The following is a 57671-nucleotide window of genomic DNA, read 5'->3' as shown; positions in this document are numbered from 1 at the left end:
CCTGCGCGTTCCGTCCGGCGGCTATGCGAATGTCGTCCTCGGCCGCGGCACCAGGGTTCGCTTGTCCGACCCCGCCGGGACCACGTGTGCGCACCTGTTCCTGCTGCGCGCCGAATCTCCCTGGGAGCGACTCAATGTCGCCGACACCGTCAAGGTGCCGTGGCAGGCGTATCTGAGTGCCGGTCACCCCCTGTTGTCGGATCAGGGGCGGGTGCTTGCCACCGTCCTCGTCGACACCTCGGGTCAGCACGACACCCTGTGCGGTCCGACCGGCGAAGCCCGCCACCAACTGCACCTGGCGGCGGCCAAACAGGGGCTGGAGCCGCGTGATGTGGGGCCGTCGATCGCCCTGTTCCGCGGGGTGCGGGTGGCCGCCGACGGCGCCCTCACCGCCACCGGCAACGGTCCGGCGGGCGGCGCGATCGACCTGTTCGTGCATCTTCCGGTGACCCTGCTCGTCGCCAACGCGCCCCACCCACTCGACGATCGCCCCACCGGCGACCTCGACCTGATCGCTTGGCCCGCAGCCACTCTCGACGCCCCCAACGACGACCCCGAGTACCGACGGGCCGTGGAGAACACCGAGGCCGCGTGGGCGGCCGCACAGCACACGGAGGTTCCGGCATGACAACGACCACCCGCACCGTCGTCCTCGACGAGACCGTTCCGGCGCAGGCGCCGTGGTCGGCGATCGTCCGCGCCGGTGAGCACCTCGAGATCATCGACCTGCACGGCAACCAGGCCGTCGACTGCCTGCTGTACTCCGCCGCCGACCACACCGACCGCTACAGCGCCCAGGCCACCGTCGCCGCCCAGCGCAACATCTTCCTCACCACCGGCAGCGCGCTGCGCACCGAACGCGGCACCGCGCTGATGACCGTGGTCGCCGACGAGGTCGGTAACCACGACACCATCGCAGGCGCCTGCTCCCAGGAATCCAACACCCTCCGCTACGGCCACCACACCCGCCACCAGCACGCCTGTGTGGAGAACTTCCTGACCGCCGCTCTCGAATGGGGCCTCGGCAAGCGGGATCTGGTGTCCAACATCAACTGGTTCATGAATGTGCCGGTGGAGGCGGACGGCACGCTCGGCATCGTCGACGGTTTGTCCGCACCGGGCAAGAAGGTGACCTTACGCGCGGAGATCGACACCCTCGTCCTGGTCTCCAACTGCCCCCAGATCAACAACCCGTGCAACGGCTTCGACCCCACTCCCGTCCGCATGGTGGTGACCCGATGAGCCGCACCCACACAGATCCCGGCGTCACGCGGGCAGGTAGGTGCGTAGAGGGCACCCGCGATCACGTGCGCGCGGCCCCGGCCGAAGCTGCCCCCGCCACCGGTGCCGGTGCTGCCCAGGCATCGAAATCGGCACCCGCGTCAGCCGCGCCGGACGCCGCAGACCAGGGGCCGACGTTCGCGACTGCGCTGTTGGAGGGCGCCCGCGATCGCGTGCCTACGACCCCGGCCGAAGCTGTCTCTCCGGCCACGGGTGCCAACACCGTCCAGGCCTCGAAATCGGCACCCGTCTCGGACACCGACGCCGCAGGCCAGGAGCCCACCGCCGCAGCGGCGGCGACCTCGCACGCCGGTCCACCTGGGACTGCCGGCACCATCATGGCGAGCGGCACCGACAGCGCGGCCCTTTCTATTCCTGACCAGCTGACCTCGTCCGAGCGACGGATCGAGGTCGTCCGGGCCGGAATGCAGACCACCGTCCAGGACTGGCCGGGACGAATCGGCTACTGGCACATCGGCGTTCCACCGTCCGGGCCCATGGACGACCTCTCGTTCCGGCTAGGCAACCGGGTACTGGGTAACGACGAGGGCGCGGCCGGGCTGGAATGCACCCTTGGTGGGCCCGCGCTGCGGTTCACCGAGGCGACGTGGGTGTGTGTCACCGGCGCGGTTGCCGAGGTGCGGGTCGACGGTCGACCGGTCGAGCAGTGGCGCACCATCGAGGTGCGCGCCGGTGGTGTGCTCGACATCGGCGCGATCCGTGGGCCCGGCATGCGCACCTACGTGCTGGTTTCCGGCGGAATCCAGGTCGAGCAGTTCCTCGGCAGCGCGGCGACGTTCACCCTCGGCAAGTTCGGCGGCGGCACCGGGGCCGCCCTGCGCACCGACGACGCCCTCGTACTGGGCGAGCCGACGACCCGCCTCGCCTCCGCCGTGCCCATGACCGACATCCCCGCCTTCGGCAAACGCTGGGAACTCGCCGTCACCGAAGGACCGCATGGCGCACCGGAGTTCTTCACCCGCAAGGATTTCGACACCATCCTCGGCACCGACTACGAAGTGCACTTCAACTCCGACCGCACCGGTGTGCGCCTGATCGGCCCGAAACCCGAGTGGGCCCGCACCGACGGTGGCGAAGCGGGCCTGCACCCCTCGAACATCCACGACAACGCGTACTCGATCGGCGCGCTCGACTTCACCGGCGACACTCCCATCCTCCTCGGCCCCGACGGCCCGAGTCTCGGCGGTTTCGTCTGCCCGGTGACGGTGGTGGCCGCCGACCGGTGGAAACTCGGTCAGCTCACACCGGGCGACACCGTGCGATTCGTCGCGATTCGCGCCGAAAATGCCGCTCCCGCAGCGAAATTGGGCCCAGAGCGGCGCGCCGCCATGAGCACGGTCCTCTCGGCGGGCCGCGACGGCGACGACGGTGTCCTACGCCGCACCGAAGCCGACGACGAGACCAGCGTGACCTACCGCCGCCAAGGTGACGACGGTGTCCTCGTCGAATACGGCACCCTCACCCTCGATCTCGGCCTGCGGGCTCGCGTCCACGCCCTGCACCAGCATCTCGTCGCCCTCGGCGCGCGCGGTGTCCTCGAGCTCACCCCCGGCATCCGCTCCCTACAGATCCGGGTCGATCCGGCCCTGCTGCCCGTCCCGAAGCTGCTCGACCTGCTCACCGAAGCCGAAGCGCAGCTGCCGAATTCGGATCAGCTGGTCGTCCCCAGCCGCACCGTTCACCTGCCCCTGTCCTGGGACGATCCGTCCACCCGTGAAGCGATCACCCGCTACATGCACGGCGTCCGCGCCGACGCCCCGTGGTGCCCGTGGAACATCGAATTCATCCGCCGCATGAACGGCCTGGCCTCCGTAGACGACGTGTACCGCACGGTTTTCGACGCCGAATACCTGGTGCTGGGCTTGGGCGACGTCTACCTCGGCGCCCCCGTCGCCACCCCCACCGACCCCCGCCACCGCCTTGTCACCACCAAGTACAACCCCGCACGCACCTGGACGCCCGAAAACGCCGTCGGCATCGGCGGTGCCTACCTGTGCATCTACGGCATGGAGGGTCCCGGCGGCTACCAGTTCGTCGGCCGAACCACTCAGGTCTGGAACCATCGGGCCCGGCCTTCCGGCACTGCGGGCCCCGGTGTCGACCGCTTCGTCGAGGAAGCCGAAACACCCTGGCTGCTCCGCTATTTCGACCGTATTCGCTGGCATCCCGTGGAAGCCGACGAATTGCTCGACCTCCGCGCCGACTTCGCGGCGGGAAAGGTGGATATCACCGCACAGGACGGCGAATTCCGCCTCGCCGACTACCGGCGCTTCCTCACCGACAACGCCGACTCGATCGCGACCTTCCGGTCCACCCAGGCCGAAGCGTTCGATGCGGAGCGCCAATCCTGGCGCAGCGCAGGCGAACTCGACTGAGCTCAGTTGGCAACAACGGCGGCCACCGCTTCGATCTCGACGAGCGCGCCCTCGACGGCCAGGTTCGAGACGAAAGCGGCGGTGATCGCGGGCGGGTTCGGCAGGTACCCCCACTCGGCACCGAAGGCGGCGAAACCCTCCTGCAGGCTGACCCCCTCTTTGATGAGCAGCGTCCACTTGACCACGTCGGACGGCTCCGCACCCGCGGCGGCCAGGCACGCCCGCAGGTTCACCAGCGACTGACGCACCTGCGCGGCCAGGTCGGGTCCGACCACGCGACCGCTGGCGTCGACGCCGTTCTGACCACCCACATAGACCAGGTCGGCGCCAGCCGGGACGCGCACCACCTGCGAGAACGCCGGGTTGGAGTGCAGGGATTCGGGATTGATGTAAGTCGCGATTGCCATGCCGCCACCGTAACTGGTTAAACTGGTGTCATGCAAGACCGAAAATCACTCCCACCCGCCGTGCGTCGCCGCTTCCAGACCGGGCGCCCGTGCCTCGACTTGGCGCACACCGGCGGCGAAGACGAGTTCGCGGTCTGGGAGATCGTCCACACCCCCGCTGATCTGGGGCACTGGCTCGGCGTGATCCTCGACATCCCCGAGATCGCCACCGACCCCGCCGACCTGCCCACCTTCCGAACCCTGCGCGCCGCACTCGACCGCACCGCCCGAGGCGCCGCCGAATCGAACCCACCACACCCCACCGACATCGACACCATCAACACCATCGCCCGCACCCCACCCCTGATCCCCCACCTGACACCCGACGCCTCGCTCACCTACCCCGCCCCCACCGCCCAGGCCGCCCTGTCCACCCTCGCCCGCGACGCGATCGACCTCTTCGCCAGCCCCCTGGCCACCCGAATCCGAGTCTGCGCCTCCGACAACTGTGCCCTACTGTTCGTCGACGCCTCCCGCCCAGGCCGCCGCCGCTGGTGCTCCATGGACCGCTGCGGCAACCTCACCAAGGTCCGCAAATACCGCACCACCGACTGACCCGCCCGAGTCGGCCCGCCGAGTCCGTACGCGCGGGCCGGATTGTCACCACCCGGACAGCGCCCGAACGGAGCCCCAGCCCTCGGAGCGGTGGGATTCGCCCAACAACGTCAGTGACCTCACACACGGTGGAGGTGCCGCCATTCGTTCGCTACCGTAGGTGCCTGATTTGTCCGAGGGGAGATCGGGAGCGGACATGACGATGATCGAGGTCGATTCAGCGCGCCTGCGTTCTGAAATCGCCGCCTTCTACGCCGGTTTCGGTGTGCAGAACGAATTGACGGCAGCGTTCGACGAGTCGACGCTTTTGGTGCCACTATCGGGTCCCGAAGACCGGGTGTACACGCTGGAGTCCGGTGGGGTTGCCTGGTTGTGCGCCTTCACCGGTGTGCGGGAGTACGCGCAGTTCATGCATGCCCGCAGGGTGGTCGCGGATCAGGAGTACCGGTTCCACACCTTCCTCGGCCGCCGCTTGCGTGAATTCGCCGAGAGGCAGCAGCAGCCGGTCGGAGTGGCAGTAGACATGTCGGGCACGGCGCCGATGGTGTTCCCGCCAGCCGTGTCGGAGGAACCATCTGCCGATACCGGGCGTCTCTGATGACAGAGTTGAAGGTCGACCCGGCGCTGCTGACCCAAGCCGCGAACGGGATCAATACCATCATCAGCGAACTCAAAGAATTCGGCATCGAGGAGACCGCTGCGACTGGTCGGGGGTTCGCAGAGCTGACGATGTCGGCAATGGAGGCAGGTAGAGCGAATGTGCAGACCTCCTTCGAAAAGTTCGCCGAGCGCTGGTCATGGGGGGTGCGGGCGTTGGTTCAGTCAGGGAACGCGATCGCCGAAATTCTCGACTTGTCCGCAGGCCGCTATCACCTGATCGATGACCAGATCTCCACCTCCTTCAAGCAAATGTTCACCCACCTCGCGGGTAATCCGCATCTGACCAAAGCGGATATCGAAGCGATGGACTGGGGCGAGGTCTTGTCGAACAACACCTGGAATCTCGCGACCCAAGCCGACTACAGCGCGGATTCTTTCGGCAAGGCGTTCTCACACATGGGTGACAACCTGTCGACGTTGGGGCAGGTCGGCGAGTATGTGGTGTCCGGCGACACACCTGATCAGAGCGGTTTGGGCAGCATGTTCCTGCCGGACACCGGGGTCGCGGCCAAGGTCGCGGAAATTCAGCAAGCCAAGCAAGCCGCCGGGGGGCAGTGACAATGGGTATCGGCGATTTCATCAATGATCTCGGTGACTCGATCGAAGAGGGTCTCGAGTCCGCGACCGAAAAGGTCGGTCAGGCCTACAACTCTGCCTTGGACACCTGGTCTGGCGCCGCGAAAGCTGTTGGTGCCGACGGGTTGTCGGAATGGCTCGACGACGCGGGCGACAAGATCGTCGACGCGACCGGCGGTGCGGTACCAGAGAAGGAACTCGGAGACACCACCGATCCGAAAGAGCTGATCCGCGGCGAGCCGACGAAGATCAGAGAGGTCGCCGAACAACTCGGTCAGATCGGAACGGCGATCGATCAGACCGGTGATGCCCTCCGCAAGATCGATGTGTCCGACTGGTCGGGTGAAGCATCCACAGCGTTCCACGAAGAGTTCGACAAGCAGCCGAAATTGTGGTGGGACGGCGCCGACGCCATGGCCAAAGCGAAGGGAGCGCTGGATGCCTGGGTGCACGAAGTCGAAGCCGCGCAAACCAAAGCAGCAGAGGCGATAGCGAAATGGCAGGCTGCCGACACCGAGGAACGTGATCGAAAGAACGAGTGGAACGCCAAGTCCGACCAAGAACGCGACGGCAAGAGCCTGCCCGACACGTGGACCGCGATGCGCGACGAGGCGCGGTCCATCCTCAACGGCGCGCGCACCCAGCGGGACAATGCGGCGAACACCGCTGTGACAGCCATCGACGCTGCCACGGAGACCGCGCCGGAGGAACCACCGTTCCTGTCGCGATGGGGAAGCAACTTCGAAGATCTCGGCGCGGCACTCGAACACGGTCAGGCGAACATCACGACCGGTCTGCTGACCTCGCTGACCGGCCTGGTGCAATTCGTGCGGTCGATTACGCCGTTCGACCTGTACAACGCGACCCACCCCGCCGAATACATGTCGAAGATGTCGGACATGAGCACGGGGATGATCCTCGCGACCGCAGACCCGAAAGCGACTGCCTCCGCGATGCTCGCCGGGTTCAAGGCGAACCCGACCGAGGCGTTGGGCGCTCTCACCGGCGACGCCCTGACAACCCTCGCGACGGGTGGCGCTGGTGGCGCCGCGAAGCTGACCACCAGCGCCGTGAACCGGGTGACCGATGTGGCCGACGCGGGCAACACCGCCCGCAACGTCCTCGAGAACGCGGCCGGGGCAGGCGGGCGCAACGCACCCGAAGCGCCATCCGCACCCGCACAGTCGGTCGCCAATCCGGCCGACAATCCGTCCGCACCGGCAACGAATCCCGCGGGCACGTCTCCCGACGCGCCGCCGACCAACCCGGCCGCGCAAGCGGGCGATCCGGCTCCCACCAACCCCGACGGACAATCGGGCGCGCCCGCCGAGACGAATCCCGCTGGACAAACAGGCGACGCCGCGAACCCCGCCGACAACGATGCGCCCAACGAACAACCTGCCGCGAACCCGAACAACGCCGACGAGCCGCCCGCCAGCCAATCGAAGCCGGATACGGACGAATCGTCACCGAACGACACCACGCCGGACGGACATGACGACACCCCGCCCAAGCAGGAGGGCGCACCGTCCCCCGACGCCGACGATCCCGCTTCGGTCAATAACGGTGGCCACGACGGTGACTCGTCCCACCCGACCGAACCGGGTGGTCAAGACAACTCGAACAACAACGCCGATCCTCACGTTCGTTCCGAGGTAGACACCGGCGGGGATGGCAAACCCAGTGTCGGTGAAGAGGCCGACAACGGTGGTCCCGCCAGTAACAGCACCGACGAACAAACACCAAAGGTCGGTGACCCGGTCAACCCCGCGACCGGCGAGTTTCTACTTCCGCTCACCGATCTCGACCTTCCCGGCGTCCTTCGGTTGGTCCTGAAGCGCGCCCACCATTCCAACTATCGTTTCGGGCGCTGGTTCGGCCCTTCTTGGTCGGCCACCTTGGATATGCGAGTAGTTGTCGAAGAGCACTGCGTCACGGTAGTTTTCGAAGACGGCATGATGCTGCCCTACCCGCATGCCGAGATCGGCGTCGGTGTCGAGCCGATTACGGGTGGTCAGCGCTGGAAGCTCACCCGCACCGAAACCGGTGGCTACCGGTTGTGGGACCCGGATCGGGAACTGGTGTGGCACTTCGCCCCCGAACCCGCGCTCAACGGAATCGACACGCTTCTCGGCAATTTCGCCATCTCAGCGATCACCGACCGCCATTACAACCGCATCAGATTCCACTACAACAGCAATGGCGACCCGACTGAGGTCACCCATTCCGGTGGCTACCGAGTCCTCCTGAGCACCGGCAACGGTCGAGTCACAACCATCTCCGTGGCGGGCCACACACACGGGACCGAAACTGTTACTGCTGTCCGAGAATTCGGCTACGACAGTGGCGAATTGACGACGGAGATCAACGGCATAGGCGGCACGACCCGTTTCGCCTACGACGAACACCACCGCATGCTGTCCTGGACGGATTCCAACGGCAGCTGGGTGGTCAACACCTACGACGAAGCAGGCCGCGTCATCACCCAGCGCGGCGCCGACGGTGTGTTCAACGCGGATTACGAATACCTCGAACTCGGCGACGGCACGGGTCGTCTCACCCGGCTCACCGACTCCCGTGGCGCTGTCACCGGCTACGGATTCGACAACGACCTACGCCTGCGTGACTTCCACGCCGCCGACGGCGGCCGCCGCCACATCGACTACAACATCGCCCGAAAACCACTGAAGGTCACCGAACCCGACGGCGCGATCACCCGCTACGAATACACCTCTGACGGCGACGTAGCCAAGATCATCCGCCCGGACGGCACCGACATCACCGTCGAGTACGCGTATGCCAACCGTCCCACCGCGATCACCCAGCCGGACAGCACAACCGTGCACCGCGAGTGGGACAAAGCCGGAAACCTCGTCGCCATCACCGATGCCGCAGGCGCTCGCACCGAATACACCCACCATCCCTGCGGTGCGGTCAGCGAAGTCCGCGACCCCGACGGTGCTGTCACCAGGATCGACGTCGACGCGGCAGGCTTGCCTGTCACCATTACCGATCCCTACGGCGCGACTACCGAAATCCGCCGCGACACCTTCGGCCGTCCCGTCGAGGTCACCGACCCGCTGGGCCAGAAGACCCACTACGAATGGACGCCCTCGGGTCGCCCCGCCCGCCGGACCGACCCCGACGGCTTCGCCGAAACCTGGACCTACGACGGCGAGAACAACCTCCTCACCCACACCGACCGCAACGGCGGCGTCACCCGCTACACCTACGGCGGCTTCGACAAGGTCTCCACCCGCACCGACCCCGACGGCTCGACCACCCGCTACCTCTATAACACCGAACGCCAACTCATCGCCGTCATCAACCCACTCGGCCAACGCTGGACCTACGAATACGACCTCGCGGGCCGACTGACCGCCGAAACCGACTACACCGGCGCCACCACCACCTACACCCACACCATCACCGGACGCGTCGCGACAGTCACGCCCGCCACCGGCGTCACCCGCCACCACCGCTACGACATCCTCGGCAACCTCACCTCCATCACCGCCGACACCGGCGAATTCCTCTCCTACACCCACGACCCCGCGGGCCGAGTCCTCACCGCCATCAACGGCACCGACGAAACCGTCACCCACACACTGCGATTCACCTACACCCCCACCGGCCAGGTAGCCACCCAACAACTCGATGACCAACCACCCCTGGTCAACGACTACGACCACCGCGGCCGCCGCATCCGCCGCACCACCCCCACCGGCTCCGTCACCACCTGGCGCCACAACACCCTCGGCCAAGTCACCGCCCTCCACGCCGACGACACCGAAATAACCTTCAACCACGACCCCGCAGGTCGCCTCACCGGCTGGCGCGTAGGCGAAGTCCAAATCGACCGAACCTTCACCCCCACCGGCAACATCGCCACCCAACAGGTCACCGGCTTCCCCGCCCAAGAATTCACCCTCGACTTCGGCGACTTCGGCCCCTCCACCGCAAACCGCCCCGCCCCCTTCACCATCCGCCGCGACGACTACACCTACCGCCCCGACGGCTACCTCACCCACCACACCACCACCCGCCCCAACGAAACCGCCACCCACGCCACCTACACCCTCGACCCCATCGGCCGGGTCAACACCATCACCCGCGACAACACCCTCACCGAAGCCTACGAATACGACCCCCTCTCCAACATCACCGCCAGCCTCCCCACCCCCGACCCCTCCGAACCACCGGCCCCCCAACGAATGGAAGGCCGCGAATACCACAACAACCTCCTCACCCGAGACGGCCGCAACCACTACTACTACGACCCCGCAGGCCGCCTCATCCGCAAAGTAACCACCCGAATCTCCCGAAAACCCGCCATCTGGCACTACCGCTACAACGCCTTCGACCAGCTGACCGACGTCTACACGCCAGATCTTCTCTGGTGGCGCTACTCCTACGATGCAAATGGCCGCCGAGTATCCAAGGAGCGGGTACATAGAGACGGCACAGAGCTCGAATCACGCTCCTTCACATGGGACGGCTCGAATCTTGCCGAGGAATTGTTCAGATCCGAACAAGTCCGTTGGCAATATCTGCCGCAGTCCTTCATACCGATTACTCAACAAAAGTCGACAAACCCTTCACCAGCAGCAATCGTTTCACTCCCGAATGGCGCACCCGGTGCACTCATAGAATGCCATTCTGGATCGGCAACTTCGCCCAGGAAAGACAGCCTGTGGGGCCACTCCGACTGGCAGACATCTTGTTCAATAGCCTTGCGGCTCCCCGGCCAATATTTCGATAGCGAATCGGGGCTGCATCATAGTATGCATCGAATATACGACCCGGGAACGGGTCGATTCCTCACCCCCGATCCAGTTGGGTTGTCACCGAATAGCAATAACTACACTTATCCTTCGAATCCGACTCGATGGTCCGACCCGCTGGGTCTGATGCCCGACTCCTGCACCGGCACAGTTTGGGACTCCATCAAACCCACCCAACCGAATTACCCCGGAAGTGAGTTGCCCAGATCGTTTGAGATGGACGCAGATGGTACACCGGTCTGGGTGAATGGGAATGCAACTGAACACATGGCTGAGTACCTCAGAGCAATCGCTGAGCGTGGCGCCACGCGGGCTGACGTCGATCTTGCTACCCAGGGCCAACTGTCCAGTCTTCGTGCCGCCATAACCGAGGCTACACGTGACGGCGTGCCGTTCGATAGAATGTTGACCTCAGGCGGTTGGGAACTCAAATTCGGTCAACCACGTTTCGAGGGAGGGCTGCCGGTTGTATTCCACGCACTTTTCAAAGGAGGCTGAGAAATGATCACCGTAGAAGGTCGAGCGACATGCAGAATGGCATTCGACTATTCCGACGAATGGATCCCAGTAAAAGTGACATGGGACATCGAACAGCCCAGAAACCTATGCTATCTACGAATATCCGGAAAGAATGGCGGCGAGTTAGAGATGAAAGTTGATTCTTCCACTGGCGCGATATATCAATTTATTGCACTCGAACTTCCTACCACAGAAGCGACGATGACAGACAAAGGAGCAAAGTCCCGCATAGATACTGCTCCTATTATCGATTTAAGCCCATGGGGGGAGCAATCCCCCTTCCCTGGGTCGATGCAGCCGAAGTACGTAACAGCCGATATCGGTATAATAAAAACAGACAAGTCCACTATTGTGGCTGTTCAGAATTCCGAAGTTTATGAATGGCTTATATGCGGCCCGGTTTTCGTTGGAGTTTCCGAGGCCGGGGCCCTGGTTGCAATTGGACTGCACCCGCACAGCGAGAGCCTTCTCCACCGAGCGAGGTGATCCTGCAACGGCGCGATGGTTGCGTCCAATAGCGTGATGTACGACCGGGCATCAGCAACCAGCTGGCGTGTCATAGCCCGCAAGCGAGAGGTCACCGCGTGATCCTTCTAGAGACCGTCCAAAGTCACTAAGACCGTGTCTCACGACGTGAGTTTCGTGATGTGATCGATTGTGCCGCATAATCGTTGGCCGTGACCGACGCCTTGTCGAGGCGGCTGGTGCCCGACGAGTTGTGGGCGCTGGTGGAGCCTCTGCTGCCGAAGTTCTCTGTCCGTCGTCAAGGTGGTGGTACCGCTCCCACCGATGAACGGGCGGTGTTCACTGCCGTCGTGTACGTGCTGACCAGCGGTTGCGCCTGGCGGATGCTGCCATCGTCGCTCGGTGTCACGGCGCCGACCGCGCACCGTGGATTCACCGCTTGGACCGAGGCGGGGCTATGGCGGCAGCTACAGATGGCCGTGCTCGACGAGCTCGGCAGCCAAGGATTGCTCGACTGGTCGCGCGTCGTGGTCGACGGTGCGTCGGTACGAGCAAAGAGGGGGCCCGATGACCGGCCCGAATCCGGTCGATCGCGGTAGATCCGGCTCCAAGATCCATGTCCTGTCCGACCGTCACGGCATTCCGATCACCGTGGCAGTCTCGGCCGCCAACACTCCCGATGCCGATGCGCTGGGTCCGCTCGTGCGGGCGATCCCAGCGGTTCGGTCGCGCCGCGGACCGCGGCGCCGGAGTCCGGGAAAGCTGCACGCGGACAAGGCCTACGACCACCACGAACTGCGCCGATGGGTTGCCGAGTGTGGCATCGGAGTTCGGATCGCCCGCAAGAGTGTCGAGTCCTCCGAACGCCTCGGTCGACACCGCTGGATGATCGAGCGAACGATGTCGTGGCTGACCGGTTATCACCGGCTCTCGATTCGCGACGACCGCAAGGACACTCACTTCTGCGCCTTCCTCACACTGGCCGGCGCACTCACCGGGTACAAGAAGCTCACGAAGGCCCGATCAACCGCATGAGACACGGTCTAAATAGATTCTTCTTGAAGGTACTCCAGGTACTCACTTTCGGAATCTGTGAGTGCATTTTAACACTTTGAGTGCGAACAAATCGTTCGCTCGGAGATGGTCAGAATCGTCCAGCTCAGACAGTGCGTGCAATTGGCAGCAGTCTGGTTTCTCTGATCGTCAAGGTATCCTCCGTCTACGGTTCGAAAGGTCTCAATCGCCTACAACCCCGCTCCGGGATACTCGCTTGGCGCGCAACTACGGTCTATTATCAGTTCCGAATTCCAGACATCGGACGGCACTGCTTCGGCAGTTTCGCAAGGACGGCGCTCATCCTTGTGGTGCGAGGAGTGCGTCGACGCACCCGATTTTCAACGCACGTCCATCGTTTTGCTCCTCGGTTTCAGGCCCACGCGCTCATACCGTGGGGCGCGCCCACAACTGGGTGCATCGCGCACAGATAGGGCTTTAGCAACCATATTCGACCGCATGGACGTCTTCATGCAGAATCAGCCTCTGAACCGATTCGGACGGCAATTTCGTCCGGGACTGGGTACCGACGCTCCACGGGCAACAATTTATTCGCCATATCCACACGCCCTTCAGTGATAAGATCTCTAATTTCCTTGGCACGATCTGTTTGATTTGAAATCGCGACAATCCAGTGATTGCAGTAGAGGTGGACCGCCTCGCCAGACAGGCCTACTTGCAGCGAACGGCGTGACAACCTATTAAGGCTTATGTCACGTTCCGGGTCCCATTGAATCCTCACCGGCTCACATAGCGACGATTTCCAGTGTTCCTTGTTGTTGTGGATCTTGGCCTCATAATGCGAGAGGGCTGACCTGCTCAGTGCCCACTCGAAACCGGTTCGAGTTATTTCAATAGCAAGTATGCATTCTTGTCCCGGTTTACTGGCCCAGCCGGATCTATACATCATCCATAGGAACGACGGCTTGATCCATGTCATTCGATCGTACTTAAACCCCGAACCGAACTTCCCGGTCTCCGCAGCTGGTAGTGCGATCTCCGGCATGAAGGCCTGATACACCGTGATCGTCGTTTCGTTGAAATTGGCGCGCACCTCCCTAAGTTCTTTCATGCACTTACAATAGCAAGCAAACTCAAAGGCGGCCACTTATGCTCCAACGCCATGTAGCGTAAGTGGGTCTCTTTTCGGGATCAGACTTCCGGAATGGGCGGGAGTGGATGGCCTAACGCCAAGCATCTCGGAGATGGCTTGCAAGAAGTTCGAATCAAGCTGTACCCGAACGATATTCGGTTGACCTGTTGGCTCGCCGAGGGGGAAGCGGGTTGCTGACGGCGTTTTCGAAGGACAAAAGTCGGCAGGTGGGCGAGGTGGATCGCGCCAGACTCGCCATGAAGCTGTGCCAGGCGGGCGGCCCCGATCACCATGCCGAACCGTTTGCGACAGGTGGATGTCATATGAGTACTCCACATCGCCGCTGGAAGTTGCGCCGGAACGACACCGATGGGCTCTCGGACGAAATGCGGCGCGCCTACGAGGATGCGCGGCGGGCCTACGAACTGGCCGAAGCAGCGCGCACTCGGCGTCTCGAATTAGGGCTGACCCAGACCGAGGTCGCACGCCATGCGGGTATTCCGCAGCCTTCACTGTCGCGGATCGAGGGTGGCGCTGGAACACCAACGATCGCCCACGTTGAACCGCCTCGCCGAGGCTCTCGAGATGACCTTTGTGGCCCGATTCGAGAAGGCACGGCCTGCCACACCGGCATGAAGGTGTTCACGGCCAGGTCCGGCGAACACCATGCGCTGTCACGGCATACGCAGCTGGGCCACTACGCTCGATGGCGAGATGGATCGCTGAACGAGCACCGTGCACCCGCTCGATCATCGCGCTGATCGTCAGTTGCTGGTTGTCCAGGTAGAACATGACCGCGGTGTGCTTTTCCAGCGGGGCGCGCTCGGCGGCGCGACCTTTGATCCGTCCGTCTTTACAGAGCGGAACCCAGCCTCGGGTCAGACCGAACTCGATCCATTGCTCGTCCGTCGTCTCCTGAGCATCGTTGGGAAAGCGGTCGACGAACCGGTGGATCCGCCATCCCAGTTCGAGCAGCCCAGCGGCGACTCCCTTGCCGAGTCCCCGATCGAGGAAGAATTCAGGCGGCTGCTGGTAGCTCGGCTCGGACGATGGCTTGGACTTCTTGTTCGTCGAGCTCGTATTCCCCCGCGACGACATTGATGGACTCTCCGGCCTTGAAGAGGTCGATGATTGCGCTGACCGGGGCTTTTGTCCGTTCGAGAACCGGGCCACCCCAGTTGAACTGTGGATCTATCACCACGGGCGCGGCCGCGGGAAAGCGCGGTAGGTGCAGGCGGGTGGCGTAACCGGCCTCGCCCCAATCTATGTAGCGCAGATAGTCGCTGATGAACTCGCGCACCGGTATCTGCCGATCGTGCACGCGGGCGAATTCGCCGTCGCTGTATTCGACGAAGAGGTCGATACCGTCGGTGGCGATGCGTTTACTGGCCAGGGCGTACTCGGTGTCGAACTCTGCTCGCAGCGCCGACACCGCCGCCTGGATGCGGGGCGTACTGAAACGCAGTTCGGTGCGCAGCGCCCGCAGAACGTAGGCCTCGACCATCGCTATGAACGGCACGCTGGCTCGACCACGTCGTTCCGGCTGCACCCGGTGGACCAGGGGGTGGCCGTCGGCGTCCTTCGAGAGCCACGAGTAGACGGTGCTCCTCGGGATCACCAGCTGGCGCGCCACATCAGCCGGGGTGAACAGTGCATCGGTGAACACATCGACCATCGGCACACCTCCTCGGCCTCGTCTGAGTATGTCACTACGACGATTGATAGCAGATGATCTGCCGACACGCTCAGACGAGCGCGCCGACCGACGGTGAGGACACCGTGGTCATCGGGCAGGCCACCCTGTCAGCAACGTTTTCCCAGAGGCGTGTCCTTCGGCGAAAAGACTGATCGCGGCTGCGGCCTCCGACAGGGGTAGGCGGCGCTGGATCACGGGGCGCAGGGCTCCGGTGGTCGCTAGTTCGGCCAGGTACCGCAGGTCTGTCGTGGTGGGGCGCATGAGGAGTGGTTTGAGGGTTTGACGGGTGAAGAGGTTGGTGATGAGGACTGAGCCGAGCCAGCGGATCGGGCCGAACCAGTTGCCGCCCGGTGCGCCCGCCGAGGAGATGAAGGTGCCGTTCGGGGTGAGTGCGCGGCGGCAGTCGCGGAGTTTGCGATTGCCCGCGAGGTCGAAAATGACGTCGTAGGTGTCGCCAGTGGTGATGAAATCCGTTGTGGTGTAGTCGATAACGATGTCGGCGCCGATATCGTGCACCATGTCGAGGTGGCGGGTGCCGCACACGGCCGTTACGTGGGCGCCGAGAGCTTTCGCTATCTGCACCGCGAAAGTTCCCACGCCACCGGACGCGCCGTTGATCAGCACTCGGTGCCCCGGCCCGACTTTGCCGATGTCTCGTAGGCCCTGTAGCGCGGTCATGCCCGAATCGGGGATCGCCGCCGCGGTTTCCATCTCCATGTCGTCGGGCACCAGGGCGAACGACTGCACATCCGCCCGGACGAACTCCGCGAACGCACCGCTCGGCACCTCACCGAAAACCCTGTCCCCGAGCTGGAACTCGCTCACCTTGATACCGACGGCGACGACCTCACCGGCAAGGTTCTGGCCGATCATCCGATGCTTCGGCCTCCGTAGGCCGAAGCCGAGGCGAAGCAAGTACGGCGTCCCGTTGAGCAGGTGCAGGTCACCGCTACACAGCGAGGCCGCGCGTACGCGGACGATCACATCCCGTTCGCCGGGCACCGGCCGGGGCACGACTTCGGTGCGCAACACTTCCCCACCGCCATAGCGCGGGGCCACCCATGCCGTCATTCGGGCGGTATCCACCTCGGTCATGAGCACTCTTCCTCTCACACTTACAGCGTAAGTCGCTGACCTCAGACGCTACACTTACGCCGTAAGTAGGTCAAGGAGGAGAACGTGCCGCAACGCACCCCACTGAGCAGGGAACGAATCCTGCGCGTGGCGATCGACCTGGCCGATGCGGAGGGCCTCGACACGCTGTCGATGCGCAAGCTCGCCAAGGCTCTCGGTGTCGAAGCCATGTCGCTGTACAACCATGTCGCCCACAAGGAGGACATCCTCGACGGGCTCATCGACCTGGTCGTCGCGGAGATCTACGTGCCGGAAGCGGGTGGCGACTGGCAGGAAGAACTACGCCGCCGCGCCGTTTCTGCCCACGAGGTGCTGCTCCGGCACCGCTGGGCCACCGGACTGCTCGGCTCCCGCGTGAATGTCGGCCCCGCGATGCTGCGGTATGTCGAGGCGACTCTCGCCTGTCTGATCGCCGCGGGTTTCACCTACGAACAAGCCGACCGCGCCTGGAACGCCCTCGACAGCCACATCTACGGCTTCACCCTCCAGGCCGTCAACTTCCCTCTAGCCCCCTCCGAATACGCTTCGGCCGCCGAGCAATTCCTTCCGCTCATCCCCACCGAAACCCATCCGCACATGCACACACTCGCCTCCCTAGTGATCACCGGAACCCACACCGGTGCAGCCGATTTCACCTTCGGCTTGAGTCTGCTCCTCGCCGGACTGGCCGACCTGCTCCAACGCTGACGCTCGCCGGGTGGCGACGTCAGATTCGTCAACGCGGCAGCAAGACGCCCGGATCGAACGTGACCTCGAAGGGCGTACGCAAGGCCACCGGGACTCCTGCGGATGCGCGGTGAGTGAGCATGTATTCACCGTCGGCACCGAGCGAATATGCGAACAACACCGGCAACTGTTCGTCCGCCAGGCGGCTCCTGAACGAGTTGATCTCGAAACGCCAGTACGTGGGAATGCCAGCCTGCGCGTACAACACCGGCTTCACCATCCGATCCTGCAACGTCGTCGACCTCGACACGACTTCGACGGCGAGTTCGACCTGTCCCACCGGCACACCACGCCCATGCCAATCGATCGATCCCTCGACCACCATCAGATCGGGTATCGGCTCGTCGTCACCGATGAGCACGCCGACACCGTCCAACACCAACCGGTCGGCGGGGACAGCTGCGTAGAGCACCTGAGTGAGCCGCTTGATCAACCATTGATGCACCGGCTTCGGGGCGACAGTCACGACGAGCTGGCCGTTCAGCACCTCGTAGCGCGAACCGTCATCGGGCAACTGCTCGAGGTCGACGGCGGTCCAATGATCGGAGCGCGGTACGGGCATCGCCACCTACTTCGCGAGTTGGCCGATCCGCTGGCGGGCGACATTGAGCAGCGTTGCGACGTCGACATCGGGGACATCTTCGCGGCGCAGTTCTCGCACGAGTGAGCGCTGCTCCTCGTTCAATTCGTCGGTGAGACGTTCGATTTCCGATCGGAGATCGGAAATATGCTGAACTCGTCCACTGACATCACGCGCATCGCCGAAATCGTCGACGATCAGCTTCGTTTCGACATGGGACAGTGGGACATCCAACTTGGCAGCGATGATGGTGCGCGCTTCGTATCCCACATCCGTGAGATGCCTCGCCTGTCCACACGGATCGTCGCCGTAGACGTCGGGCACGGCGATCTCCCACCACCGCCCGACGCGACTCGCGTGTACCTCGTAGGTGATCGGTGTGCTCATGATTCGTCCTCCTTCGGGCAATCGCACGCCGCGACCACTTTGTTGATGGTCCGAACCACCCCTGGCGAGATGGTCCGGTGCCCATCGGGAACGCTCACGTCGTGCTTGCCTGAACGGCAGCCATAGATCGAGTGACTACCAGCTCCATCGCGAAGCTTCGACCAGCCCTCCTTCTTCAGGGCTTGCAGGCCTTCCTGGTCGGTTGCTCCGCGATCATCCAGCAACGCTACCAAGGTAGCATCATTATCGGCAAGCTGGCTAGCGCGAAAAGCGGCTAGCCAGCTAGCACATCGTCACACGGCGACGACGACCACCGACACTTCACCGTCGGCGGGGCCGGTGTCCTCGCCTGCCACCACGAACCAGTGCGTGACCTCGCCGTCGGCCAGGTCGTCTTCGACCGGGCCTGCGGGGAGGACCGACAGGGCGCCCGCGGTGGCCGACACCAGGAATTCCTGGATTGCGGCCGGGCCGGAGGCGTGGGTGGTGTAGGTGGTGCATTCGTAGTCGATGCCGTGTTCGTCGCGGAGGCGTTCGGCCAGGGCGACGGCTTCGGACTGGGTGAGCACCGCTGTGGTGTCGGCGGTGACCTGGACGAAGGCCGGGTGGTCTTCGGCCAGGGGGCGGATCCGGTCGGCGTAGGAGACGGGATGCGCTGCGGCTGCGGCGATCTCGTCTTCCACGTCGGGCAGGACCAGCCATTCGCCAGCCACCCCGGCGACCGGAGCCGCGCTGATGCCGTACGCCGCACCGGCGGCGGCCAGCTCGACGCCGGTCAGGTCGCCCGCGAACAGCACTGCGGCACCGGCCTTCTGCACCGCCCAGGCGGCGAGCACCGAATCGACACCCCGCGGCAGCGAGACCGCGACCACGTCGCCCGGACCGGCACCGCGCGCGATGAGCACGCGGGCCAGCTGCGACGACTTGCGGTCAAGGGCGCTGTAGGCGATCTCGTTGTCGCCGCGCAGCAGGGCGGGTGCCTGCGGGTCGGCTTCGACGACCTCGGCAAGCACCTTGGCCACTGTCTGCGCACCGACACCGGTCACCGCGACGGGTGCCGAAACCGCGGCTGTCACACCGGATTCGGCGAGCAGCTTGGCGCGTTCGGTGGCATCGAGGATGTCGATGTCACCGACCAGGCCGGTCGGGTTCTCCAGCAGTTCGTCGAGCACCCGCAGCAGTCGCGCCGACAGGGTGCGGACTTCGTCCTCGGTGAAGGTGCTGCGCAGGTAGCGCATGGTGATCTCGATGGTCGACTCGGCCATCACCACCAGCGTGAGCGGGTAGTGGGTGGCGTCGTCGAGGCCGACACCGGTGACCTGCATGCCGTCGATCGAGCTCGCCGCGGTGACGGCGTCCTTGTCCATCGGGTAGGACTCGAACACCAGCAGCGTGTCGAACTGCGAACCGGCACCGGCCACCCGCTGGATGTCGGACAGGCCGACGAAGTGGTGGCTGAGCAGTTCGGCCTGTTCGGACTGCACCTTCTGGGTGAGCTTCTCCGCCGTCATCCGGTCGTCGATCCTGATGCGCACCGGCAGGGTGTTGATGAACAGGCCGACCATCGACTCCACGCCGGGCAGTTCGGCCGGACGACCGGAGACGGTCGCACCGAACACCACGTCGTCGCGGCCGGTGAGGCGCCCGACGACGATGCCCCACGCGGTCTGCAGCAGCGTGTTCACGGTGACACCGAGTTCACCGGCGAACTTGCCGAGCGCCCGGGTGCGGTCGTTGTCGATCTCGACGACGACCTTGTCGATCTCGAAGCGCTCCTCGGTGCGCGGCGGCGGCGCCAGCTGGGTGGGTCCTTCCACCCCGGCCAGAGCGTCGGCCCAGGCCCGCAGCGACACGTCGCGATCCCAGCCCGAGAGCCAGGACAGGAAGTTGCGGTAGGACGCTACGCGCGGCAGGGCGGTGAGGTCGCCGTGCACCGCGTAGAGCACGAGCAGATCACGCATGAGCAGCGGCATCGACCAGCCGTCGACCAGGATGTGGTGCACCGTGATCGACAGGTGCGCCTTGTCCTCGGCGGTCTTGAACAGACCGAAGCGGATCAGCGGCGCGGTCGCCATGTCGAACTGGTTGGCCCGGTCGGCGGCGAGCAGTTGCTGCATGCGCGGCATGCGCACGTCCTCGGGCAGCTCGGTCAGGTCGACCTCACGCCACGGCACCTCGAGCTCGCCGAGCACCACCTGCACCGGCTGACCGGCCGAGTCGGTGACGAAGGCGGTCCGCAGGTTCGGGTAGCGGTCGAGCACGCCCTGGGCGGCCTTGCGCAGCCGCTCGGCGTCGAGGGTGCCGGTCAGGTCGAGGACGGCCTGCACGGTGTACACGTCGACGGTCGCCGAGCTGATCATGGCGTGGAACATCAGGCCCGCCTGCAGCGGCGAGAGTGGCCACACCTCCGACAGCGCGGGGTAATCGCGTTCCCACACATCCAGATCGGACTGTTCGACGCGCACCAGCGGCATGTCGGACGGGGTGAAACCGCCCGCGTCGGAGCGCTGCGCGTGCGTGGCGAGCGCGGTGAGCGCGGCCACGAACAGGTCGGCGAACTCCTGTGCCTGTTCGACGGTGAGCAGCCCGGTCGGGAAGGCGATGTTCGCGCCGAGCTGCGGGCCGTCCTCGCCCTCATCGACGATGGCGTTGATGTCCAGCGTCGCGTTGGCGGGCATGTCGAGGTCCATCTCGGCGTCGAGCTGACCCAGGTCGGCCACCGGGATCCAGCCGAGTTCGGCCAGTTCGGCGGGGATCTCGCCCGCGCCCGCCCTGCCCAGGTAGTTGAAGCTGATCTGGCCGACGCTCGGCAGATCGGCACCCTGCTCGGTGAGGTACTTGAGCATGCCGTAGCCGATGCCCTTGTCGGGCACGGCGAGCATCTGCTCCTTGACCGACTTGATCACGTCACCGAGCACGGCGCCGCCCGCGAAGGCGTCGTCGAGATCAGCGCCTGCCAGGTCCAGCCGGACCGGGAAGGCGGTGGTGAACCAGCCGACGGTGCGCGACAGGTCGGCACCGGCGACGATCTCTTCCTGACGGCCGTGGCCCTCCAGCTTGATCAACGCCGGGGAACCGGATTCGTCTCCGCGCCAACGGGATACAGCCAACGCCAAAGCGGTGAGCAGACCGTCGTTGACACCGCCGTGGTAGAGGCCGGGGATCGCGGTGAGCACCGCGTCGGTGACCTCCGGCGACAGGGTGACCTGCACGCGGTCGACGGTGGCGAAGGTGTCGACCTTCGGGTCGAACGGACGCGAACCAAGCAGCGGGTCGGGCGTCGAGGACACCTCACGCCAGAACGGCAGTTCCGTGCGACGGTCCTCGGCCTGCTCGACCAAGCTGTGCGCCCAGCGCCGCATGGACGTGCCGTTGGCGGGCAGGTTCACCGGCTGACCGGCCGCGATCTGACCCCAGGCCATGCCGAGGTCCGGGATCAGGATGCGCCAGGACACACCGTCGATCACGAAGTGGTGGCCGACGATGAGCAGGGCGTCGCGGCGGCGGGGGCTCTGTGTCGGTGCGCCGAAGGCGAACCACACGAACTGCACCATGGCGGCACCGGCCGGGTCGAGGCGACCCATGGCCTGGTCGTACTCGGCGCTGGCCAGGGCGGACAGTTCCTCGTCGGTGACGTCACCGGACATCTCGACGCGACGCACCAGGGCGCTCACATCGACCGCGCCGGGCGCCAATGCCTCGAACTGCCAACCCTTCTCGCTGTCACCCTGCTGCGCTCCCGAGAGCCCTGCGTGGTCACGCTCCGCTACCGCCTCCGGGCTCACCGCTCGCTCCGCGCGAGCGACCCGTGAGCGGAGCACATCGTGGTGATCGAAAACCGCACCGATGGTGGCGTGCAGGACCTCTTCGGAGATGTTCTCCGGCAGGCGCAGCACCATCGACTGGGAGAACCGGTCGTAGGTGGAACCGCTGCTGAGGATCTGGCGCATGATCGGCAGCATCGGGATGTCGCCGACACCGCCACCGGGCAGTTCCTCGAGCACGATCTGCTCGGTGTCGCCCGCGAGGACCGCGATCTCGGCCAGCCCGGCCACGCTGCGCTTCTCGAACACGTCGCGCGGCTTGAACAGCACGCCGCGGTCCTTGGCCCGCGACACCAGCTGGATGGACAGGATCGAGTCACCGCCGAGGGCGAAGAACGAATCGTCCAGGCCGACCGCGTCGACACCGAGGACCTCGGCGAAGACGGCGGCGATGATCGCCTCGATATCGCTTGTCGGCGTGCGGAACTCGCGCGGGGCGAGCACCGGTTCGGGCAGGGCGCGACGATCCAGCTTGCCCGCGGGGGTCAGCGGGATCTCGTCGAGCACCATCACTGAGGCGGGCACCATGTGCGCGGGCAGCTGCTGCGACACGAACTCGACCAGGGCGCCGGGTTCGACAGCACTGCCGGGAACCGGTCGCACGTAGGACACCAGGATGGTCGCGCCCGCGTCGGTGGTGCGGCCGATGGTCGCCGCGAAATCGACGTCGGGGTGCGCGGTGAGTACGGCGTCGATCTCGCCCAGTTCGATGCGGAAGCCGCGGATCTTCACCTGGAAGTCGTTGCGGCCCACGTATTCCACGACGGGCTTGCCGTTGACGGTGCGCCAGGCGACCACGTCACCGGTGCGGTACAGGCGCGAGCCCGGTTCACCGTAGGGGTTGGCCACGAAGCGTTCGGCGGTCAGGCCGAGGCGCTCGTGGTAGCCGCGGGCCAGCGGCACGCCACCCAGGTACAGCTCACCGGACACACCCTCGGGGACCGGATGCAGGCGACTGTCGAGAACCAGGACGGTCGCGCCGGGGATCGGGCCACCGATGTTCATGGTGTCGCCGGGCAGCAGCGCGTCGGACAGGTTGGTCGCGATGGTCGCCTCGGTGGGGCCGTAGGCGTTGTAGAACCGGTGACGCGCCGGGTCGGTTCCCGCGCTGTGCCAGTTCGCCACCAGGTCGACCGGCGCCTTGTCGCCACCGACGATCAGCGCTTCCAGCCCGGCCAGCGCCGACGGTTCCATCGACGCCGCGACGAGCGGGGTGAGGAACACATGGGTCAGGCCCTGGCCGACGATGATCTCGGCCAGTTCCTCACCACCGACCACGCCGACCGGCGTGATCACCAGGGTGCCCGCCGACCCGACGGCCAGCAGGAACTCGAGGATCGACGCGTCGAACGACGGCGAGGCGAACGCGAGGGTCCGCGCGTCCTTGCCGAGCCCGAACTGCGCCACCTCGGCGGCGGCGAAGTTGGCCACACCGGTGTGGGTGACGACGACGCCCTTGGGCAGACCAGTCGAACCCGAGGTGTAGATCATGTACGCGGTGTTGTCCGCGCGGACGGCGCCGCGACGGTCCGCATCGGTGACCGGCGCCCCCGACTGCTCGGCGACCTGCGCGTGCAGCGCCGCGTCGTCGAGGACGAGCCAGTCGCCCAGTGCGGGCGCGGGCAGGTGGTCGGCCTCGGCCGACACCGTGATGCCGAGGGCCGCACCCGAATCCGACATCATGTGCGCGATGCGCTCAGCCGGGTACTTCGGGTCGACCGGCAGGAACGCCGCACCCGACTTCACGACCGCCCAGATGGCGAGGGTGGTCTCGAGCGAACGCTGCATGGCGATGGCGACGACCGTCTCCGGTGCGGCGCCGCGCTCGATGAGCACCCGGGCCAGACGCGACGACGCGGCGTCGAGCTGGGCGTAGGTCAGCGAGCGGACATCGCCCGCCGCAGCCGACCCGGTTACCGCCGACCCGGCGCCTGCCGCAGCCGATGATCCGGCTCCGGCCTCGACCGACGGCATGCGCGAGTCGAGCGCGAGCGCATCCGCAGGGGACCCTGCGTCCGCACTGGTTTCGACATCTACACGCAGTGCCGAGGTGAGCGCGCGGATCAGGCCGGTGTCGACCGACTCGCCGGGGGCGACGATCGCCTGACCGGTCGGGTTGATCGCGACGGCCTGGGCCAGCAGCTCGGGCAGCGTGCTCGTGGCGAGCGCGGGACCACCTGTGCGGGTGAGCAATTCGGTGCGCTCGACGGTGTCGAGGAGTTCCAGATCGCCCACCGGGGTGGTGGTGTCGGCGACGACCTCGGCGAGCAGACGGCGGAACCGCTGCGCGAACTTCTCCACCGTCGACTGATCGAAAAGATCACTGGCGTAGGAGAACTCGGCGTAAGCACCGACGGTGCCCGATTGGCCGCCCTCCCGGGTCGCTGCGTGGTCACGCTCCGCTTCCACCTCCGCGCCCGTCGCTCGCGCGGCGGGGTCGCCCGCTCCGGCCTCGCGGACGGTGAGCAGCAGGTCGAACTTGGCCGTGTCGACGTCGAAGTCGACCGCCGAGACCGACAGGCCCGGCAGCTCGAAGCCCGCGTCGGGCAGGTTCTCGAACGACAGCGCCACCTGGAACAGCGGGTGCCGCGCGGTGGAACGCTCGGGGTTGAGCAGTTCCACCAGGCGCTCGAACGGGATGTCGGCGTGGGCGAAGGCGGCCAGGTCGGCCTCCTTGGCCTGCGCGAGCAGGTCGCCGAAGCTCTGCTGCCCGTCCACCTGCGTGCGCAGGGCGAGGGTGTTGACGAACATGCCGATCACGTCGTCGAGTTCGGCCTCACCACGGCCCGCGATCGGGGTGCCGACGACGATGTCCTCGGTGCCCGACAGGCGTGCGAGGAAGATCGCGAGTGCGGTGTGCACGACCATGAACAGGGTCGCGTTCTGCTCGCGAGCGATGGCGGTGAGACCGGCGTGGATGTCGGTGTCGATCGGGAACAGCACCCGGCCACCGGCGAAGGACTGCGTGCTCGGACGCGGCCGGTCCAGCGGCAGGTTCAGCTCGTCGGGCACACCGGCCAGCGCACGCTTCCAGTACGCGGCCTGCTGGGACAGCAGGCTGTTCTCGTCGGTCTCCGCGCCCAGCACCTCGCGCTGCCAGATGCTGAAGTCGGCATACTGCACCGCCAGCGGCGCCCAGCCGGGCGCCTCACCTGCCGCGCGGGCGGCGTAGGCGATCATCACGTCGCGGGTCAGCGGGCCCATGGACCAGCCGTCGGCGCTGATGTGGTGGGCCACGAACACCAGGACGTACTCACCCTCGGCGACCGCGGAGCGAGCCGCCACGGCGGCGCTCAGCGACCCTTCGCCGACGAAGACAGCGTCATCCCCGGCAGCGCTCGCGGCGTCGGCCGTTGCGGGGCCCTGCGCGGACGCGTCGCCGACAGCAGCATTGGTGACGACCGGCGACACGATCCGCATCAGCTTCGCGCGCAACGGCACTTCGCCGACCACGTCGAAGCCGGTCGAGATCAGTTCGGCGATCTTGTCGCGAACCTGGTCGGGGACAACATCTTCCGGTGTCAGGTCCGGCACATTGCCCTCGACCGGCAGGATCACCTGGTGCGGTGTGCCGTTGGCCGACGGGTACACCGTGCGCAGGGTTTCGTGGCGGGCGAGCACGTCGGCGACGGCCAGCTGCAACGCCTCGACATCCAGCGCGCCCGACAGGCGGACGGCGACCGGAATGTTGTTCACCGAGGAACTGGTGTCGAACTGGTTGAGGAACCACATGCGCTGCTGCGCGAGCGAGAGCGGCACCTGGTCCGGTCGCGGTGCGGCGACCAGCGCGCGACGCCCACCGGCACCGGCACCCTGCTCGACCTTCACCGCGAGCCCGGCCACCGTCGACGCCTCGAACAGCAGGCGCACGGGCACCCGGCTGTCCAACGCGGCACCGAGGCGGGCCGCCACCTGGGTGGCCAGCAGCGAGTTACCGCCGAGGGCGAAGAAGTCGTCGTCGGCACCGACCCGCTCGACGCCGAGCACGTCGGCGAACACGCCCGCCACGATCTCCTCGATCGGGGTGGACGGCGCGCGGAACGCCTGGGCCTCGAACTCCGGCTCCGGCAGTGCCTTGCGGTCGAGCTTGCCGTTCACATTGAGCGGCAGCGCGTCGAGCACGACGAACGCGGCGGGCACCATGTACGACGGCAGGCTCGCGGCCAGCGTCGACTTCACCTGTGCCACATCTACATCCGCACCGACCAGGTACGCCACGAGACGGTCGCCCGTACGCGGATCGGACTTGGCGATGACGGCGGCCTGCGCGATCTGCGGCAGCGCGAGCAGCGCGGCCTCGATCTCGCCGAGCTCGATACGGAAACCACGGATCTTCACCTGGAAGTCGGTGCGGCCTCGGTAGTCGAGTTCGCCACGCCCCTCGGGAGTATCGCCATCAATACGGCGCCAGGCCACCAGGTCACCGGTGCGGTACATGCGGGTGCCGGTGCCGAACGGGTTGGCGACGAAGCGGTCGGCGGTGAGGTCGGCGCGGCCGAAGTAGCCGCGGGCCAGTTGGGCACCGGCGAGGTACAGCTCACCGGCGACACCGTCGGGCACCGGGCGCAGCCGCTCGTCGAGCACGTAGACCTGGCTGTTCCATTCGGGCGAACCGATGGACACCGACCCCTGGTCGGCCGCGCTCACCCGGTGCGCGGTGATCGAGACCGCGGCCTCGGTGGGGCCGTACAGGTTGAACAGCTCGGTGCGCGGGAACGCGGTGCGGAACCGCTGCGCCAGCGAACCGGGCAGCGCCTCACCGATGGCGAGGACCCGCCACAGCGAATCCGGCATGCCTGTGCTGAATGGCGCCGAACCCGAGGGCCCTGCGTGGTCACGCTTCGCTACCGCCTCCGGGCCCGCCGGGCGCGGCGCGGCGGCCAGCAGCGCGTCGAGCATCGACGGCACCACGTGCAGTGTGGTGACCCACTCCCGGGTCATCAGCTCGTTGAGGTAGGCCGGGTCGCGGTGCCCGTCGGGCGACGCGATCACCAGGCGACCACCACACACCGCCGCCGACCAGAACTCCCAGACCGAGAGGTCGAAGGTGGCCGCGGTCTTGAGCAGCACCGCGTCGGCGGCGTCGAGGCCGAATTCCACCAGCTTCCACTGCAATTGGTTGGCGATTGCGCCGTGCGGCACCGCCACACCCTTCGGGCGGCCGGTGGAACCGGAGGTGAAGATCACGTACGCGGTGTTGTCCGGACGCAGCGGCTCGATCCGCTCCGCATCGGAAACCGGTGCGGCGCTGAGCTGCTCCAGCGCGAGTTCGTCGATGCGCACCACCGGTGCGGCATCGGTGGTGAACTCGTCGGCGGTGAGCACGCAGACCGGTGCCGCGGTGGTGAGGATGTAGTCGGTGCGTTCGGCCGCCTGGTCCGGGTCGACCGGCACGTACGCGCCGCCGGACTTGGCCACCGCGTACATCGCGACGATCAGGTCAACCGAGCGGCGCATGGCCAGCGCCACCCGGGCCTCCGGGCCGACGCCGAGCGAGATCAGGTGACGCGCGAGGCGGTTCACCCGAGCGTCGAGTTCGGCGTAGGTGAGCTGGTTGCCGTCGTCGGTGACCAGGGCGGTCGCCTTCGGGTCGGCCGCAACGGTGGCGTCGAGCAGCGAGACCAGGGTGGCCTCGGTGTCGACCGGGTTGGCGGTGTTGTTGCGGCCGTCGAGCAGTTCGGCGCGCTCGGCCGGGGCGAGCAGTTCGATATCGCCCACGGCGGTGCGCGGGGTGGCGACGATCGCCTCGAGCAGGCGCTCGAAGCGACGCAGGAACCCGTCGACCGTGGCGCGGTCGAACAGATCGGTGGCGTAGGTGAGCAGACCCGAAATGCCTTCGGGCTCACCGGTTTCGTCATAGACGTCACTGATGATGAGGTGCAGGTCGAACTGCGACAGGTTGCTGTCGACGTCGAGACCCGACACCGTCAGCCCGGGCAGTTCCAGGGTGGCGCGGCTGAGGTTCTGGAACGACAGACCCACCTGGAACAGCGGGTGCCGCGCGGTGGAACGCACCGGGTTGAGCACCTCGACCAGGCGCTCGAACGGCACGTCGGCATTGGCGAAGGCGGCGATGTCGTCTTCGCGTTGACGCGCCAGCAGGTCGGTGAAGGCCTCACCGCGCCGCACCTGGGTGCGGAACACCAGGGTGTTGACGAACATGCCGATCATGTCGTCGAGCACGGCCTCGCCACGACCGGCCATCGGGGTGCCGATGGCGATGTCGTCGGTGCCGGACAGCCGTGCGAGCAGCACCGCGAGCGCGGTGTGCACGACCATGAACAGGGTCGCGCCCTCCGCGCGGGCCAGTTCTACCAGCGCGCGGTGGGTTTCGGCGTCGATCCGCACGTCGACCTTGCTGCCCGCGAAGCTCTGCACGGCCGGACGCGGGCGGTCGGCGGGCAGGTCGAGCTGATCGGGCAGCTCGGCCAGTGCGTGCTTCCAGTAGGCCACCTGCTTGCTGGCCATCGAGTCCGAATCGTCCTCGCTGCCGAGCAGCTCGCGCTGCCAGATGCTGTAGTCCGCGTACTGCACGGGCAGCGGCACCCAACCGGGCTCGGTGCCCGCGGCCCTGGCGGCGTAGGCGGTCATCAGGTCGCGGGTCAGCGGGGCGACGGAGGAACCGTCACCGGAGATGTGGTGCACGACCATCGCGAGGACGAAGTCCGCACTGTTCTCCACTCGGAACAGGGCGACCCGCAGCGGCACCTCGACGGTGACGTCGAAGATCGTCGAGAGCAGCTCGCCGACAGCGGATTCCACCTCGTCGGCGGTGACCGTGCGCTCGAGCAGTTCCGGTGCGGCCTGCGCGGGCGACAGGATCACCTGTGCCGCACCGGCTTCGGTCTGCGGGTAGACGGTGCGCAGGATCTCGTGGCGACTCACCAGGTCGAGGATCGCCGCGCGCAACGCGGCCACGTCGAGCTCACCGGACAGGCGGACCGCGACGGGCACGTTGTAGGCCGCCGACTGGGTGTCGAAGCGGTTGAGGAACCACATCCGCTGCTGGGCCGGCGACAGCGGGATGTGCTCCGGTCGCGGACCGGCCGTCAGCGCCTTGCGGTCACCGGTCTCGGCGTGCTGCTCGATGCGCTGGGCCAATGCCGACACGGTCGACGCCTCGAACAGCAACCGCACCGGGATGCGGGTGTCGAGCGCCTCGCCGAGGCGGGCGGCGACCTGCGTGGCCAGCAGCGAGTTGCCGCCCCAGGCGAAGAAGTCGTCGTCCAGACCGAACCGCTTGTCGCCTTCCAGTCGCAGCACCTCGGCGAACGTCGCCGCGACGAGCTGTTCGCTCGGGCTCACCGGCGCGCGGAACACGGCCTTCTCGACCTCGGGCTCCGGCAGGGCCTTGCGGTCGAGCTTGCCGTTGGCGTTCAGCGGCAGGGCGTCGAGCCGCAGGAACACGGTCGGAACCATGTAGGACGGCAGCTCTGCGGCCAGTGCGGTGCGCAAGGCGGCCTTGTCGATTTCGGCGCCGACCCCCTCGGTCGCTGCCACGACGTAGGCGACCAGGCGATCGCCGACGACCGGATCGGTGTGGGCGAGCACGGCGGCGGAAGCGATGCCGGGCTGACGCAGCAGCGCCGCCTCGATCTCGCCGAGTTCGATACGGAAACCGCGGATCTTCACCTGGAAGTCGGTGCGGCCCCGGTAGTCGAGTTCGCCGTCGACGTTCCACGCGACCAGGTCACCGGTGCGGTACATGCGCGCACCGGACACCGAGAACGGGTCGGCGACGAAGCGGTCGGCGGTCAGATCAGCACGACCGTGGTAGCCGCGCGCCAGCTGGGCACCGGCCAGGTACAGCTCACCGGAGACACCGACCGGGACCGGGCGCAGACGCGAATCCAGCACGTAGACACGGCTGTTCCACTCCGGGCCACCGATCGACACCGACACCTGGTTGGCGTCGGTCACGGCGTGACTGGTGATCGAGACCGCGGCCTCGGTGGGGCCGTAGAGGTTGAACAGCGCGGCCGTGTTGTTGGTGCGGAATCGCTGTGCGGTCGCGGCGGGCAGCGCCTCACCGATCGCGAGCACGCGGCGCAGCGTGCGCGGCAGTGCGGCACCGGATTCGGTGAGCAGCGCGTCGAGCATCGAGGGCACCACGTGCAGGGTGGTGACGGCGGTGGCCCGCATCAGGTCGTTGAGGTAGGCCGGGTCGCGGTGACCGTCGGCCGTGGCGACGACGAGGCGGGCACCGGCGACGGCGGCGGTCCAGAACTCCCAGACCGACAGGTCGAAGGTGGCGGCGGTCTTGAGCAGCACCGCATCGTCGGCGCCGATCCCGAATTCGGCGGTCTCCCAGAGCAACTGGTTGACGATCGCGCCGTGCGGAACCGAGACACCCTTGGGCTTGCCGGTGGAACCGGAGGTGAAGATGACGTACGCGGTGTTCGCGGGGCGCAGGTCGCGACCCGTGATCGCCGCAGCGCTCACCGAGCTCAGGTCCAGGTCGTCGAGGACAACCACTTCCGCTGCCGCCGTGCCGAATTCGGCGCTCGCCGTGGTGAGCACCACTGCGGGAGCGGCGGTTTCGAGGATGTAGTCGGTGCGCTCGGCAGGCTGATCCGGGTCGATCGGCACATACGCCGCGCCCGTACGGGCCACCGCGTACATCGCGATGATCAGTTCGGCGGAGCGACGGATCGCCAGCGCCACCCGATCCTCGGCGCCGACCCCGCGCTCGATCAGGTACCGCGCGAGGCGGTTGACCTCGGCATCGAGTTCGACGTAGGTGAACTCGCGACGACCCGCGACAATCCGACCGGAAGCACCGACGGCGATCTGGCCCGGGACAACTGCGCCGCGCTGCGCGGGCGTGGCCTCGGTAGCAGCGGTACCGGAGTCCGCCTGTGGCTCGTCCACAACCAGCGCGATCGCGTCCGGGGCGGCCGCCACGGTCGCATCGAGCAGCGACACCAGGGTGGCGTCGGCGTCGACCGCGTGCGCGGTGTCGTTCCACGCCGTGAGGATGCGCTCGGCTTCCGGCTCGTCGAGCAGGTCGATGTCGCCCACCGGCACGCCCGCGTCGGCGGTGACCGCGTCGAGCACCCGCACGAACCGGTCCGCGAAGGCCTGCACGGTCGCTTCGTCGAACAGGTCGATGGCGTAACCGAATTCGGTGACCAGCTGGGCCGGTGCGCCGTCGTCGGTGTAGCGGTCGTAGAGGGTGACGTGCAGGTCGGTCTTGGCCAGCTGTGAGTCGTAGTCGACCGCGCTCACGGTGAGCCCGGGCAGTTCGAAGGTGGTCTCGGCCAGGTTCTGGAACGACAGGCCAACCTGGAACAGCGGGTTACGGGCGGTCGAGCGCACCGGGTTGAGCACCTCGACCAGGCGCTCGAACGGCACGTCGGCGTTGGCGAAGGCTTCCAGGTCGCGTTCGCGCACGTCGGCGAGCAGGTCGGCGAAGGTGGCGCCGGGGTCGACGGCGGTGCGGAACACCAGGGTGTTGACGAACATGCCGATCAGGTCGTCGAGTTCGCGTTCACCACGACCGGCGATGGGGGTACCGACGGCGATGTCGTCGGTACCCGACAGGCGGGCGAGCAGCACCGCGAGCGCGGCGTGCACGACCATGAACAGCGAGGCGTTGTTGGCCCGGGCCAGGTTGTGCAGTGCGGCGTGGCGCTGCGGGTCGATCTCGAAGCGGATCGCCTTGCCCTGGAACGACTGCGCGGGCGGGCGCGGCCGGTCGGCGGGCAGTTCGAGCTGGTCGGGCAGACCGGCCAGCGCCTCGGTCCAGTACGCGACCTGCTTGGCTGCGAGAGATTCCGGATCGGATTCGTCGCCGAGCACCTCGCGCTGCCACAGCGCGTAGTCGGCGTACTGCACCGGCAGCGGCGCCCACTGCGGCGCCTCGCCCTGCGAACGGGCGACGTAGGCGGCCATGATGTCGCGGGCCAGCGGGCCCATGGAGGAACCGTCGGCCGAGACGTGGTGCACGGTGAACGCGAGCACATAGTCGGCTTCATTGATTTCGAACAGGGCCACCGCGAGCGGCACCTCGCGGGTGACGTCGAAGGTGGTCATCGCGAATTCGATGACCGCGCCGAGCAATTCGTCCTCGTCGACCTCGATGTGGTGCACCTGCGCGCTGATCTGGGAGTTCGGCAGGATCACCTGGCGCGGGCCGTCGGCCGAGGCCGGGTAGGTGGTGCGCAGCATCTCGTGGCGGGCGAACACGTCGCCGATGGCCTGTTCGAGCGCGGGCACGTCGAGGTCGCCGGTGAGGCGGACCGCCAGCGGGATGTTGTCCACCGCCGAGGTCGAGGTGTCGAACTGGTTGAGGAACCAGTAGCGCTGCTGGGCGGGCGAGAGCGGGATGACGGCGGGCCGCTCCCCCGAGGTCAGGCGCGGCCGCGCCCGGCCCGAACCGGCGTTGTGCTCCGCGCGGGCGGCAAGCGCCGACACGGTCGAGGCCTCGAATAGGTCGCGGACCGCGAGCTGGGTGTCCAGGGCGGCACCGATGCGGGCGGTGACCTGGGTGGCCAGCAGCGAGTTGCCGCCGAGTTCGAAGAAGTCGTCGTCGGCGCCGACGCGGGTCACACCGAGCACGTCGCCGAAGGTGCCCGCCACGATCTCCTCGATCGGGGTCGAGGGCGCGCGGAAGGCCTTGGTCTCGAACACCGGTGCGGGCAGCGCCTTGCGGTCGAGCTTGCCCGAGGCGTTGAGCGGGAAGGCGTCCAGGATCACGAACGCGGTCGGCACCATGTACGCGGGCAGGGCACTGCCGAGTTCGGCACGCACGGCGTCGGTATCGATGGTGCTGCCCGCCGCGGGGATCAGGTAGCCGACGAGCTGGTCGCCGAGGCGTTCGTCGCCACGGACGACGACCACCGACTGGGCGATCGACCCAAGCGCGGTGAGCGCGGACTCGATCTCGCCGAGTTCGATGCGCAGACCACGCAGCTTCACCTGGAAGTCGGTGCGGCCCAGGTATTCCAGCTCGCCGTGCTCGGTCCAGGTGACGAGGTCACCGGTGCGGTACATGCGGGCGCCGTCGGTGCCGTACGGGTCGGCGACGAAACGGTCGGCGGTGAGATCCGGGCGGTTCACGTAGCCACGGGCCAGTTGGACACCGGCCAGGTACAGCTCGCCCGCGACCCCGACGGGAACCGGGTGCAGTCGCGAATCCAGCACGTACACCTGGGTGTTGAACACCGGCGCACCGATCGGCACCGAGGTGGTGTCGGCGTCGGTGACCTCATGGAAGGTGACGTCGACGGCGGCCTCGGTCGGGCCGTACAGGTTGTGCACGGCGGCCCCGGTGAGGGCGCGCATGCGCTGGGCGGTCGGCGCGGGCAAGGCCTCGCCGGAGGCGAAGACCAGGCGCAGGCTGTCGGCGCGGCGGTCGTCCTCGGCCAGTTCGGCCACGAACACCGACATCATCGACGGCACGAAGTGCGTGGTGGTGACGGTCTCGGCGGCGATGAGCTCGGCGAGGTAGGCCGGGTCGCGATGACCGTCCGGCTTGGCCACGATCAGGCGCGCACCGACCTGCAAGGGCCAGAAGAACTCCCACACCGACACGTCGAACGTGGCGGGCGTCTTCTGCAGGACGACATCGGCCTCGGTCAGGCCGTACGCCGTCTGCATCCACACCAGGCGGTTCACGATCGCGGCGTGGCTGACCGCCACACCCTTCGGCCGACCCGTCGAACCCGACGTGAAGATCACGTAGGCGGTATTCGACGGACGCAGCGGGGCGATCCGGTCGGCATCGGTGACGGGCGCGTCCGAGTAGGACGACAGGTCGAGGCTGTCGATGTGCAGCGCGGTGGCAGAACCCGCGTCGAATTCGTCACGGGCCGTGGTCAGTACGCACACCGGTGCCGCGATCTCGAGCACGTAGTCGGTGCGCTCGGCCGGGTGGTCGGGGTCCAGCGGCACATAGGCGCCACCGGCCACGCTCACCGCGTACATGCCGATCACCAGGTCGAGCGAGCGGCGCATACCGAGCGCGACCATGGTGTCGGGGCCGACGCCCTGGGCGATCAGGTGCCGGGCCAAGCGGTTCACCTGCGCGGCGAACCCGGCGTAGGACAGAGTTGTCCCCTCGAAGGTGAGGGCAGGTGCGTTCGCGCTGGTCGCGGCCTGTTCCTGGAACATCGACACCAGGGTCGCGTCCTGATCGACCGGGTGCGCGGTGGCATTCCAGCCTGCTACGACCTGGCGGTATTCGACCGGCGCCAGCAGCTCGACGTCACCGATCGCGCGGGTCGGGTCGGCGACGACCGACGACAGCAGCCGCACCAGGCGTTCGGCCAGGCTCGCGATGGTGGCCGCGTCGAACATGTCTGTCGCGTAGGCGAATTCGGCGGTCATGCCGTCGGCGGAACCGTCGGCGCGGTAGCGGTCGGTCAGGTTCAGGTGCAGATCGAACTTGGCCGTGACCACGTCGAGCGGCACGCCCGCGACCTCGAGGCCGGGCAGTTCGAACGAGGCCTCGCCGGTGTTCTGGAACGACAGCATCACCTGGAACAGTGGGTGGCGTGCCTGCGAACGGGCCGGGTTGAGGATCTCGACGAGCCGCTCGAACGGCAGGTCGGCGTGGCCGAAGGCGGCCAGGTCGTGCTCCCGCGTCGCGGCGAGCAGTTCGGCGAACGACTGCGCCGGGTCGACCGTGCTGCGCAGCACGAGGGTGTTGACGAACATGCCGATGGCGTCGTCGAGCACCGCTTCACCACGGCCCGCGACGGCGGTGCCGATGGCGATGTCGTCGCTGTTGGACAGGCGCGCGAGCAGGGCGGCGAACGCGGCGTGCACCACCATGAACAGGCTGGCGCCGTGTTCGCGGGCCAGTGCGTTGAGGCTGTGCGTCAGCGCCGGGTCGATCGAGAACTCGTGCACCCCACCGCGGTTGGACGCCACGGCCGGACGCGGCCGGTCGCTCGGCAGATCCAGCTGGTCGGGCAGCCCGGCCAGGGTGGTCGACCAGTAGGCGACCTGCTGGGCGATCATCGACGACGGGTCGGACTCGGAGCCGAGGGTTTCGCGCTGCCACAGCGCGTAGTCGGCGTACTGCACCGGCAGCGGCGCCCAGCCCGGTGCCTCACCGCGCGAGCGGGCGGCGTAGGCGATCATCACGTCGCGGGCCAGCGGACGCACCGACCAGCCGTCACCGGAGATGTGGTGCACCACGAAGACGAGCACGTGGGTGTCGGGGTGCGAGCCGTCCATGGAACCGGCCACGCGCAGCAGTTCGGCGCGCACCGGGACCTGCGCGGTCACGTCGAAACCGGCGAGCACGAGTTCGCTGATGCGGTCGCGGATCTCGTCTTCGCCGATCGTGACCGGGTCGATCGTGATCGGCACCTGCGCGGCGGGCAGCACGACCTGTACGCCGTGACCGTCGGCCGTTTCCGGGTACACGGTGCGCAGCACTTCGTGCCGCTCCACCACGTCGGCCACGGCTTGGCGCAGCGCGTCCACGTCGAGGTCGCCGGTCAGACGAACGGCCAGGGGGATGTTGTTGACGCCGGTGGCGCTGTCGAACCGGTTGAGGAACCACATGCGCTGCTGAGCCAGCGAGAGCGGCACCTGCTCGGGGCGTGGCCCGGCGACGAGCTCGCGACGGCTGCCGCTGCCCGCGTGGGTCTCCACCTTGGCGGCCAGCGCCGACACCGACGGCGCCTCGAACAGCACCCGCACCGGAACCCGGGTGTCGAGTGCGGCGCCGAGGCGGGCGACGACCTGGGTGGCGATGAGGGAGTTGCCGCCGAGGTCGAAGAAGTCGTCGTCGCGGCCGACCGGCTGGTCCTCGGAAAGTCCGAGCACCTCGGCGAAGGTGGCGGCGACGATCTCCTCGATCGGGGTGCTCGGGGCGCGGAACTCGCGGGCCTCGAACACCGGATCGGGCAGGGCGCGGCGGTCGAGCTTGCCGTTGGCGCTCAGCGGCATCTCGTCGAGCACGACGAACGCGGCCGGAACCATGTACGACGGCAGTTGCGCACCGAGATGCGCACGCAGCGTTTCGGTGTCGACGGTCGCACCCGCCGAGGGCACCACGTAGCCGACCAGCTGGTCGCCGGTGCGGGCATCCGAACGCACGACCACTACGGCCTGGCCGACGGTGTCGTGGGCGGTGAGGGCGGCCTCGATCTCGCCGAGCTCGATACGCAGACCGCGCAGCTTCACCTGGAAGTCGGTGCGGCCGAGGTAGGTGATCACACCGTGCTCGTCACGGCGCACCAGGTCGCCGGTGCGGTACATGCGGGCGCCGTCGTCGCCGAACGGATCGGCGACGAAGCGGTCGGCGGTGAGGTCGGGGCGGCCGAAGTAGCCGCGCGCCAGCTGCGAACCGGCCAGGTACAGCTCACCCGCGACCCCGGCGGGAACCGGGTGTAGGCGGGCGTCGAGCACGTAGGCCTCGGCGTTCCAGACCGGCGCGCCGATCGGGACGGCGCCGTCGACCTGGTCGGCGACCGGGGCGTGCGTGGCGTGCACGGTGAACTCGGTCGGGCCGTACAGGTTGAACAGGGCCGCGTCACTCACCCGGCGCAGGGCCGCGACGGCGTCCCCGGTGAACGCCTCACCGGCGATCAGCAGGGCGCGCAGCGAGGACAGAGCTCCGCCCTGGACTGCGGCGTCATCGATGCTGCCCGCGAAAACGGTGAGCATCGACGGCACGAACGAAGTCATCGTGACCCGTTGTGCCGCAATGACATCCGCGAGGTACTGCGGGTCACGGTGACCGTCGGGGCTCGCGACGACCAAGCGGCCGCCGGTGCTCAACGGACCGAACAGCTCCCACACCGACACGTCGAAGGTGGCGGGCGTCTTGAACAACACCACGTCGTCGGCGCCGATGCCGTATTCGCCGGTGATCCAACGGATCTGGTTCACCACCGCCGTGTGCGGCACCGCCACACCCTTCGGGCGACCGGTGGAACCGGAGGTGAAGATGACGTAAGCCGGGTGTTGCGGGCGCAGCGGCGCGATGCGCTCGGCATCGGTGACCGGGGCGTCCGAGTAGGCGGACAGGTCGACCGCGTCGATGACCAAGGTGGTCGGCTCGTCGACGGCGAAGCCGTCGCGGGACGTGGTCAGCACGACCACCGGGTTCGCCGTTTCGAGCACGTAGGCGATGCGGTCGGCGGGCTGGTCGAGGTCGAGCGGGACGTAACCGCCGCCTGCTTCCTGCACCGCGTACGCGGCGACGACCAGGTCGATGCTGCGGCGCAGGCCGAGGGCGACCAGTCGCTCCGGGCCGACCCCGGCCTCGATCAGGCGGTGCGCCAAACGGTGTACGCGCGAGGCGAATTCGGCGTAGGTGAGGGTCTCGCCGGTGGCCGGGTCGATGAGGGCGACCGCGTTCGGGGTGGCCGTGGCCTGACGGGCGAACTCCTCGACCAGGGTGCCCGCACCGGGCAGCTCGCGGGCGGTGTCGTTCCACCCGCGAACGGCCAGTTGCACCTCGGCGGCATCCAGCAGCGGGATGTCGCCCACGGCGCGGTTCGGAGTGGCCGCGATGGCGTTGAGCAGGCGGGTGAAGCGGGCAGCGAAGCTGCTCATGGTCGACGCGTCGAACAGGTCGGTCGCGTAGATCAGCTCGGCGACCATCCCGGCGGTGTCACCTGGCTTCTCGGTGAGCACCACCTGCAGGTCGAACTTCGCCACATCGATCGGCAGCTCCACACCGCTGGCGGTGAGGCCGGGCAGTTCGAGGCTGGCCTGGCCGGTGTTCTGGAAGGCCAGCATCACCTGGAACAGCGGGTGACGCGCCTGCGAACGGGCTGGGTTGAGGATCTCGACCAGCCGCTCGAAGGGCAGGTCGGCGTGCCCGAACGAGGCGATGTCGCTCGTGCGGACCTGGCCGAGCAGCTCGCTGAAGCTCGCCGCGCCGTCGACTTCGGTCCGCAGCACCAGGGTGTTGACGAACATGCCGATCAGGTCGTCGAGCGCGCGCTCGCCACGACCGGCGATGGGCGTACCGATGGCGATGTCGGACTCACCGGACAGCCGCGAGAGCAGCAGGGCCAGCGCCGCGTGGGTGACCATGAACAGCGTCGCGCCACGGGCGCGGGCCAGTTCGGCCAGCGCGGCGTGGGTGCGGGCATCGATCTCGAAGGTGTGGGTGGCGCCGCGACCGCTGGCGACCGCGGGGCGCGGCCGGTCGGCGGGCAGGTCGAGCTGTTCGGGCAGGCCACGCAGGTGTTCGCGCCAGAAGGCGATCTGCTGGGCGATCACCGAGCGGGTGTCGTCCTCGTCGCCGAGCACCCCGCGCTGCCAGAGCGCGAAGTCGGCGTACTGGACCTCGAGCGGACGCCAGGCCGGTTCGGCGCCTTCCACGCGGGCGCTGTAGGCGGTCATCACGTCACGGGTGAGCGGGCCCATGGAGAAGCCGTCGGCCGAGATGTGGTGCACCACGAGGGCGAGCACGTGTTCGGTCGGGCTCACCTCGAACAGGGCCGCACGGAACGGCACCTCGGCGGTGACGTCGAACGCGGTCAGCACGAGCTGCGAAAGCCGCTGCGGCAGTTCGGCTTCGGTGGTCTCGATCGGGGCGAGGTCCGGGATGACCTTGCCGGTCGCGACGATCACCTGATGGGCGGCGCCGCCGGCCACCGCGGGGCGGTCGGCGGGCCCGGAGGCGGTAGCGGAGCCCGACCACGCAGGGCCCTCGGCCGCCCCGCCATTGGACACAGGGTAGTAGGTGCGCAGCGACTCGTGCCGTGCGAGCACGTCGGCCACGGCCACCTGTAGCGCCTGGCGGTCGAGCAGACCGGACAGGCGGACGGCGGCGGGAATGTTGTCGACGGCCGACTCGGGGTCGAAGCGGTTGAGGAACCACATGCGCTGCTGGGCCAGCGACAGCGGCACCCGCGCGGGACGCTGCTGCGGAACCAGCGGCGCGCGCCGCTCGTCACCGGAATGTGTTTCGGCCCGCGCGGCCAGCGCGGCGACCGTGGACGCCTCGAAAAGTTCGCGCACGCCGATATCGGATTCCAGGGCGGCCGACAGGCGCGCGGCGACCTGAGTGGCGGTCAGCGAGTTGCCGCCGAGGGCGAAGAAGTCGTCGTCGAGGCCGACCCGGTCCAGGCCGAGCACATCGGCGAAGGTGGCGGCGACGATCTCCTCGACCGGTGTGGTCGGCGCGCGGAACACCGCGGCCTCGAACACCGGGGCGGGCAGGGCCTTGCGGTCGAGCTTGCCGGAGGCGTTGAGCGGGAACTCGTCGAGGACGATGATCACCGACGGCACCATGTAGGCGGGCAGGTTGTTGCCCAGTTCCTCGCGGGCGTCCTCGATGTCGACGGTGCGGCCGACGGCGGGGATGACGTAGGCAACCAGCTGGTCGCCGGTGTGCTGGTCGCTGCGGACAACCACCACCGACTGTGCGACCTCGTCGAGACCGGTGAGCGCCGACTCGATCTCACCGAGTTCGATGCGCAGACCACGCAGCTTCACCTGGAAGTCGGTGCGGCCCAGGTATTCCAGTTCACCGTGCTCGGTCCAGGCGACGAGGTCACCGGTGCGGTACATGCGGGCGCCGTTCTCATCGAACGGGTTCGCGACGAAGCGGTCGGCGGTGAGGTCGGGGCGGGCGACGTAGCCGCGGGCCAGTTGGGTGCCCGCGAGGTAGAGCTCACCCGCGACACCGACCGGGACCGGGCGCAGGCGCGCGTCGAGGACGTAGACCTCGGTGTTGAACACCGGGGCGCCGATCGGCACGGTGTCGGTGTCGGTGTCGACGACCTCGTGGAAGGTGACGTCGACCGCGGCCTCGGTGGGGCCGTACAGGTTGTGCAGCGCCGCACCGGTGAGCTCGCGCAGGCGGTGCGCGGGCTTGGGCGGCAGTGCCTCACCGGAGGCGAACACCATCCGCAGCGAATCACACTGCGCGGCAGCGGCGTCGGCGACGAACACCGCGAGCATCGACGGCACGAAGTGGGTGACGGTGACGCCCTCGGCCGCGATGATCTCGGCCAGGTAGGCCGGATCACGATGACCGTCCGGCTTGGCCACGACCAGGCGCGCACCGATCTGCAAGGGCCAGAAGAACTCCCACACCGACACGTCGAACGTGGCGGGCGTCTTCTGCAGGACGACATCGGCCTCGGTCAGGCCGTACGCCGTCTGCATCCACACCAGGCGGTTCACGATCGCGCCGTGGCTGACGGCGACACCCTTCGGACGACCCGTCGAACCGGAGGTGAAGATCACGTACGCGGTGTTCGACGGACGCAGCGGGGAGGTGCGTTCGGCGTCGGTGAGGCGGGTGTCGGCGTAGCCGGACAGGTCGAGCAGATCGATGCGGACCTGCGCGGTGTCGATCTCGAGATCGGTGTCCGAGGTGAGCACACACACCGGATCCGCCGTCGCGAGAATGTATTCCGTGCGCTCGGCCGGATGATCGGGGTCGAGCGGCACGTAGGCGCCACCGGCAACGCTCACCGCGTACATGCCGATCACCAGATCGAGCGAGCGGCGCATACCAAGGGCCACATAGGTTTCCGGGCCGACGCCGCGATCCACGAGCCAGCGGGCCAGGCGGTACACCCGGGCCGCGAACTCGGCGTAGGACAGACTCGTCCCCTCGAAGGTGAGGGCGGTGGCCTGCGGGGTGCGGGCCAGCTGCGCCTCGAACATCGAGACCAGGGTGGCGCGCTGATCCACCTCGTGCGCGGTGGCGTTCCACTCGTGCACCACGAGTGCGCGTTCGGCGGCATCGAGCAGTTCGATATCGCCAACGGCCACAGACGGTTCGGCCGTGATCGCGGTGAGCACCCGGATGAGGCGCTCGGCGATGCGATGCACGGTGGCGGCGTCGAACAGGTCGCTCAGGTACCCGGCGCGGATGCGCAGCTGGGTGTCGAGCTGGGCGATGAGCGAGAGCGGGTAGTGGGTGGCGTCGGCGGCGTCCAGGCCGGTGACGGCCATGCCGTCGATGTCGGCGGCCTGGGCCTTGATGCCCTCGGCGTCGACCGGGTAGGACTCGAAGACCACCAGCGAGTCGAACAGGCCACCGATCCCGGCGGCCGACTGGATCTCGGCCAGGCCGATGTAGTGGTGGTCGAGCAGGTCGGCCTGCTCGCCCTGGGTGCGGGTCAGCACGTCGCGCACCGATTCGGCGGCGTCGAAGCGGACGCGCACCGGCACGGTGTTGATGAACAGACCGACCATCGACTCCACGCCCGACAGCTGCGCGGGACGACCGGAGACGGTGGTGCCGAACAGCACGTCGTCGCGACCGGTCATCCGGCCGAGCACGATCGACCACGCCACCTGCAGCACCGTGTTCGGGGTGACGCCGAGCTCGGCGGCCAACGCGACCAGACGGCCGGTGGTGGTCTCGTCCAGGTCGAACAGGTACTCGTCCGACAGGGCGGTGATCTCGCGGCTCGCGTCCGGGCGGGCGAGCAGCGTGGGCTCGATGACCCCGCGCAGCGCATCGGACCAGACAGCCACCGAGGCCGAATGATCCTGCTGGGCAACCCATTCCAGGAAGTGGCGATAGGAGCGGACGGCGGGCAGCGCGCTCGCGTCGCCGTGCAGGGCGTAGAGCGCGAGCAGGTCGCGCATCACCAACGGCATCGACCAGCCGTCGAGCAGGATGTGGTGGTTGGCCACCACGAAACGCCATTCGTGCTCGCCCACCCTGATCAGGGTGAAGCGGATGAGCGGCGGCTCGGCCAGGTCGAAGCGGGCGTTGCGGTCGGCCTCGACGAGGTCGGCGAACTCGCCCGTGGCCGCGGTGCGACCGGCGGGCCCGGAGGAGGTAGCGGAGCGTGACCCCGCAGGGCCTTCGGGAGTACCGCCATTGGGCACAGTGCGGTCGTGTTCGGCCCAGACGACGCGGGCGTTGTCGAGGACGATCTGCACGGCATTGCCGTCGTGATCGGTGACGAACGCGGTGCGCAGGGTCTCGTGTCGGTCGAGCAGGGCCTGGGCGGCGGCGCGCAGACGGGTGGCGTCGACATGACCGGTGAGCGTCAGTACCGCCTGGGCGGTGTAGACGTCGACCGAGCTCGCGGCGAGGCGGGCGTGGAAGAACAGACCGGCCTGCAGCGCGGCCAGCGGCCACACCTGGGTGAGCTCGGGGTAGCGCTGTTCCCAGCCGTCGATGTCACGCTGGGTGGCGCGCACGAGTGCGAAGTCCGACGGCGTGTGACCACCGGCGTCGGCCGAGTTGGCGTGGCGGGCAACGGCTTCCAGCGCGGTGACCCACAGGTCGGCGAACTCGCGGACCTCGGCTTCGCCGAGCAGGGTGCTCGGGTAACCGATATTGGCACTGAGCTTGTCGCCGACGACGATCGCGTTGACATCCAACGGTGCCATCGCGGGCATGTCGGCGTCGTAGGCGCCGCCGAGGGAGGCCAGCTCCGAGGCGGGGATCCAGCCGAAACCGCGCAGCGCGTCGGGGACATCGCTGTCGGCGACCCGACCGAGGTAGTTGAAGCTGATCTGGCCGGGCAGCTCGGTGGGCAGCTCGGCGGCGGTGTCGGCGTTCATGTACCGCAGCAGGCCGTACCCGATGCCCTTGTCGGGCACCGAGAGCAGCTGTTCCTTGACCGCCTTCACGGCCTGACCGATCGCCGGACCACCGGCCAGGGCGGCGTCGAGATCGATGCCGGTCAGGTCGAGGCGCACCGGGAAGATCGCGGTGAACCAGCCGACCGTGCGCGACAGGTCGGCACCGGGCGCGACCTCTTCCTCACGGCCGTGGCCTTCCAGGCGCACCAGCAGGGCGTCGTCCGAGTCGGTGACGCGACGCGAACGCCACTTGGCGGCGGCCAGGGCCAGCGCGGTGAGCAGACCGTCGTTCACCCCGCCGTGGAACAGGGCGGGCACCGTGGTGAGCAGTGCCTTGGTGACCTCGGCGGACACCTCCACCGGCAGCTTCTCGATCACACCCGACACGTCGACGGCCGGGTTCATCGGCCGCTCGGTGAGCAGCGGATCGGGCGTCGCGACGACCGAACGCCAGAAGTCGAGCTCGGCGACCCGCTCGGGGTCGCGTGCCTCGTCGGCCAGGGCGTGGGCCCAGGCGCGCATGGAGGTGGCGGGGGCGAGGAGTTCCGGCTGCTGACCCGAGGTCAGCTGACCCCAGGCGGAGACGAAGTCGGGCACCAGGATTCGCCACGACACACCGTCGACGACGAGGTGATGGGCGACCACGATCAGTCGCCCGGCCCGACGCGCAGGCTCGGCTCCCGCGGACTCCGCACCGGCAATCCGCGTGACATCACCGGCCGACGCAGTACCACCGACGGACGCGGCGCCATCTGCGGACGCGACTCCACCCGGCACGACAGCGCCTGCCGACGCGGCGGCACCGGCGGACGCAGCATCGGCGGTGGCGGCGTTGCCCGGCAGCGAGATGGTCGGGGTCATCGACTCGGTGGGCTCCAACCACACGAAGCGGACGACGACACCGTTGGCCGGGTCGAGCCGTTCCAGACTGGAATCCAGTGCGGCCGAGGCGATCTCGAACAGTTCGGCGTCGGAGACGTTCGGGTCGAAGGTGGTGCGGTCGATCAGGGTGTCGGCGTCGACGGTGCCCGTGGTCGCCGTGGTGACGACCCAGCGGCCGTCGACCTGGTGCAGGCGCGAGCGCAGCATGTCGTGCCGGTCGATGACGGCACCGACGGTGGCCGCGATGCCCGCCCGGTCGATGCCGACGGGCAGTTCCAGCGCCATGGTCTGGTTGAACCGGTCGAAGGAACCGGAACGCTCGGCCATGAATCGCACGACCGGCGTCAGCGGCATCTCACCGACACCACCGCCGGGAAGTTCCGCGAGCGTCACGGCGGAAGCCGCTGCCACATCGGCGGTTTCGGCGACCGAGGCCAGACCGGCGACGGTGCGCTGCTCGAACACGTGGCGCGGGGTGAACAGCACGCCGCGCGCCTTGGCCCGGGAGACGAGCTGGATGGAGACGATCGAGTCGCCGCCGAGGGCGAAGAACGAGTCGTCCACACCGACCCGCTCCACGCCGAGGACCTCGGCGAACACCTCGGCGATGGTCTGCTCGATCGGGGTGCGCGCGGCCCGGAAGGAGACCTCGGTGGCGAACACCGGCTCCGGCAGCGCCTTGCGGTCGAGCTTGCCGACCGGGGTGAGCGGCACCCGGTCGATCACCATGATCGACGACGGAACCATGTAGGCGGGCAGGCGTTCCTCGACGTGCGCGGTGAGCGCGGCCACATCGATCGAACGGCCCGGCGCGGCAACGACATACGACACCAGCGAGACGGCGCCCGCGGTGCTCTTGTGCCCGAGGGTGACGGCGAAGTCGACCGTGTCGTGCGAGGCGAGGGCGGAGTCGATCTCGCCCAGTTCGATACGGAAACCGCGGATCTTCACCTGGAAGTCGGAGCGGCCGACGTACTCGACGGTGCGTTCCGGGGTCCAGCGCACGACGTCACCGGTGCGGTACATCCGCTCCCCCGGCACGAACGGGTCGGCCACGAACCGGTCGGCCGTGAGACCCGGGCGGGCGTGGTAGCCGCGCGCCAGCTGGATGCCCGACAGGTACAGCTCACCCGCGACACCCACCGGAACGGGCTGGAGCTGGGCGTCCAGGATCAGCGAGCGCATGCCGCGCGTGGGTCCACCGATGGTGACCAGCTCGCCCGGCACCAGCGCATCGCTGATGTTGGTCATGATCGTGGTCTCGGTCGGACCGTAACCATTGTGGAAGGCACGAGTCGTGCCGAAAGAGTCAACGGGCGCACCCGAGGGCCCTGCGTGGTCACGCTCCGCTACCGCCTCCGGGCCCGCCGGGAGCGCCTGCAACGGAACCGCCCACTTCGACACCAGGTCGGCGGGCACCGCTTCACCACCGGCGACCAGCACCCGCAGCGAATCCAGGCCGCTCGGGTCGAAGGTCGCCAGGGCGGCGGGGGTGATGAAGGCGTGGGTGACCCGCTCGGCGCGGATCAGTTCGGACAGTTCGTCACCGCCGTACACACCCGGCGGGACCACTACCAGCGCACCGCCGCGCGCCAGCGCGAGCAGCAGCTCCAGGATCGACGCGTCGAACGAGGGCGAGGCGAAGTGCAGTGCGCGCGTGGACGAATCGAGGTGGTAGCGCTGCGCCTGCTCCTCGCCGAAGTTGGCGAGACCGGCGTGGGTGACCACGACGCCCTTGGGCACACCGGTGGAACCGGAGGTGTAGATGACGTAGGCGGGCTGCTCGGGCGTGGTGGCCCGCACGAGCTCGTCGTCGGCGATCGGACCGCCGTCGAAGCGATCGAGGTCGAGCTCATCGAGCACGAGCCAACCCACGGCCGAGTTGCCTGACGTCTGCGCCCGGGCGCCGTCCGCGATCGGCGCATCGGTCGAAGCACCTGCGGCAGTGGCGATTTCGAGCGACCGCGCACCACTCGACGTGGCCTGGTCCGAACCGAGCGCCTGCTCGGCGGTGGACGGGTCGGTGGCGATGTCGGGCAGTCCATCGCGCACCGACGCGACCGTGATGCCGAGCGGCGAACCCGAATCGGTGACCATGTGGGCGATGCGGTCGGCGGGGTAGGTCGGGTCGACGGGGACGAAGGCGGCGCCGGTCTTGGCGACGGCCCACGCGGCGAGCACCGAGTCGGCCGAGCGCGGGACGCCGATGGCGACGAGGTCTTCGGCACCGATGCCCTGCTCGATCAGCAAGCGCGCCAAGCGGTTCGAGCGTTCGTCGAGGTCGGCGTACGAGACAGCTGTCCCCTGGAACACCACGGCGTCGCCGGTCGGGTTCTGGGCGACGGCCTCGGCGAGCAGGGTGCGCAGGGTGCGGGCGGGCACCGGCGGGGCACCGACCCGGAACACCAGGTCGGCCCGTTCGGCAGTGTCGAGCACGTCGATGGCGCCGATGGTCACCGACGCGTCGGCGGCCACGGCCTCGAGCACGCGCTCCCAGCGGGTCGCGATGGTGTCGACCGTGGCTTCGTCGAACAGTTCGGTGGCGTAGTTCAGCGCCAGCGCCATCCCGCCGCTGCCGGGCTCGCCCAGCTCGGAGAGGGTGAACTGGAGGTCGAAGCGGGCGACGCTCTCGTCGAGATCGAGCGCGGACACGGCGAGACCGGGCAGTTCGAGGGTGGTGCGGTCCAGGTTCTGGAAGGCCAGCATCACCTGGAACAGCGGGTTGCGGGCCTGCGAGCGCTCGGGCGCGAGCAGTTCCACCAGGCGCTCGAACGGCACGTCGGCATTGCCGTAGGCGTCGAGGTCGGTCTTGCGGGCCTGCTCGAGCAGGTCGGTGAACGACTCGTCCGGTCGTACCCCGGTGCGCAGCACGAGGGTGTTGACGAACATGCCGACGAGGTCGTCGAGGGCCTGTTCGCCACGACCGGCGATGGGGGTACCGACGGCGATGTCGTCGGAACCCGACAGCCGGGCCAGCAGCACCGCCAGAGCGGTGTGCATGACCATGAACAGCGAGGCGCCCTGTCGGCGCGCGACCTCGTCGAGGCGGGCGATCAGCTCGGGCGACAGCTCGCGGTGCACCGACGCGCCACGCAGCGAGGCGATGGCCGGACGCGGGCGGTCGAAGGGCAGGGTGAGTTCGTCGGGGACACCGGCGAGCTGACGCTGCCAGTAGGCCACCTGACGCGCCATCAGCGAATCGGTGTCGTCCTCGGTGCCGAGCACGGCGCGCTGCCAGACGGCGAAGTCGGCGTACTGCACCGGCAGCGGCGCCCAGCCGGGCGCGGTGCCCTGGGCACGAGCCGTGTAGGCCAGCATCACGTCGCGGGTCAGCGGGGCGATGGAGAAGCCGTCGGCGGCGATGTGGTGGACCACCACGACAAGCACGTGCTCGTGCTCGTCGACGCGGAACAACCGGGCGCGCAACGGAACTTCTTCCGCCACATCGAATCCGGTGGAGACGAACTCGGTGACGGTCTCGAAGAGCTGGTCGGCGGCGACGGTGACCGGGCGCAGATCCAGCGAAATGCGTTCGGCCGCAACGACTTGCTGCACCGGGGTGCCGCCGTGCTCGGGGTAGCGGGTGCGCAGCGATTCGTGCCTGCGCACGAGGTCGGCCAGCGCCAGCGACAGCGCCTCGACGTCGAGGTCGCCGGTGAGGCGGATCGCGACGGGCAGGTTGTAGGCCGAGGAGGTGGTGTCGTACTTGTTGAGGAACCACATCCGCTGCTGGGCGAACGACAGCGGGACCAGCTCGCCGTCGGTGCGTTCGCGGGCGACGAGCGCCGCGCGGGCGGTGCCGCCGGTGTGCGATTCCACCCGGGCCGCGAGGGCTTCCACGGTCGACGCTTCGAACAGGGCACGCACGGGCACCGTCGCACCGAGCGCCGCGCCGATGCGGGCGACGACGCGGGTGGCGATCAGCGAGTTGCCGCCGAGGTCGAAGAAGTCGTCGTCGACGCCGACCCGGTCCAGGCCGAGCACGTCGGCGAACACCGAGGCCACGGTTTCCTGCACCGGGGTGACCGGGGCGCGGAAGGCGCGGGCCTGAACCGCCGGGGCGGGCAGGGCACGGCGGTCGAGCTTGCCGTTGACGGTGAGCGGGATCCACTCGAGCCGCACGAGCGCGGCCGGAACCATGTAGGCGGGCAGCTGCTCGGCGGCGCCGGTGCGCACGGCGTCGAGATCGGGTTCGATGTCGGCGTCGGCGACCACGTAGGCGACGATGCGCTGGTCACCGGGGGTGTCCTCACGCACGATGACCGCCGCCTGCGCGATGCCGGGCTGAGCGAGCACGGCAGCTTCGATCTCACCGAGCTCGATGCGGAAACCGCGCACCTTCACCTGGTCGTCGGCGCGGCCGAGGTATTCGAGTTCGCCGAAACGGTTCCAGCGCGCGAGGTCGCCGGAACGGTACAGCCGCGAACCGGCCTGGTTCGGGCCCGCAAGGGGGTTGGCGACGAAGCGGGTGGCGGTCAGGTCGGGTCGACCCAGGTAGCCACGCGCCAATTGCGGTCCCGCGACATACATCTCACCCGCGACACCCACCGGCACCGGGCGCAGCCGTGAGTCGAGCACGAACACGCTCAGGCCCGCGATTGCCCGGCCGACGACCGAACCGGCCGCCGCCGCGATGGTCTTCGCGTCCAGCGCGCGGTACGACACGTGCACCGTGGTCTCGGTGATGCCGTACATGTTCACCAGCGTCGGCGACGAATCACCGTGGCGGGCAACCCAATCCGACAGGCGGCGCAGCTCGAGCGCTTCACCGCCGAACACCACGTAACGCAGGGTCAGCGGCGCCACGCCCGGTCCGGCGTTCCGGTCGGCCTCGGCCAGCTGGTAGAACGCCGACGGCGTCTGGTTGAGCACCGTCACCTGCTCCACCCGCAGCAGTTCCAGGAACTGCTCGGGCGAACGCGAGGTGTAGTAGTCCACGACGATCAGTGAGCCGCCGAACAGCAGCGGACCCCACAGCTCCCAGACGGAGAAGTCGAAGGCGTAGGAGTGGAACAACGTCCACACGTCGCGCGGGCCGAAGCCGAAGTCGCGATCGGTATTGGCGAACAGCCGCACCACATTCCGGTGCGCGACGGCGACGCCCTTGGGGCGACCGGTCGAGCCGGAGGTGTAGATGACGTAGGCGACATTGTCGGGTGACAGCGGCGCGAGGCGATCGGCATCGGTGATGGGCGCGTCGTCGGCGTCCTCCACATTGCCGGTCTCCACGGCGAACCCGTCGAGGACAACCGACGGCAGGTGCGCGGGCACCGTCACCTGGACGGTGGAGTCGAGCACGACGCTGGTCGGGCGCGAATCCTCGAGCACGTAGGCGATGCGCTCGGCCGGGTAGGTCGGGTCGACGGGCACGTATCCGGCGCCGGTCTTGACCACCGCGAGCAGCGCCACGACCAGGTCGAGCGAACGCGGCAGGATCACCGCGACCAACGATTCCGGGCCCGCGCCGTCGTCGATCAGCCTGCGCGCGAGCACATTCGCGCGCCGGTCGAGTTCGGCATAGGTGAGCGATTCGACGCCGAACTTGGCGGCGATGCGATCGGGGTAGGCCGCGGCCGCCGCGTCGAACAGGTCGACCAGCGTGGTGTGCCGGTTGCCGAACAGCCCGCGCCGGTGACCGGCCGGGGTGCTGGCGTCGTGCACCACCGGCAGGGCGATGGCGTCGGCGCCCGAGGACACCCAGCGCTGGGCGACATCGCGCTGCTCGGCCTCGCCGAGCAGGTCGATGTCGCCGACGATCACGTCGGGGTTCTCGGCCACGGTACGCAGGATGCGGACCAGGCGGTCGCCGAAGGCGGCGACGGTCTCGGCGTCGAACAGGTCGGTCGCGTAGTTCCAGGACATGGCCAGCGAGCCGTCGGCGGCCTCGCCCACAGTGAGCTGAACGTCGAATTTGGCTGTACCCGGGTCGAAGTCGACCACGTCGAGGTCCAGACCCGGCAGTGCGACGGTGCCGGTGTCGGCGGCGGTGGCCGCCTCGAACGTCAGGGCCACCTGGAACAGCGGGTGGTGTGCCTGCGAGCGGGTGGGGCTGAGCACCTCGACGAGCCGTTCGAACGGCACGTCGGCATTGGCGAAGGCCGACAGGTCGACCTTGCGGACCTGCTCGAGCAGGTCGCCGAAGCGCCCGCCGAGGTCGACCTCGCTGCGCAGCACGAGGGTGTTGACGAACATGCCGACCAAGTCGTCGAGCGAGCGCTCGCCACGACCCGCGATCGGGGTGCCGATGGCGATATCGGTGCTGTTGGACAGTCGCGCGGCCCAGGTGGCCAGGGCCGCGTGCACCACCATGAACAGCGTGACGCCACGGGCGCGGGCGATCTCGGTGAGCGCGCGGTGCAGCTCGGCGTCGATCGAGAACCGGTGCAGGTCACCGGCATTGGTCGCGATCTCGGGGCGCGGCCGGTCGGCGGGCAGTTCGATCTGATCGGGCAGGTCGCGCAGCTGCTCGGTCCAGTAGGCGAGCTGACCCGCGGCGACCGAATCGGGGTCGGATTCCTCGCCGAGCACTTCACGCTGCCACAGCGTGTAGTCGGCGTACTGCACCTCGAGCGGCGCCCACGCGGGCACCTCACCCCGGGCGCGTTCGGTGTAGGCGACCACCACGTCACGCAGCAGCGGACGCAGCGAGAAACCGTCACCGCTGATGTGGTGCATCACCAGGACCGCGATGTGGGCCTGCTCGTCCACGCGCAGCAGGCTCGCCCGGAACGGCACCTCGCGGGTGACGTCGAACTGCACGCTCGCGAGCTCGACCACGCGGGCGACCACATCCTCGGCGGCGACCGGCTGGGCGGGCAGCGCGAAACGGACCTCGTCGACGGGCAGGATCTGCTGGTAGCCCGCACCCTCGATCTCGGGGTAGAAGGTGCGCAGCGACTCGTGCCTGGCCATCACGTCGGCGATGGCGGATTCCAGTGCGGCCGTGTCGAGTTCGCCGGTGAGCTGGACGGCGATCGGGATGTTGTTGACCGCGGTGCGGTTGTCGAAGCGGTTGAGGAACCACATGCGCTGCTGGGCCTGCGACAGCGGGACCAGCTCGGGCCGAGGACGCGGGGCGAGCGGCACACGGGCACCACGGCCGGACGCGGTCTCCACTCGGGCCGCGAGCGCGGCGACGGTGGGCGCCTCGAACAGCGCGCGCAGCGGCACCTGGGCGTCGAGGGCCTCGGACAGGCGCGCGGCGACCCGGGTGGCCACCAGCGAGTTGCCGCCGAGTTCGAAGAAGTCGTCGTCGAGACCGACCTGGCCCGCGCCGAGCACCTCGGCGAAAGTGGCGGCGACGATCTGCTGCACCGGGGTGACCGGCGCCTGGAACACCCGCGCGGCGAACACGGGGGCGGGCAGGGCCTTACGGTCGAGCTTGCCGGAAGCGTTGAGCGGGAAGGCGTTCAGCACCATGAACGCGGCGGGCACCATGTACACCGGCAGTTCGGCCGACAGGGCGGCCTTCGTCGCATCGGTGTCGACACTCTGCCCGGTCTCCGGGATCACGTAGGCGACCAGCTGGTCGCCGGTGTGCTCGTCGGCGCGCACCACAACGACCGCCTGCGCGATCTGCGGCAGCGCGGTGAGCGCGGACTCGATCTCGCCGAGTTCGATACGCAGACCGCGCAGCTTCACCTGGAAGTCGGTGCGGCCCAGGTATTCCAGCTCCCCGTCGGGGGTCCAGGTGACGAGGTCACCGGTGCGGTACATGCGCTCGCCGGGGGTGAACGGGTCGGCGACGAAACGGTCCATCGTGAGGTCGGGGCGACCGACGTAACCGTGGGCCAGCTGCACGCCCGCCAGATACAGCTCACCCGCGACACCGACGGGAACGGGCCGCAGCCGCGAATCCAGCACGTACAGACGGGTGTTGAACACCGGCGCGCCGATCGGCACGGTGTCGGTGTCGGCCTCGGTGACCTCGTGGAAGGTCACGTCGACGGCGGCCTCGGTCGGGCCGTACAGGTTGTGCAGCGCGGCACCGGTGAGTTCGCGCAGGCGCTGCGCGGTCGGCGCGGGCAGCGCCTCACCGGAGGCGAACACATTGCGCAGCGAAACACAGTCGGCGGCAAGCGGTTCGGTGACGAACACGGCCATCATCGACGGCACGAAATGCACCGTGGTGACCTGCTCGGCCACGATCAGCCGGGCAAGGTAGGCCGGGTCGCGATGCCCGTCGGGCTTGGCGACCACCAGGCGCGCACCGACCTGCAGCGGCCAGAAGAACTCCCACACCGATACGTCGAAGGTGGCGGGCGTCTTCTGCAGCACCACGTCGTCGGCGGCCAGACCGTAGGCGGCGTGCATCCACACGAGGCGGTTGACGATGGCCGCGTGGCTGACCGCGACGCCCTTGGGGCGCCCGGTCGAGCCGGAGGTGAAGATGACGTAGGCGGTATTGCCGGAGCGCAGTGGGCGATGCCGGTCGGCGTCGGTGACCGGCTCGGCCGAGTGGCCGGACAGGTCGAGCTGATCGATGCGTACCTCGCGACCGGCGGCCGCGGGCAGGCTCTCGCCGGAGGTGAGCACGCACACCGGCTGGGCGGTGTCGAGGATGTGCTCGATGCGCTCGGCCGGGTGATCGGGGTCCAGCGGCACGTACGCGCCACCGGCGGCGGACACGGCGTACATGCCGACCAGCAGGTCGATCGAGCGCCGCATGCCCAGGGCCACATACGATTCCGGGCCGACACCGGCGTCCTTGAGCCAGCGGGCGAGCTTGCGCACGCGCACCGCGAACTCGGCGTAGGACAGACTCGTCCCCTCGAACGTGAGCGCTGTCGCGTCGGGCGTGCGCGCGACCTGCGCCTCGAACAGCGCGTTGAGGGTGGCCGGGTCGTCGTCGCTCGGGGTGCTCAGCGCCGCGTCGACCGCGAATTCGGTGTCGTTCCAGCGGTCGAGCACCAGGGTGCGCTCGGCATTGTCGAGCAGTTCGATATCACCGACGGGGGCAGTCGGGTCGGCCACGATCGCGGCGAGCACGCGCAGCAGGCGGGCGCCGAAGGTGGCGGCGAACTGCGAGTCGAAAAGGTCGGTGGCGTAGACGAGTTCGGCGTCGAGGTGGCTGTCGTCGTCGGCCGGGACCTCGCTCAGCGCGAGCTGCAGGTCGAACTTGGCGGTGTGCTGGTCGATGCCCAGCTCCGACACGGTCAGACCGGGCAGTTCCAGGGTGGTGCGGCCCAGGTTCTGGAACGACAGCATCACCTGGAACAGCGGGTGCCGCGACTGCGAACGGGCCGGGTTGAGCACCTCGACGAGGCGTTCGAACGGCACGTCGGCGTGGGCGAAGGCGGCCAGATCGTTCTCGCGCACCTGGCCGAGCAGTTCGGTGAAGGTGACGCCGGGGTCCACCTCGGCGCGCAGCACCAGGGTGTTGACGAACATGCCGACCAGGTCGTCGAGTGCCTGCTGTCCACGACCGGCGACCGGGGTGCCGATAGCGATGTCGGAGGTGCCCGACAGGCGCGCGAGCAGCACGGCGAAGGCGCTGTGCACAACCATGAACAGGGTGGTGCTGTGCTCGTGAGCGACGCGGTTGAGGGCGTCGACGAGTTCGCCCGGCACCTCGAAGCGGTGCGTGCCCGCCTGGTAGCTGGCCTGCGCGGGCCGCGACTTGTGGCCAAGGCGCAGCTCGTCGGGCAGGTCGGCCAGCGCGGTGCGCCAGTGGTCGAGCTGCTCGGAGATCAGCGAGGTCGGGTCGTTCTCGTCGCCGAGGACCTCGCGCTGCCACAGCGCGTAGTCCACGTACTGCACGGCAAGCGGCGGCCAGCCGGGCTCGGCGTTGGCGGTGCGGGCGACGTAGGCGGTCATCAGGTCGCGCACCAGCGGGCGCAGCGAGAAACCGTCGGAGGCGATGTGGTGGACCACCATCACCAGCACGTGCTCGCGTTCGCTCAGCTCGTAGACACGAAGGCGCACCGGCGGATTCGCGGTGACGTCGAAACCGCGACGGGCGAACTCGTAGAGCGAGGTCGCCATGTCGGTCTCGCCGGGGCGACCGGCGGGCGCGGAGGCGGTAGCGGAGCGTGACCACGCAGCGCCCTCGGGAGCCCCGAAGTCGGACACGGCCTCGACCAGTTCGACGTCCGGAATGGCGGCCGCGGCGGCGAGCACCTTCTGGTAGGCGGTGCCGTCGTGGGACGGGAAGACCGTGCGCAGCGACTCGTGGCGGGCGATCACGTCGGCGACGGCCCCGCGCAGGGCGGGGAAGTCGAGCAGGCCCTGCAGGCGCACCGCGACCGGGATGTTGTAAGTGCCGGTGTCCTCGGCGTCGAAGCGGTTGAGGAACCACATGCGCTGCTGTGCCAGCGACAGCGGCGGGTACTCCGGACGCGGACGCGCGGTGAGCTCGGCGCGCAGACCGCTGCCCGCGTGCGATTCCACCCGCGCGGCGAGCGCGCCGACGGTCGGCGCCTCGAACAGGGTGCGCACGCCGACCTCGGCGTCGAGCGCCTTGCTCAGGCGGGCCGCGACCTGGGTGGCGACCAGCGAGTTGCCGCCGAGGGCGAAGAAGTCGTCGTCCACGCCCACGCGCTCGGCGCCGAGCAGGTCGGCGAAGATCTCCGCGACGATCTCCTCGATCGGCGTCGAGGGCGCACGGAACACCTTGGCCTCGAACACCGGCGCGGGCAGCGCCTTGCGATCGAGCTTGCCGGAGGCGTTGAGCGGGAACGCCTCGAGCACGACGAGCGCCGAGGGCACCATGTAGGCGGGCAGCTCGGCGGCGAGCCCGGCCTTGACGGCGGCCACATCGAGAGCCGAGCCCGGTTCGGGCACAACGTAACCCACGAGCTGGTCGCCCGCGTGCGCGTCGGCACGGACAACGACGACCGACTGCGCGACACCGGGCTGGGCCAGCAGCGTCGCCTCGATTTCGCCGAGCTCGATACGCAGGCCGCGCAGCTTCACCTGGAAGTCGGTGCGGCCCAGGTAGTTCAGTTCACCGTCGCGGGTCCAGGTGACCAGGTCGCCGGTGCGGTACATGCGCGAACCGGCGGGACCGTAGGGGTTGGCGACGAAGCGGTCGGCGGTGAGGTCGGCCCGGTTGAGGTAGCCGACGGCGAGCTGATCGCCCGCCAGGTACAGCTCACCCGCGACACCGGAGGCGACGGGGTGCAGGCGCGAATCCAGCACGAACACTTTGGTGTTCCACACCGGACGGCCGATCGGCACCGATTCCACGTCGGCGTCGACGACCTCGTGATAGGTCACGTCGACGGCGGCCTCGGTGGGGCCGTACAGGTTGTGCAGGCGGGCACCGGTCAGCTCACGCAGGCGCTGCGCGGTGGGCGCGGGCAGCGCCTCACCGGAGGCGAACACCTGGCGCATGCGCACCGCGTCGCCGTTGCCGTTGTTGCCGAGGGTCGACACGAACACCGACAGCATCGACGGCACGAAATGCGCTGTGGTGATGGACTGTTCGGCGATGATCTGCGCCAGGTACACCGGGTCGCGGTGACCATCGGGCTTGGCGACCACCAGGCGCGCACCGGTCTGCAGCGGCCAGAAGAACTCCCACACCGACACGTCGAAGGTGGCGGGGGTCTTCTGCAGCACCGCGTCGGTGGCGGCGATCGGGTACTCGTGCTGCATCCACAGCAGCCGGTTCACGATCGCGGCGTGGTCGACGGCGACACCCTTGGGGCGGCCGGTCGAACCGGAGGTGAAGATGACGTAGGCGGTGTTGCTGTCGCGCAGCGGACGCACCCGCTCGGCGTCGGTGATCGGGGCACCGCTGAAATCGGCGGGCGCCTCGATGTTCTCGACGGCGTGCACGGTGACGCCCTCGGCCTCGAAACCGTCGCGACGGCTGGTGAGCACCAGCTGCGGCGCCGCGGTCTCGATGATGTGGCCGATGCGGTCAGCGGGCTGATCGGGGTCGAGCGGCACGTATGCCGCACCAGTCTGCAGCACCGCGTACATGGCGACGACGAGTTCGGTGGAACGCCGGATGGCAAGGGCCACATGCGAACCCGGGCCGACACCGTCGGCGATCAGCCTGCGGGCGATGCGGTTGGCGCGCTCCTGCAGCTCGCGGTAGGTGAGCTGTTCGGCTTCGAAGACCAGCGCGACCGCGTCGGGGGTGCGCTCCACCTGGGCGTCGAACAGCGAGACCAGGGTGGCGTGCGGCACCGCGTGCGCGGTGTCGTTCCAGTCGACCAGGACCTGCGCGTGCTCCTCGGGCGCGAGCAGGTCGATGTCGCCGACCGGCACCTCGGGGTCGGCGACGATCGCGGCGAAGATGTTGTCGAGGCGGCGGGCGAACGCGGCGACCGTCGATTCCTCGAACAGGTCGAGCGCGTAGGAGAACTCGGCCGACATGCCGCCGACCTCGCCGTCGGTGTCCTGCACCTCGGTGAGCGTCAGCTGCAGGTCGAACTTGGCCAGCTGGGCGTCGTAATCGATACCGCTCACCGAAAGGCCGGGCAGCTGCAGCGAGGCCTGCTTGGTGTTCTGGAACGACAGCATCACCTGGAACAGCGGGTGCCGCGCCTGCGAACGGGCCGGGTTGAGCACCTCGACGAGCCGCTCGAACGGCACATCGGCGTGAGCGAAGGCCTGCAGGTCGGTCTCGCGGGCCTGGTCGAGCAGGGTCGCGAAGGCGGTGGCGCCGTCCACCTCGGTGCGCAGCACCAGGGTGTTGACGAACATGCCGACGAGATCGTCGAGCGCCTGGTCACCACGACCGGCCACCGGGGTGCCGATGGCGATGTCGGACGACCCGCTCGAGCGCGCGAGCAGCACCGCGAGGGCGCTGTGCATCACCATGAACAGCGAGGCGTTGTAGCGGCGGCCCAACTCCATCAGGGCACGCTGGGTTTCGCCCGCGATCACGAAGCTGTAGGTGCCGCCTCGGTAGCTGGCGGCGGGCGGACGCGGGTGATCGGCCGGGAGCACCAGCTCATCGGGCAGATCGGCGAGTTCGCGCTTCCAGTAGTTGATCTCCGACGAGATCAGCGAGGCCGGGTCGTCCTCGGACCCGAGCACCTCGCGCTGCCACAGCGCGTAATCGGCGTACTGGACCGGCAATTCGGCCCAGGTCGGCGCCTCCCAGGAGGTGCGCGCGGCGTAGGCCATGATGACGTCGCGCGAGAGCGGTGCCATCGACCAACCGTCGGCGGAGATGTGGTGCACCACCATGCCGAGCACGTACTCGGAGTCCGAGATCTCGAAAAGCCGTGCGTGCAGTGGCACTTCGCTGGTCACGTCGAAGGCCATCGAGGCCAGGTCGATCAGATGATCGATGAGGTTTTCCTCGGTGACCCGGTACGGGGTGAGGTCGGGCACGATCTGGGCGGCGTCGAGCACCACCTGCACCGGGCCGTTGCCGGAGTCGGGGAACACGGTGCGCAGCGACTCGTGCCGGTCGATGACGTCGATGACGGCCACCTGCAGGGCGGCCACGTCGAGGTCACCGGACAGGCGGATGGCGACCGGGATGTTGTTGACCGCCGAGGCGGTGTCGAAGCGGTTGAGGAACCACATGCGCTGCTGAGCCAGCGACAGCGGCACCTGCTCGGGCCGCTCGCGCGCCACCAGGGCCTTGTGGGCGCCGTCGCCCGCCTGCGATTCCACGCGGGCGGCCAGGGCGGCCACGGTGGAGGCCTCGAACAGCATCCGCACCGGAACGCGGGTATCGAGGGCGATGCCCACGCGCGAGACGACCTGGGTGGCGATCAGCGAGTTGCCGCCGAGTTCGAAGAAGTCGTCGTCGACGCCGATGCGCGGCAGATCGAGCACGTCGGCGAAGACCTGCGCGATGATCTGCTCGATCGGCGTTGTCGGAGCACGGAATTCGCGCACCTCGAACACCGGGGCGGGCAGGGCACGACGGTCCAGCTTGCCGTTGACGGTCAGCGGGATGGCGTCGAGTTGCACGAACGCCGAGGGCACCATGTAGGCCGGGAGCTGGTCGGCGGCGAACTGGCGGACCTCGTCGAGGTCGAGCTTGTGTGATTCGGCGACGACGTAGGCGACGATGCGCTGACCACCGGGCTGGTCCTCGCGCACGATGACCGCGGCCTGCGCGATCTCCGGGTGCGACAGCACGGCGGCTTCGATCTCACCGAGCTCGATGCGGAAACCGCGCACCTTCACCTGGTCGTCGGCGCGGCCGAGGTATTCGAG

19 protein-coding genes (2 of these 19 cut by a window edge) are annotated in these 57671 nt (G+C 68.2%); 11 read left to right on the top strand and 8 right to left on the bottom strand.

Translation table 11 applies throughout. The features are described from left to right. The 3 genes in view from NC7_RS05770 to NC7_RS05760 are tightly spaced (each overlapping or abutting the next) and all read left to right on the top strand, a layout consistent with a single transcriptional unit that may run on beyond the window. Positions 1-628: the 3' portion of a DUF1989 domain-containing protein gene (locus NC7_RS05770; protein ID WP_067979943.1), read on the top strand. It extends 107 nt beyond the left edge of the window; the window shows 628 of its 735 coding nt (coding positions 108-735); its start codon lies off the left edge, out of view; its stop codon occupies positions 626-628. Continuing rightward, on the top strand, positions 625-1242 hold the full coding sequence (locus tag NC7_RS05765) for an urea amidolyase associated protein UAAP2 (RefSeq protein WP_067979940.1): 618 nt from the start codon (positions 625-627) through the stop codon (positions 1240-1242). Before NC7_RS05770 ends, NC7_RS05765 begins: the two co-directional genes overlap by 4 nt. After that, positions 1239-3677, top strand: a complete 2439-nt coding sequence (locus NC7_RS05760; protein WP_255285040.1) for a 5-oxoprolinase/urea amidolyase family protein — start codon at positions 1239-1241, stop codon at positions 3675-3677. Before NC7_RS05765 ends, NC7_RS05760 begins: the two co-directional genes overlap by 4 nt. A 2-nt stretch (positions 3678-3679) precedes the next feature. Here the strand turns inward: NC7_RS05760 and NC7_RS05755 are convergent, their stop codons facing one another. Further along, a complete protein-coding gene (locus NC7_RS05755; protein WP_067979836.1) occupies positions 3680-4084 on the bottom strand; it encodes a RidA family protein in 405 nt (134 codons plus the stop codon). 30 nt (positions 4085-4114) lie between these two features. Here NC7_RS05755 and NC7_RS30370 point away from each other — a divergent pair, with 30 nt between their 5' ends. The 6 genes from NC7_RS30370 to NC7_RS28365 all read left to right on the top strand — a co-directional run bounded on the left by NC7_RS30370 (position 4115) and on the right by NC7_RS28365 (position 12717). Further along, on the top strand, positions 4115-4678 hold the full coding sequence (locus NC7_RS30370) for a CGNR zinc finger domain-containing protein (RefSeq protein WP_067979834.1): 564 nt from the start codon (positions 4115-4117) through the stop codon (positions 4676-4678). 196 nt (positions 4679-4874) lie between these two features. Beyond that, complete coding sequence (locus NC7_RS05745) at positions 4875-5276, top strand: SseB family protein (RefSeq protein WP_067979831.1); 402 nt, start codon at positions 4875-4877, stop codon at positions 5274-5276. Then, positions 5276-5896: a hypothetical protein gene (locus tag NC7_RS05740; RefSeq protein ID WP_067979828.1), complete on the top strand. Its 621-nt coding sequence runs from the start codon at positions 5276-5278 to the stop codon at positions 5894-5896. Before NC7_RS05745 ends, NC7_RS05740 begins: the two co-directional genes overlap by 1 nt. Before the next feature lie 2 nt (positions 5897-5898). Then, positions 5899-11196 carry a putative T7SS-secreted protein gene (locus tag NC7_RS05735; RefSeq protein ID WP_067979825.1) on the top strand — a complete coding sequence of 1766 codons (5298 nt, stop codon included), beginning with the start codon at positions 5899-5901 and terminating at the stop codon, positions 11194-11196. 3 nt (positions 11197-11199) lie between these two features. After that, a complete protein-coding gene (locus NC7_RS28945) occupies positions 11200-11703 on the top strand; it encodes a hypothetical protein (protein WP_157101856.1) in 504 nt (167 codons plus the stop codon). Between the two features lie 191 nt (positions 11704-11894). After that, positions 11895-12717 (top strand): IS5 family transposase gene (locus NC7_RS28365; protein ID WP_201449839.1). Its coding sequence is split into 2 segments (ribosomal slippage): positions 11895-12242 and positions 12244-12717, totalling 822 coding nucleotides; the frame shifts between segments, so codons are not numbered across the junction. Between the two features lie 487 nt (positions 12718-13204). Here NC7_RS28365 and NC7_RS28360 read toward each other — a convergent pair. Further along, positions 13205-13807, bottom strand: coding sequence for a DUF4291 domain-containing protein (locus tag NC7_RS28360; RefSeq protein WP_084458013.1), 603 nt, complete (start codon positions 13805-13807; stop codon positions 13205-13207). A 278-nt stretch (positions 13808-14085) separates the two neighbouring features. Here NC7_RS28360 and NC7_RS30480 point away from each other — a divergent pair, with 278 nt between their 5' ends. After that, on the top strand, positions 14086-14589 hold the full coding sequence (locus NC7_RS30480; protein WP_373861226.1) for a helix-turn-helix domain-containing protein: 504 nt from the start codon (positions 14086-14088) through the stop codon (positions 14587-14589). On the opposite strand, the gene NC7_RS05720 is transcribed toward NC7_RS30480, so the two are convergent. From NC7_RS05720 to NC7_RS05710, 3 genes are all read right to left on the bottom strand, one after another. Further along, positions 14471-14926 carry a PIN-like domain-containing protein gene (locus NC7_RS05720; RefSeq protein WP_159372828.1) on the bottom strand — a complete coding sequence of 152 codons (456 nt, stop codon included), beginning with the start codon at positions 14924-14926 and terminating at the stop codon, positions 14471-14473. The genes NC7_RS30480 and NC7_RS05720 overlap by 119 nt on opposite strands. Then, on the bottom strand, positions 14847-15503 hold the full coding sequence (locus NC7_RS05715) for a DUF433 domain-containing protein (protein WP_067979934.1): 657 nt from the start codon (positions 15501-15503) through the stop codon (positions 14847-14849). The genes NC7_RS05720 and NC7_RS05715 overlap by 80 nt, the downstream gene beginning before the upstream one ends. Before the next feature lie 108 nt (positions 15504-15611). Further along, positions 15612-16619 (bottom strand): NAD(P)-dependent alcohol dehydrogenase, encoded by a 1008-nt coding sequence (locus NC7_RS05710; protein WP_236573100.1) that lies wholly within the window; start codon positions 16617-16619, stop codon positions 15612-15614. Between the two features lie 84 nt (positions 16620-16703). Here NC7_RS05710 and NC7_RS05705 point away from each other — a divergent pair, with 84 nt between their 5' ends. Next, positions 16704-17345, top strand: a complete 642-nt coding sequence (locus tag NC7_RS05705) for a TetR/AcrR family transcriptional regulator C-terminal domain-containing protein (RefSeq protein ID WP_236573103.1) — start codon at positions 16704-16706, stop codon at positions 17343-17345. Between the two features lie 28 nt (positions 17346-17373). On the opposite strand, the gene NC7_RS05700 is transcribed toward NC7_RS05705, so the two are convergent. The 3 genes from NC7_RS05700 to NC7_RS05690 all read right to left on the bottom strand — a co-directional run. Continuing rightward, on the bottom strand, positions 17374-17946 hold the full coding sequence (locus NC7_RS05700) for a Uma2 family endonuclease (RefSeq protein ID WP_067979923.1): 573 nt from the start codon (positions 17944-17946) through the stop codon (positions 17374-17376). A 6-nt stretch (positions 17947-17952) separates the two neighbouring features. Then, positions 17953-18351 carry a hypothetical protein gene (locus tag NC7_RS05695; protein ID WP_067979815.1) on the bottom strand — a complete coding sequence of 133 codons (399 nt, stop codon included), beginning with the start codon at positions 18349-18351 and terminating at the stop codon, positions 17953-17955. A gap of 293 nt (positions 18352-18644) precedes the next feature. Then, positions 18645-57671, bottom strand: the 3' portion of a protein-coding gene (locus tag NC7_RS05690; protein ID WP_067979812.1) for a non-ribosomal peptide synthetase. Its footprint extends 5841 nt past the window's final position; only the last 39027 of its 44868 coding nucleotides appear in the window; its start codon lies beyond the right edge, outside the window — the gene reads right to left on this strand; its stop codon occupies positions 18645-18647.

This window comes from Nocardia caishijiensis NBRC 108228, from assembly GCF_001612825.1.
In the GTDB taxonomy this organism is placed as follows: Bacteria; Actinomycetota; Actinomycetes; order Mycobacteriales; family Mycobacteriaceae; genus Nocardia; species Nocardia caishijiensis.
The sequence above is the reverse complement of the archived record's forward strand: the minus strand, read 5'-3'. Positions and strand labels throughout refer to the sequence as shown.

Coding starts and splice junctions, on each gene's coding strand:
- NC7_RS05720 (WP_159372828.1), bottom strand. CDS start 14,926: ATGTCGTCGCGGGGGAATACGAGCTCGACGAACAAGAAGTCCAAGCCA.
- NC7_RS05700 (WP_067979923.1), bottom strand. CDS start 17,946: ATGCCCGTACCGCGCTCCGATCATTGGACCGCCGTCGACCTCGAGCAG.
- NC7_RS05715 (WP_067979934.1), bottom strand. CDS start 15,503: ATGGTCGATGTGTTCACCGATGCACTGTTCACCCCGGCTGATGTGGCG.
- NC7_RS05755 (WP_067979836.1), bottom strand. CDS start 4,084: ATGGCAATCGCGACTTACATCAATCCCGAATCCCTGCACTCCAACCCG.
- NC7_RS30480 (WP_373861226.1), top strand. CDS start 14,086: ATGAAGCTGTGCCAGGCGGGCGGCCCCGATCACCATGCCGAACCGTTT.
- NC7_RS05740 (WP_067979828.1), top strand. CDS start 5,276: ATGACAGAGTTGAAGGTCGACCCGGCGCTGCTGACCCAAGCCGCGAAC.
- NC7_RS05760 (WP_255285040.1), top strand. CDS start 1,239: ATGAGCCGCACCCACACAGATCCCGGCGTCACGCGGGCAGGTAGGTGC.
- NC7_RS28360 (WP_084458013.1), bottom strand. CDS start 13,807: ATGAAAGAACTTAGGGAGGTGCGCGCCAATTTCAACGAAACGACGATC.
- NC7_RS05710 (WP_236573100.1), bottom strand. CDS start 16,619: ATGACCGAGGTGGATACCGCCCGAATGACGGCATGGGTGGCCCCGCGC.
- NC7_RS05765 (WP_067979940.1), top strand. CDS start 625: ATGACAACGACCACCCGCACCGTCGTCCTCGACGAGACCGTTCCGGCG.
- NC7_RS05745 (WP_067979831.1), top strand. CDS start 4,875: ATGACGATGATCGAGGTCGATTCAGCGCGCCTGCGTTCTGAAATCGCC.
- NC7_RS05695 (WP_067979815.1), bottom strand. CDS start 18,351: ATGAGCACACCGATCACCTACGAGGTACACGCGAGTCGCGTCGGGCGG.
- NC7_RS28945 (WP_157101856.1), top strand. CDS start 11,200: ATGATCACCGTAGAAGGTCGAGCGACATGCAGAATGGCATTCGACTAT.
- NC7_RS05735 (WP_067979825.1), top strand. CDS start 5,899: ATGGGTATCGGCGATTTCATCAATGATCTCGGTGACTCGATCGAAGAG.
- NC7_RS30370 (WP_067979834.1), top strand. CDS start 4,115: ATGCAAGACCGAAAATCACTCCCACCCGCCGTGCGTCGCCGCTTCCAG.